Raw genomic sequence first — 57,355 nt, forward strand, 5'->3', positions numbered from 1 at the left:
CTTTGCAGTCTTTTTGGCCGTTTTCTTTGCTACTTTCTTCGCAGTCTTTTTGGCCACTTTCTTTGCTGCTTTCTTCGCAGTCTTTTTGGCCACTTTCTTGGTTGCTTTTTTTACAACTTTCTTAGCTTCTTTTTTAGCCTCTTTTGCTTTCTTTGTTAGGTCGTTTGCAACTTTCTTTGTTGTACGCTTAACTTCCTCAACGGCTTCTTCAACATCGTCTGAAACCTCTTTAGCGGCTTTTGCCATTCTGTTAATGGCCTTCTTTGTCGACTTTTTAACGCTTTGGTAAGTTTCCACGTGGCCTATGGCCTCAAGTTCTTTTTCGATTAGCTTATCGTATTCTGCTAGAACTTTAATCGGATCTTTACCAAGACGATCGAGTTCTTGTTGTAGCTCTTCTAAGAATTTTTCTACTTTGTGCTTTTGTACATTTACCTTGTCGTAGCGAAAGCGAAAATGAGCATAAAGTTCATCATATTTCTCACTACCTTCATCTTGAATTCTTTCTAACAGGTGTCTACACTTTTTCACAATCTCATCACTTGATGAAGTTAGTGCATGCTTGGCCTGCTTGTTCTTCTTTTTTAAAAAATCATCTAAACCACTCATTTTTTCCCCCTGTAGCAAGATTTTCTTGATACACGTAAATAATATTACGTTACAAGTGTATCGTATTAGAAAGTATTTTCAACACTTTAATGATGGTAATTTTTTAATAATTACTTGCTTTGAGTCACAGAATTCTCTATATATACATATATCAATCAATTGGACGCTTATGGACAACAAAATGGAAGAAGTTAAAACATCTAAATACGACGAATCAGCGGATCGTGCAGGCCTGCTAGTTTCTGTCTTATGTTGCCTACATTGCATGGCAATTCCATTATTGATTATCTTTGTTCCGTCACTGGCCACATATTTTGAAAATCCACTTATTCACAGTCTTGCGATCTTCATTGTTGTTCCAGTAGGTCTCTATGCTTTTATCAAGAACCTAAAAGTTCACAATGATAAGAGACCACTCTTTATTGGTATCCTAGGAATGGCCGCTATTTTAGTTGGGCACTTCAATCAGTACTTCTTAGCTGATCATGCTGGTCATATGCATATGCACATGCATTCTCATTCAATTGGAACAGTTGAAGTTGTGGCCTCTATCGTCGGTGGCCTAGCTCTAATTGCAGCGCACTTACTTAATATTAAGTTATGTCGTTGTAACCACTGCGAACACTAGTAACGTAGATTCGTTCTTTTCGAAATTTTCAATGAAGAATTATCCATATAAAGATCTATGGCATCACTGTATGCTTGCGCACTTTCTAATCCAAAAAGTTTCTTGGTAAAGCTATGGCCAAAATTAAGCCATACATGCCCAACTTTTAAAAAGAAGCGAATGCGCTTAAGGGCGGCCTTTGGTTCATAGTATTTAAAGCAAGCATTTATATAGGCCTTCACAAATTCACCATAGTAGCGAGCATGAAGGTGAGGGTCTTCGCTTAGAAATTGATTTTGGAACTCATCAAGTTCATAACCTTGATCAGATGCAAATTGCGTAATTAGCCATGGCTTTGCTGTAAGAGAGCGTCCTAGCATAACGGCCTGGCAGCCTGTTTCATTTAGCATTTGAGCAATGTCGCCGTGATCTTGAATATCGCCATTACCAATGATTGGAAGATCGATACTTTCTTGTAGGAATTTTATCTGCTCCCAGTCTGCAACTCCCTTTCTTTTTTGGGCCGCTATCCTTGGGTGTAAAATTAGCCAGTCCGCGCCGGCCTCTTTAAGGGCACTACAGAAGTCTAAAAGAAAGCTCTTATCATTTTGATGGCCGGCCCTAAGTTTCACCGAGACAGGAACCGTAGCATGTTTCTTAACCATCTCCACAACACTTGCTGCATACTTTGTATCACCCATTAAAGAAACACCGTAATTATGCTTTAGGGCCTTCTTCACTGGGCAGCCCATATTGATATCAATGGCACTTGCTCCCCAGGCCTCTAGTTTCGGGATGGCCTTTTCAATATATCTTTCTTCATTACAAAGTATTTGTGGGTAGAGCCCATAGTCAGATTCACTTTTGAATGTTTCAGGAGTCTCTCCAAGGACTTGATCAGGTAGTCTTCTTGAATTTAACATTTCTGTGGCCCATAAGGTTTTTACATCTTTTGGAAAGTAGGGCCTTAGGGCATCTCTAAGAGCAACATGCGAGAGGCCTACCATGGGAGCTAAAAGCGCTCTAAATTCAATTAAATCGTTAAATCTTTGCCAAGAAGGCGCCTGAGGTTGTGCCAAATTTGTTCCTTTAAATCTGATAGGTCGAGCTCTTGTCTTTTCGCAAACTCACAATAGATGTCGGAAACTTTTAGATCACGACGATCATCAGTTTCAAAGAAGATATACTCTAAGTCCACTTTATTATTCAAGATGGTGCTACTTATTTTTGCATTAGACGACTCGTAGAAGCGGGGACCGAGGCAGGTGTAAATTGTGCGCTCATGACAGTCAGTCATATCCTTCATCGTTCCATTAAAGTCATGAAGTATCCAAGGAGTATGGCCAGGATAGGCCTTGTGAAGGCGAAATATTTCAGACAGACATCTTACATTATGAATTATGAGAGGCTTATTTAATTCGTTGGCCAATTTAATGTGCCAGCTAAAGACTTTTTCTTGTTTTTCTAAATTGGTCTCGATAGCGCGATCAAGGCCGGCCTCCCCGACCATAAGGCATAATTTCACCTTGCACAGTTTTTTAACTTCCTCAAAGCTAGTAACGGCGTCAGTAAGCCTCCATGGGTGAACTCCAGCACTAAAGTATTGGCCTTCTTTAGGTAAGTCATTGATTTGCGGTGAGTATGAATAAATGCAAAAAACCTCAATAGGAGCTGTTTTGTTTGGCCCTGAATGGCCGTGAAGGTCGATAAATTTTGCACTTTCGCTTTCTTTGCTTGTCATATGGCATATATTTTAATACATTACGGTTCTAATTAAAAATTTGAAAAAAGATATTGCTTATCTTTTTAAAATCAATTATTTATTTAGGAATTATTTAATATATTTATTATAAGCGTTACAAATTGATGTAGGAGTACTTAATGTTAACAATTAGATTACAACGCGGTGGTAGAACTCACATGCCTATTTACACAATCGTTGCAGCTGACTCAAGAAATGCAAGAGACGGAAAATTCAGCGAAAAGTTAGGTCAATATAACCCACAACTTAAAGAAAATAACCTTATCGATATCAAAGCTGAGAGAATCTCTGAGCTACTTGGTAAAGGTGCTACAATTTCTGATACTGTAAGAACACTTCTAAAGAAGAACAAAGTTACTCTTAACTAGTAATTTTTGTTTTTCATTTAAAAAAGCATAAACGGCATTTTTGTAGAAGGAGTTCATGATGAGTGAGTTAAAAGACTTAATCGATACAGTTAGTCGCGCATTAGTTGATATGCCAGAGCAAGTAGAAGTAAACGAGATTGTTGGTGAACAAACAACAGTTATCGAACTTAAGGTTGATAAAACTGACCTTGGTAAAGTTATTGGGAAGCAAGGGAAAACAGCTCGCGCACTAAGAACTATTCTTAATGCTGCTTCAACAAAGTTGAAAAAAAGATCTGTTTTAGAAATTATAGAATAATTTACTTGAATCAATAAATATTGTGTTTTAAAAAGACCTATCGAAAGATAGGTTTTTTTATTTTTGTTTAAACAAAAGAGAGCATATATATGATTGAATCAATGTCTATTTCAACAAATCCAGAAGTAAAACGTATTCTGTTAGTAGATGACCAAATTGAAATTTTAGAGCTTTTACAAGATGCTTTACAGATGGAAGGCTATCAAGTCGATGCTTGTGCAAATGCAAGTGCGGCCTTAAGTGCTCTAGGTGAACATACGTATTCGCATGTTATCTCGGATTACCAAATGCCTGAAGTAAATGGAATGGAATTAGCAACTAGGGCGCAAGGGGTTCTAAAAGAGAAGATGCCTCCTTTTATTCTTGCAACTGGTGATTGTTCGATTAATTCTGATACGATTAAGGGCAAAGGTGTTAGTGGTATTCTACCAAAACCATTTACCCTTAAGCAGGTAATAACTGTTCTACAAAATTAGAAACTAGCTATTCTTATTTTCATTCTTTGATTGGTCTTCGATTTTGCTGGCAGTTTTAGTATTGTCCTGCTGATCTTCTTCTTTAAGTCCATGTTTAAAGCCTGTAATGGCCTTTCCTAGAGACTTACCAAGTTCTGGAAGCTTCTTACCTCCAAATAGTAGAATAATGATAGCTAGGATAATTAAACTTTCTGTAATTCCAAGGCTCATATTTTCCTCATTTCAAGCTAAATTAATAAATTTTAGATAAGTCCATTGTATACTTACCTGGAGCATATTCGCTAAATCTTTTTGCACGAATATCCTTATAAATCTTCTTATTGTTGGAATTTGAGGCATATGGGTAGATACAAATTCCACCTCTTGGAGTGAATTCACCAATAACTTCTACGTATTTTGGCTTCATTAGCTTTGTTAAATCGTCACAAATTTTTTGCACACAATCTTCGTGGAAGTCACCGTGATTTCTAAAGCTGAATAGGTATAGCTTTAAAGACTTAGACTCAACCATCTTCTTATCTGCAATATAATTAATGTAGATACGAGCAAAGTCAGGCTGACCTGTTTTTGGGCATAGAGATGTGAACTCTGTACACACAAAAGTCGTCCAAGCATCACTTCCTGGATTCTTATTGTCGAAGGCCTCAAGTACATCTGGGGCATACGTATCTGGATATTCAGTATTTGCTGAACCTAGTGCAAATGCATCAAGTTCTTTTACATTTCTTCCCTTCGGGGATTGTTTTGCTTTTGATTTTGTTTTTTTAATAGTTTTTTTCGATGCTGACATTTATCGACTCTCTTGAATTATTTTGATAGGTTATATTTACTTAATTTAACATTATCAAGGAACAATGGCAATGCGTCATGATCATTTAACATTTCCAGTTGGTAAAAAAGGTGGGCACAAGGTTACTAAGGTTGTTCTTGTTCAACTTGGCTCTCCTGAATCACCATCAACTTCGGATGTGCGTAAATACTTAAAAGAATTTTTGGCCGACCCGCGAGTCGTGGATATCGATCCAAGACTTTGGAAAATTATTTTAAATCTCTTTGTGCTACCTTTTAGGCCAAAGAGGTCGGCAGCTCTTTATAGTAGAATTTGGGAAGGGAGTGAATTTCCTTTAACGAGAATCACTCGCGAATTCACTCATCGAGTAAATGAATTAACTCCTGAGCATATTGAAGTCGAACATGCGTTCTTACTTTGTGGACCTAAGGTTGCTGACGTCTATGCAAAGTGGGAAAAGGAGCTTGATGAGAGAAAAGATCCAGCTCAAAAGTTAATCGTTATTCCGATGTTTCCACAATATTCAGAATCAACAATTGCCAGTGGAATTGACTTCTTTGGAAAACTTTTAGAGACAAAAGTTAGAATTCCAAATTTTGAAGTGATTACAAATTTTCACCGCCTCCATGCTTTTATTGATAATTCAATTGCAAAGATTAATGAGAAGCTTGCTAGTGAAAGTATTGATGAATTAGTGATCTCCTTCCATGGTATTCCAAAGAGGAGAGTTATCTATAAGAAAGATCCATACTATCAGCACTGCTTTGAAACTTTCGAGTTTATCAAGCAAGGAGTTGTTGGCATTGATCCAGAAAAAATTCACATGACTTACCAATCTCGCTTTGGAAGTGAAGAATGGTTAACTCCATATACAGATGAATACACTGTGAATCTTGCAAAAGGTGGCGCAAAGAATATTGCTGTTTATTGCCCGGCCTTCGTTGCAGATTGCTTAGAAACTATTGATGAAATTGGAACTGAGTTACAAGAAGAAGTTGAAGAGTTTGGAACTCATATTCACGCTATTGAGTGTTTGAATGATGACGAAAATTGGGCCAAAGGTTTTGCCAATTATGTTGAAACACTTTGTGAGAACCCAAAGGAAGTCGAAAAAATAGAGTATCAATTAGAAGAGGAAAAATACATGGATATGCCAAAGCAAACAATGGAATCAGAGCCATTAAGTGATAATGCTAAGAAGTCGCTTAAGATCGTCTTTTTAACATTATTCTTAGACCTTGTGGGATTCTCAATTATCTTCCCACTATTTCCAGCACTTGCTAAGTATTACTTAACTGTTGATGCTGATAACGTTTTCTTAAAAGCGATCTTTGGTTCAATCGATACGCTAACACAAGCTGGAGGAGCAAGTAACTTCTCTGCTATCGTACTCTTTGGTGGTGCCTTAGGTGCTCTTTACTCATTACTACAATTTGTTGCCGCACCAATTTGGGGAACAATTTCTGACCGTATCGGAAGAAAGCCAGTTCTGCTTGTTTCAGTATTTGGCCTTTTTGTAAGTTATGTTCTTTGGGCCGTTGCAGGTAATTTTACAATCCTTATTATTGCAAGATTCATTGGTGGGATCATGGGGGGAAATATCTCGACAGCAACAGCTGTTGTGGCCGATGTGACAACAAAGAAGAACCGCTCAAAAGGGATGGCAACGATTGGTATTGCCTTCGCTCTAGGTTTTATTATTGGGCCAGCAATGGGTGGGATTCTTTCTCTGTTTGATCTAACTAAGATTTATCCAGTACTTGCTGATTACGGCGTGAATCCATTTTCAATGGCCGCAATTGTAGCAGGTGTTCTTTCACTATTTAACTTAGTTAATCTATTTAATAAATTTGATGAAACTCTTCCTGAAGAGAAGCGTGGTAAACATGAAAGTGAAAGAAGTGCAAACCCGATTACACTTTTCAAACCACTTCCATATAAAGGTGTTAACCTAACAAACTTCGGTTACTTCTTATTCCTACTAGCATTTAGTGGGATGGAGTTTACACTAACATTCTTAGCGGCAGAGAGGCTAAGCTACTCATCGATGGATAACGCTTATATGTTTATCTTTATCGGACTTATCTTAGCACTTGTTCAAGGTGGATATGTTCGCCGTAAGGCCCATACAGTAGGTGAGAAGCGTATGGCACTTCAAGGTCTTGTGACTATTATTCCGGGACTTGTTCTAATTGGCCTAGCAGAGTCTTCTTGGCTTGTTTACGGTGGTCTATTTTTCTTAGCTGTGGGATCGTCATTAGTAATTCCATGTCTAACTTCACTTGTTTCAATGTATTCTCCGGCACAGAGCCAGGGACATGTCATTGGTGTTTTTAGATCCCTTGGAGCTTTAGCAAGAGTTATCGGGCCAATCGTTGCCTCTCTTGTTTACTGGCGCTACAGCTCGGCAGCTCCATATTATCTTGGAAGTATCTTCTTGATTATTCCAATTCTAATGATTGCAAGACTTCCAAAACCAATCGAAGAAAAAGCATAGTCTGCCATACAGATAAAAGAAAAGCCTCGCTAAGCGAGGCTTTTATCATTTTGGACTAGTGTCCTGTTTTCATTTCAATTTGAGATTGCATGTAATTCTCAATACCCACTTTTTCAATTAGTGATAATTGAGTCTCAAGCCAGTCGACATGCTCTTCTTCTGAGTCTAGGATCTTAGATAAAAGATCACGAGAAACATAATCTTGCTTCTTCTCACAAAGCTCAATTGCTTCTTTTAATAATGGTACAGTTTCAGCTTCTGTTTCAAGGTCTGCTTCGATGATTTCTTTTACATTCTGACCAATTCTGATTCTCTCAAGCTTTTGAAGATTAGGTAGTCCTTCTAAGAAGAGAATTCTCTTAATAACTTCATCAGCGTACTTCATCTCATCGATACTTGCTTTATATTCAAGATGGCCGATCTTATCGAGTCCCCAGTCCTCAAGCATTCTTGCATGAAGAAAGTACTGGTTAATGGCCGTTAATTCTTTTGTAAGAACATTATTTAATGCTTTGATTACGTCTTGATCACCTTTCATGATTAATCCCTTTCAATAATTAATTATGAATTAATGCTATAGAAGATTGGGATGTGTTTCAAGGATTTTATTTTTTGACTGGAGTTAAGTTATTCTTAACTTCATTGGCCTGCTCTTTCTGATTAGCTTTTAGATTCTTTTTAGCAAGACCGGCAGAAACTTGTTCTAATAAGCAAACACCGCATGAGTTACCGATGCCAAGGCTATTGATAACCTCTTTCTCAGTTTGTCCCTGCTTGATTGCATTATCGAGCATATCTTGTGTAATGGCGTTACATATACAAATATACATTAACTTGTCTCCTCATTTGATCTTATCGTCAAAAGTTTCAATAATCAAACAAAAAATTGACACATGATAAATATATTTGATTTCTAAAATGTAATTTCAGCTATTTATAACTTTTTCCGTGAATAGTTGTGCCATGGTCATCTGATGCTTTGAGGTGAGGAGTATTTCATCACTATGGGCCATCCCAGGGCATCCGTTGACTTCGATTAAGCGGTGGCCACCACCTTGTTCTTCACTTTCTTCACTCTCTTCTAAGACATCAACACTGATAAAGTAGAAATCAAGACTACCGGCAACTGCATCTGCGATAGAAAGCACTTGTTGTGGCGTCTTGTCTTCTTCAATAATTTCACAACTACTGGAAGCAAAATTAAGTATATGAAAATCATTTTGTGTAATCTTGGGTAACTTTCTAATAATGATCTTTTCAACTTTCTTTGAAGATATGCCCTTAAATAGTAGAACGCGCCATTCAGACTTCAATTCAATATAGGGTTGGATGATATAGTTGAGATCTCCCTTAACAATTAACTTCTTTCGGTCATTAATGATATCTGTTGATGGATAGACACCTTTGGCCTGCTGACCTCGTGTTGTTTTGATAACCCACTTGTTTTGCTTGTTGGCGTCGTCAGGGCCTTGTGTAAGTGAATAGGTTTCAATTAGCTGAGAAGGGCCAAGAATTTCTTTGAAATGTAACCACTGTTGATACTTGTCTCTTAGTACACGTGAACAAGTGACAGGGTTGATAACTTTTTTTGGCCCAAGTATGGCCATTTTTTCAAGGTCATCATCATTATAGTTCAGGCCTGTGTTACGATTAATCACAACATCGGCCCAGGCCAATTCCTTGTCACTAACGGAGTATGGATCAGAGAAACGGCACGAATGAGTCGCTTCATTGATCGCTGCTTCGAGTTGAGTACAGGCGTAAAGCCTTGGGTTGGTTGTCAAAATGAGTAAGTTTTGGCTTTCCATATTGCGTAATATCTCACTAAAATATTGAATATCTATAAATTATATATGATATTATAACACTATATTAATTTGGCCTTAATGGTAGCTATGAATCGATTATCAAAATTTAATTACACAATTTTATTCTCTTTAATTATCGTTTTACTTTCATGTTCTGGTGTTGAGGTTATTAATAGTAACCAAGACGGACATGATGCATCAAAAGCTCCAGAGGTGGCCAAACAAGGTGAAGTCGCAAGAAAAAAAATTGAGCATCCTAAAAAGGCCGTCACTAGTGAAAGTCTAAGCTTCACGGATCATTCTCATAAGAATGAATTTTCAATTGTTGCAAACACAAAGCGCGTAAAATCATTCTGCGGTGATATTGATAAGAAATTTAAAAAGTACGGATGGGGAAAGTCTCACTGTGACTCGTATAAGTGGATTCATGTAAGAGACACTCATCAAGGGCGTCCAATTATGTGGACCGTTTTTGGTGACGAGGAAGAACATAAGCAAGAACCTAAGAATATGACCTTAGTTCTTTGTGGTGTTCATGGTGATGAAATTACACCGATTAAGTTTTGTTTCGATATTCTACACCACCTTTATCATGAAGTTGCTACGATTGAAGGGCAAAAGAAGTTAAAAGATAATCTCGTTGCTGTTGCTCCAATTGTCTCTCCTGATTCATTCTTTAAGAGAAGACCTACTAGAACAAATTCCCGTGGAATTGATCCAAATAGAAACTTTCCAACAAAGGATTGGGAAAAGAAGGCCCTACACTTATGGAAAACTCGCTATGGCGCTGCCAAGCGTAGGTATCCTGGTAAGGTTGCAAACTCTGAACAAGAGACAATCTTTCAAGTGAATATTATCTCACGTTATAACCCAAATAAGATTATTACAGTTCACGCCCCATTAACGATTCTCGACTATGATGGGCCAGTGGTTTCTAATCATATTCATGAAGAGGATGGCCTAGCGTTAAAGGCCGAAGAACTTCTTAATACAATGAGTAAGAAGGCCAATGGGTATCGTGTGAAGAATTATCCTTTCTTTCCTGGAAGTTTAGGAAACTATGCTGGAAATGAGAGAAAGATTCCTACTTATACGCTTGAGCTTCCTTCAAGTGATAACCGCAATCATAAGAAGTATTGGAAGATGTTTCGTGAGTCAATTGACTTCGCAGTTTTTCATGCACCAATGACTCGTACTGAGGTTACGGCCAGAAAGAACCAGATTGATTAAAGTTTAGTCATTTTAGTGACTTAAAAGCCATTTTGGACCACTTTTTTACACTTTCATATCAATTTAAATTGACTCAAATTCCATTAGGATTTATTAGTAGCCTATGGAAAAGAACTTATGGAAATTAGCGGGCCTAGAGGCCCCAAATACGCCTTACGATATGGCAATTGTTACTGACGAAGTTAGACCTCATAGTGTTAACCTTGTTGGTTTTGGTTTTGATGGAACGGCCTGTTTCAGAAAAGGAACACGCTTAGGGCCAGATGCTTTAAGAGAAGTTTCTGATGGTATCGAAACTTATTCACCATATCTCGATCTCTCAACAGAAGATTGCACTTTCTATGATCTTGGAAACCTTCCAGTTGCGGATCAACAAGAGCAGAGTTGGAAAGTTGCGACTGCTTGTTTCGAAGAGAATTTTGATCACATTAATTTAAAAGAAAACGATATTAAAATTATGACTCTTGGTGGAGAGCATTCAATTTCTTATGCTCCAATTAAGAAGTACCTTCATGATTTTGAAGATCTTGTTTTAATTCATCTTGATGCACATGCTGATCTTCGTGATGGATATCTTGGTTACCACTATTCACATGCTTCAATTATCAAGAGAAGCCTTGATCACTTTGGGCCAAAGCATAGTCTTATTCAATATGGGATTCGCTCTGGTACAAAAGAAGAATATGAGTATATGAATGAGAATGGAACAATTGCAAAATCACGCGCAGAGTTCTTAGATCGAGTTCGTGCGATCCCTGCTGATCGTCCTGTTTATTTAACTCTTGATCTAGACTACTTTGATCCAAGTTTCTTTCCAGGAACAGGAACACCGGAGCCAGGTGGAGAAGACTTTCATTCATTTATTAGTTTTGTAAAAATCCTACTAGAAAAGAATATTGTAGGTTGTGATATTGTTGAGCTAGCTCCAGAGATTGACTCATCTGGGAATAGTTCTGTTTTTGCTGCAAAAGTTGTAAGGGAGATGATCTTACTTCTAACTAGCAAAACGAAGTCTTAGTAAGAAAAGGAAGTTTAAGAAATGACAAATGAGACTTGGACAATTCAAGATTCTGATCGCCTCTACAACGTAAGTAAGTGGAGTAACGGTTATTTTAAGATCGAAGAAAATGGACAACTTAAAGCGACTCCAAATCCAAATAAGAATGTTGGAATCGTTATTAATGACGTTATTGAAGAAGCAAAAGAACAAGGAATTCAACTTCCTTTAGTAATTCGTTTCCATGATATTTTACGCTCGCAAGTAAAGCTTTTAAATAATACCTTTCAAAAGGTAATTGATGATGAAGATTATCGCGGGAAATTTTTTGGCGTTTACCCTGTCAAGGTAAACCAGATGAGAGAAGTCGTTGAAGAAATTGTTGATGCAGGTTCTCGCTACAACTACGGACTTGAAGCTGGCTCTAAGCCTGAGCTTCTTTCTGCTCTCGCATATAATAATAACGCTGACTCACTTACAGTTCTAAATGGTTACAAAGATCGTGACTACCTAAAGCTTGCCATTCTTGGTGCAAAGCTTGGACGTAAGGTATTTGTTGTTATCGAAAAATTCTCTGAACTTCGCATGCTTGTTGAACTTGGTAAAGAGCATGGGGTTATTCCATTTATTGGAATTCGTGGCCGCATGTCTGTTAAGGGCCGTGGTAAATGGGAGTCTAGTGGTGGAGATAAAGCGAAGTTTGGTTTAACAACTTCTGAAATCATCCTGGCCATTGAGTTTCTAAAAAAGCATGACCGTTTGGATATGTTAAAGCTTTTCCACTTCCACATTGGATCTCAAATTACTGATATCCGTTCAATTAAAGAAGCTATTGAAGAGGGTTCTCGTATCTATTGTAAGATGCAAAAGATTGGCGCTCCTCTGCAGTACTTTGATGTTGGTGGTGGACTTGGTGTTGACTACGATGGGACAAACTCGACAAACGATTCATCAATTAATTATTCGATCACGGACTATATTACAGATATCGTTTATGGACTAAAGTCTGTATGTGATCTCGAGGGTGTTGAGCATCCACATATTATCACTGAAAGTGGACGCGCAATCACGGCACACCACAGTTGTGTTATCACAAATATCATTGGTGAAATTGATAATACTAAGATTGAGTTTTCAACTAAGCAAGAAACTGGCGAACATAATCTTGTGACAGAGATGAGACAAGTTGGTGAGGTTTTAGAGAAAACGAAAAATTGGCAAGAAGCATATAATGATGCTTTAAAAATTAAAACTGACTCAATTCACGCTTTCAAGCTTGGAATTCTTGAGCTTGAAGAACGCGCAAAAATTGAGACAATGCACCTGCGTATTCTTAAAGAAATTAATTCACTCGTTCCTGAAGAAGACTTTCAATCGGAACTAATGGAGGATCTTGAAAATACACTAAGTGGCCAATACCTTTGTAACTTTTCAGTTTTCCAGTCTGCGTGTGATAGTTGGGCCATTGAACAAGTACTACCAGTTGTTCCACTGACACGTCTGAATGAAAAACCTCTTAAGAGATCTACTCTTGCAGATATCACTTGTGATAGTGATGGGAAGATCGATCGCTTCTATGATCCAGATGAAGGATTTAAGAAGACGATTGCTGTTCACCAGCTAAACGAAGGTGAGGAGTATCGCATTGGTATTTTCTTAACAGGGGCCTATCAAGACGTTATGGGTGATATGCACAATCTCTTTGGACGAGTTAATGAAGTACACGTCTATGCAGATAGCGATGATCCGAAGGGCTTCTATATTGAAGAGACTGTTGAAGGAAACTCTGCTCGTCAGGTTCTATCGACAATGCAGTATAATCCTGAATTTATGGCATTTAAGGTAAAGCGCTATATCGATCGCCAAGTTTCGCGAGGAAGAATTCGTCCTCGTGATGGAGTATCGTTAGTAGACTTCTATGAAGACTGTCTAAAGAGCTACACATATCTTAAGTAAACTTGTTATAAGTTATTAGATTCATACTGAAATAATCGGTCCCTGATAATTGACTTACTTACTTTAGTGTTTGATAATTATTGTATTATTAAAAGAAAGTTTGTCAGGGATCGATAACATGTCTTTAAAAATTGAAAAGAATTCAATCAAACCACCAAAACAACCAAAATCGCCAACATCAAAATCGAATTACATCATCATATGCGCACTATCTCTTATGACACACGGTGTTCTTATTTATAATTGGCTTATTACAAGAAGCTTATACAATCTTATCTTTATGGTTGTAGCAGGTGTACTTGCTATTATCGCTATCATTCCTATGATTAAAGAGTATTACGCAAAAATGCGTCTTTTCAATGATAGTGAATTACTTCGTCTGGAAGTTGAAAGACTGACAAATGAAATGAAAGAATTAAAAGATAGTAAGCAGTCACTTCAAATTAAGCTCTCACAAGAAATGGAAACTGTTGAAAGTCAAAAAGTGCAAATCTCTCAATTTGAATTAATGAATATTGAACTTCAAAATACTGTGGAAGATATTAAGGACCAGCTACTTGTGATCAATGATGGACACAAGGGAATGGGGCCAATTGTTGATGCAGTTAATGAGTTAAGAGAAAGAGCACTTGAATTTATCAAAGAGCTACCAAAGCAAAGTGATGCAAAGATTGAAACAGAAGAAGGGGATTCTAAATTCCAAGAAACTTTTGAAAAGTTTATGAATGAATTCCAGGATATGAAAGATCTTATCTTCCAACTTAAGACGTTAAGCTTTCGTGTGGACGTTCAAGCAAGCCTACTCAATGATTCTGAAATGACTCAAAGTAGTAGTGAACTTGAGGCCCTAAGTCGTAATCTTGCAAAATTCTTTAATAATGTAATTGGACTACTTTCAAATCTTGAAGAAACTTACCGTGGAAATCAGGATCAACTAATTGAAAAACTAGCTATCTGTCGTGATGAAATTGATTCTTACTTAGATTCAAAACAAGATATTGCTTGTGAGATTGAAGAAGTTAGAGGACAAATTGAGGCGGCCAGTGAAATTATGGCAACTAAAATGGATTTAGTTGAAGAAACAATTGGCAGCGATGATGACTCTGAACTAATTGAAGAAAGTACTGTAATTTCAGCAACTAATCACACATCTCAAGAATCACAAATTATTCAATAACCGAATCATTAAAATAATTTAAGCATTTACCGATACTCTTCATATCAGCGAATAAGCTGGTGTGAGGAGTAGTGGGAAATGCCAATTCAGGACCTATCTGATGTCGATTTAAATACATCTGAAGACACTCAAGGTGGTGGCGTTCAGGAGTACAAATTTGGTGGTGTTCATGGACATAATGACCTTTCACATCTGTCTCTCTATTATAAGCAGCCAATAAAAGCACTTATAGGCCGTACAGGCCTTGTTATTCTAAGCTTCTTTACGATAGGGCTTGTCTTATCTTTTGTGACTCTATTTCTAAGTTATACAACTTTCGGGCGCGAGTTTTTACAAACTCTAGTTTTCAATATCTTTTAATATCGTTGTCGCAATCTTATTAGGGATTGGCATAATGGATAGGCGAGAGCCTTTCTTAACTAAAGGCATTTCTTCGTAGCGACTATCTGCTTTCATCTCTTTTAGCGTTAATGCTTTTGAAAATTTTTCGACAAATTTTACATCCACAAGAAACCAGCGTGGATTTTCTTTCGTTGCTTTTGGATCATAGTACTTCGATTTTTCATCGAATTGAGTCTTATCTGGATGGGACTCCTTAACGACTTCAGCGAGGCCTACGATAGCTGGCTCTTTACAACTTGAGTGATAAAAGAAAACCTTGTCGCCAAGTTTCATTTCATCCCTCATGAAGTTACGGGCCTGATAATTTCTCACTCCATCCCAAGATTCCGTTTGCTTCGGTCTTCTTGCAAGATCATCAATAGAGAAAGCATCAGGTTCGCTTTTAAAGAGCCAGTATTGCATTTTAGATCCTTTGTTCCTTAAGGGTTTTGGATTAGCCCTTCAAGGTTCTTCTTCATAAATGTAGGAAGATAAAATGCCGCCTTATGAAGTCCAGCATTGTAGTAAGAGAACTCAAGTCCACTTTCTGCAACAGCTTCTTCTCTAAAGTCATTAATTGGGTGAGTGTCGCCCTTTGTTGCAAAAGTAAATGACCACAGTCCACCTGGGTAAGTTAGGTTAGAGAAGTTATAGATAAATGTATTTTTGAAAATATCATTTAGAACACCTAGCATGCTCTTTTGAATTTCTGCTTCAAACCAAGGTGACTCACCTTGAGAAACAACGATACCGTTGTCAGCAAGGCACTTATTTACATTTGTGTAGAACTCAGGGCCAAATAGAGGGGCCGCTGGACCGATTGGGTCAGTTGAGTCGATGATAATAACATCAAACTTCTCAGTAGTTTCTTGAACGAATTTAACACCGTCACCAATGATTAGATCTAGCTTTGGATGACCTTTTAGTACTTCAGCTGTTTGTGGAATAAATTCCATACATGCTTCACATACGGCACCATCGATTTCTACCATTGTACACTTTTCAACAGAAGAGTGACGTAGAACTTCACGTGCTGTACCACCGTCACCACCACCAATAACAAGTACGTTTTTCGGGTTTGGGTGAACAAATAAAGGAACGTGAGAAATCATATCGTGATAAGCGATCTCATCTCTTTCCGTTACCATAACAAGACCGTCGTTAAGAAGCATTTTTCCATGCCCTTTTGTTTCAACTACGTCTACTGTTTGGAATTCAGTTTTCTTAGAGTAAAGAACGTTCTCTACTTTATATCTCATTCCGTAAAAATCTTTATATCTTTCTTCGATCCATAGGTTACTGTGCATAACTGTCTCCTGATTTTATTTTTTTAAAGTAATTTGTATGGTGTTAAGCGGTTTGTACGTAACTTGTAAAAGTGTGAAAAGTACATGATATAGCCGCATTTTAAATAGCTTTCAACTTGAGTCTTCGCCTTGTATTCTCCTGGGTTTACATTAAGCCCACAATTTCCATCTTGATTTGGACAGAACTCAATGAAGTCATAAGAGATTGGCTCCATAGCATCGATAAGAACTCCTGCAATTTCCTTCATGTCGATATCAGTTTCAAAACTAATATATGGACACTCTTCTTGTGGAGTGATGTGGCAAGTGAAGTAGTTATCATCCTTAATGGCATTTAAAGAATAACCATATGGATTGAAAACGAAATCATCAAGCTCAAATCCCGGTAGGATTTCATCAAGTTTTAATAAATTTCTTATTTGATCCTTTGTTACATTTTCATCTGTAAGAAGTTTTCTCGCTTCGCAAGAGATTTCATACATAAGAAGCTCGAATGTGTGATCATCCGCAGATGGAGTGTATTCTTGATCGAGGAAATAAATATAGTTGTGGTGATCATCAATATTTCCAAAACGAAATGCCGTTCCACTAAATTTATTTTCTAGAAGCTTGATATCATCCATAAAAGTTGAGTGCTGCATATGAGAGAAGTACTCATTCTTTCTTTGAAAGATAAGTTGTTTAATTGAATCCTTTCCGTATTCACTAGTAAAGAAGTCAATGGCCTGAATAAGTGTAGTCTGGCCACAAGTAATGATAAGCATTCTGTCTTCCCAAACAAAGAGAGAGGACTCTGAAAGTAGAAATGCTTTCAACTTGTCATTTTTTACGCTCGAAAGGATTGTCGCTTTCGCTTTTTCAACTAGCTGGGCCCAAAAAGTATCAGGGATTTCTAGTAAGTTAAGGCCATCTTTAACGATGATTTCGGCCTTCTTTTCTGAACCTTCAAAAATCATATTTCATCCAATTTTTAAATGCGTGAATACCTGCCTACATGGTGCAAGTATCCAATATTACAACTAATTTTAATATCACATCTTATTGCTTGTGAGCTCATCAGGCAAGCAAATAGGGCATAATCAGGGCCATCGTATAGATTTTATAGCCAATAATTTTGGGCATCACCCTAAAGTTTTAACCAAATTTTACCGATTAATAACTGTAAAGCATTAATGAGGGGATTATCATGCTCGCCAGTTTTTCAGAATTTAAGTTCTTTCAATCATTTAGAATTCCTGTTGAGGAAGCGGATAATTTACGTTTTCTTGTTCAGAAAGAAGATGAGGTTGGGCATCTCGAGTATATCGATGACGCTAAACTTATTGATATTTCTGTTACAGGCTTTGGTTTTAAAACACATGAGAGAATTTCTGTTGGAACAGAATTAGAGGTTTCTCTACAATTTAAAAAGAAGCATCTTGATCTTACTGGACGAGTTGTTCGTGCCTTCTCAAATGTTTTGGAAGATGAAGAAATTATCTATGGTGTTGAACTTGATGTTGAAAAGGGAATTAATAAATTTCTTGAATCATATATCATGAGTTTTTCATCTGAGAGATTAAAAGATTGTCTGATTCAATCAGCACTTAAAGAGCGCTATACAGATCCAAATGAAGGATTTGAAATGTTCTCACTTTTACTTTCGCTATTTAAAGATATTACTCACTTTGGTGATAAAGAAGGGTTTCTTGATACGATGCTTGAAGAAGTGATTCGTATCCTAAATGCACAACGCTCTTCAATCTTTCTAATTAACCCAGATACTAATGAGCTTGAGGCCATTGCCGCTTTAGGGCTTGATAAGACGGGCCTAAAATTTGATTATCGCCTAGGTGTTGCAGGTTCTGTTTTCACAACAGGTGTTGCTTTAAATATTTGTACTGAAAGTGATGAGTCTCGTTTTAATAATGCCTTTGATGAGCAAAATGGATTCACGACAAAGTCTATTATCTGTTACCCAATTCATAACCGCGAAGATAAGATCATTGGTGTAATTGAGGTAATTAATAAGCGAAATGAAAATCGTTTTACAATTGAAGATGAAAAAACAATGAAAGTTTTAGCTCTTGTTTTCTCTTCAGTATTCCATAGCTTTAACCCAATTTCGAATAACTCTAAAATTCGTCGTTTCTCAGCTCCATATGATCGCCAGTATGCAATCATTGGAAACACTGCGGGTGTTAAGTCCATGAGAAGCTCAATCTCGAAGCTTAAGGACCTTGATAGTCCAGTTCTTATTACAGGTGAGAAAGGTGTTGGTAAGAACCTTTATGCAACTGTTCTTCACTTTGAAGGTAAGCGCGGACTTCATGAAGTTAATACTGTAAATTGTAAGTTACAAGATATGGATAAGTTGGAGGCGCAATTATTTGGCCCTGACGAAGATAAGTGTGTTTTCTCGAAAACACAGGGTGGAACTGTCGTTCTTAACCATATTGAAAATCTCTCATACGAATGGCAAGAGAGACTATTTGAAGTTATTTCAAATAGAGGAACTCCTGGTGGTATCGTAAGTATCGATTGCCGTATTATGGCAACATCGATTAAGGATCTTGGAATCTTAACTGATGAAGGCCTATTCCATCGTGATCTTTTTGAGTTTCTATCTCAAGCTCAAATTAATCTTGATCCACTAAGACGCCGTGAAGATGATATCGAAATGCTTGTCGAGTACTTCTTAAAAGTTGAATGTAAAAGACAAGGACTTCTTCTTAAGAGCTTCTCTAAGAAGGTTATGGAACAAATCCTACAGTATGACTGGCCAGGTAATGTTTATGAATTAAAGAAGTGTATTGAAAGAGCTGTGCTTTATCATCCAAAGTCACATATTATTTCTGATATTGAAATCAATGACGGGGTATCTCCTCTAGTTGATATTTCAATGAAGCAGAAACAATTTGGACAAATTGATCACGTCACAGACTTTAAGCTTCCTCTAAAAGATCGTCTTGCTCTTGTTGAGCGTGAAATGATTCTTAATGAGATTAAAAGAAACTTTGGGAATAAGTCTAAGGCCGCAAAAGAGATGGGAATCTCTCGTGAGGCACTTCGTAAGAAGTTAATTTTCTCTCAAGAAGTTCTTGATAATCTTGAGTCACCTGAGGTGGAAAAAGATAAGAAAGTCGCTTAATATTTTATGACATACAAATAAAAAGGCCTCGCGATGCGAGGCTTTTTTTATGCTTATAATTCGATAATTGGTTTCCATTCTAGCCATTCGCTATTGGCCTTCTTGTGAATCTTAAAGTAATTCTTTTTTCTCTGTGTGAATCTCTCTGGCGTTGCAAATTCAACTCCTCCTGAAAGAAGAGTCTCTAGAGATTGAGTGCTTATCTTTGCTCCTGAAAATAGACCAAACTCTACATCAACACCACTAACATTCCAAAACTTCGTCTCTTCTTTAAGAAGTCTGTGATAAGGAGAATTGACAAAGATTTCAGCAATGACATTCTTTGCACGAGTATTAAGTCTAACATCTGTGATGACACCAACTTGAATTCCACGGTAGTAAACGCCTTGTCCCTTTGCAAGAGAGTTTCTGCGATCACTATAAAGGCTAAGCTTTTGTCCAAATTTATTGTGAACTTCTTTTAAAGGCGCCTGTCGTAGTGCCTTAAAACTATCTGTTTGCTTGCCTTTTTTATATCTTGAACGGCTGATATCAACGGCAATATAATTTCCTGTAAGAGCATCGATTGACTCAATACCACTAAGAGAGATTTTTGGTTTTACTTCCCAAAACTTTGCTCCCTTTACAACAACATTCTCGAATTCTTTCTTTACTGTCGCCTGAACAGTAAGAGTTGATTTATTGCGATCGATTTTTGAACCAGTTACATATCCAATAACAATACTTCTAAATTTAATTGGAGTTTTAACTTTTGAAACTGCACTACCTAAAGGGAATTCGATTTCAATCTCTTTTCCTGGAATTGTTTCTTCATAAGAAGAATAGAGTTTATAACTCTTTTCAAAATTTTCTTTGAGGATTGTCTCGTCCTCGTTTTCAAAGTTTACAAATGAAATACCGCCTTTCACTAGTGAGGCAAGAGATTCTGTGCGAACTTTTACGCCCGCAAGTGAGGCATCAACATGCATTCCACTGACATTGTAAAATCTTGAAGTGGAATGGATCAGATTCTGATAACGGCTTTCAATAAAAACAGTTATATCAACGCCATCTCGTTCCATATCGAGGTCGTAACTTGTGACTTCTCCAACTTGAATTTTGTTGTAGTAAATAGGGGAGCCGTTTGAAATAGACCCAAGTTTCTTAGCATTGAGCTTGATATAGATCCCATCATTTCTAAGACTGCGAGGAGTTTCATTAAGAGCATCAAACTTCCTAACAAATTTTCCTTTTGCTGGGTGCATATTAATGAATTTTCCACTAATGATCGTACTTAGTCCGGAGATACCAGATAGGTTTACTGTTGGGCTTACGAGCCAAAACTTTGTATCCTTTGATAAGTAATCACGCATACGTGGGTTCATTTCAACATGAACAGCAACACTTGTGAGATTTTTATTTAGCTCTGTATCCTTCACACGGCCAACAATTGTTCCTTTATAGATTATTGTTGTTTTGCCGGGAATAATTCCATCTGCATTTCTAAAATTGATTGTAATATATGAGGCACGGGCCATTAAGTTTGTATATAAAAGCCAGATCCCAATTGAAACAGCAGCTACTGGAAAAAACCAAATAGGGTTAATTCCTTTCTTGCTAACAACTTGAGGTTTACCGTTACTCATATCTTTCCTTATCATCCCAGATTAATCTTGTGTCCACTTCATTTGACGCCAGGATGGTTAGTATTACGACTGCTGTAAAGTAGAGCACTGCTGGCTCTGCCTTTATTTGAGAAATGAATTCAACATTAACAAGTATAACAAGGAGGGCAATAACAAAGATATCAAGCATGGACCATTTTCCAACGATATGAACAACTCGATAAAGCTTTGTTAACTTCTTCTTTTTTCTCTCATCTAAAGTATTTATATTATCAATGATATACCAAAGTGAAATGATTTTAAATATTGGGACAATTATACTGGCCGCAAAAACAATCATGGCAATTGGATACATTTTCAAAGTAATTAGGTTTAAAACACCACCGAGAATTGTTCTTGGCGTTCCTCTGTTAAAAGTCAGAACTGTCATTATTGGAAGGAGGTTTGCCGGTATATAGAGGGCAATGGCCGCAATGAGATAGGCCTTGCAACGAGAGATTCCTTCATAATTTCTAAGCTCAATCTTAGCACCACATCTCGTACAAGTAAGAATCGAATTTACTTTTTGGCACTTTGGACACAATGCCTTTTGATGATCAATTCCTCTCATAAAGCTTCTTCCATAATTCATCAAAGTGAGTAACTGATTGAAGTAGAATGTTATTAACCATAAGTAAGATCAGGCTAAGAGTTCCAATCGTAAGTTCAACATCTGAGCGATCCACCATTTTGGAAACCGTGACAATAATACCCATAAAGTAGACATCGACCATAGACCATTCATGAGAAGGGGCCAGATACTTTAAAAGCGGCTTTCCAATATTTTGATTGATATACTTATTTTTTATAAAAACTGATAAATAAACCAGCAATCTAAAAAGAGGAATAAGAATCGCAAAGAGAATAACTGAGATCGCTATTGGCCAATAGGCCTTAGTGGCAAAAGCAAAGACTGACTGATAAGTCGATGTTTCTAAATTACTTCCCGCCATGTGAATTTTTAAAACAGGTAAAAAGAATGCCGGATAGAATAATAAAAGCCCTGAGATCGTTAAAACCTTTACCATGCGAAGAGTGCTATCGCCACGATACAGAGTGTATCCACAACACTGGCAAACCGCCTTTTGCCTTGGAGCAATTAATTTAAATTCGTAGAGCTCATCACAGTCAGGGCAAAGGATTAATTTAGAATTATCCTTTAGCGTCTCCTCATCAATTGGAAATGACGTTTTATCTGTGTCGTCTAGAATTGTGGCCATACTAATATTAGGCCATAAATTACCGTTATTTTTAAGAGAGCAAACCTTGCACTATAGACTAAAAGGCCTTGTGAGTATCAATTAGTTTACCATTTTGGTAGTGACGACAATTTCCATCTGTGCGTAGTTCAATATATCCATGAATTAGCTTCGGCTTATCAACTGGTCCATCATCTTGGCCAGCTGACTTCGTTGACTCGTCAGCACTTCCTAGAGCAGAGGTGCGAACTGCGGCCGTCATAGCTGTTGCATTATCGTAGAGGTTTTGAATTGTTTTCGCGTCGTAGAAACTTAAGGATCTTTTCTTCTCACCACCACCTAGTTGTGGGTACATGATGGACTCTACTGACTTTGTATTGGTATGTTTAAGTCCAATTAAGTGGCCAAGTTCATGGAGAATAACAGAAGGCATATCATAGAAAGAAGAAGTGTTATTGGTATTGTCAAAAGTGAACCAATAATCTTGTAGATTGACTATAATATCACCGTGAACCATTCTTAGGTAATCGCCCTTATGTTCTGCAAAATATGAGGTGATGGCAAGAACACCAAAACCAACATCTGGATACCAGTCTTTTGTAATATAAATACCAACTTCACCGTCGTAGTAATCATCTAGATCTGAGGCCGGATCGCGAGAAGCCGCTTGGCCATGGCCAATAACAAAGTAGTCTCTATTTTCATCAGCATCATTCCATGCCTTTTGCATCTCTTCCATTAGATCATATTCAAGATAATCCCCATCATCTTCATCTGCTAGGGGAAGACTATCTGAGCCACCATCAAGATCATTGATAATATTAAAGTCGTTGTGGACTTTGACTGTTAAAGGCAGGGCCGAAGAGTTCCAGCGCAGTGGGAGTGTGCTAAGTGAAGGCCCCTTTTCTGGTTCTGCAACACAGGAGATGGTCGCCGCACAAAAACACGCTAATAGAAAAGTTGATTTAATAAATTTCATCCCAAACCTTTACCAATAAAAGAGCGAAACGCTCGGATATGTGCTGGTAAGCACTATTTTAATAGATATCGGTCTGTGGGATATTAAATTTAGAAAAAATAAAGAACGGGGACTGTAAGCCCCCGTAATTATAAATCTTATTTACATTTATTCTTTAGATGTGACAAATGTTGATTACTTCTGTGATTTCGCGTGATCGGCCAAAAATTGTGCCAGTCCCTTCTCAGTTAGAGGGTGACCAAAAAGTGACTTAATTACACCAAATGGCATTGTTGCAACGTCTGCACCAACCATTGAACAGTGTTTCACGTGATCTGCGTGACGAACTGAAGCTGCAAGTACTTCTGTTTCAAATCCATAGATATCATACATATGACGAATTTCTTGGATTAGAGTCATACCATCTGCACCAATATCATCTAATCTTCCAATAAATGGAGAGATATAAGTCGCACCATTCTTAGCTGCTAGTAGAGCTTGGTTAGAACTGAAACACAGAGTCACATTAGTTTTGATTCCGTTTTCGCTAAACCACTTACATGCAGCAATTCCGTCTTCTGTTAATGGAAGCTTGATAACGATATTGCTGTGAATCTTTGCAAGTTCACTTCCTTCCTTAATCATACCATCTTTGTCAGTTGCAATAACTTCTGCAGAGATTGGCCCATCGATGATTTCACAAATATCCTTGATAACTTCAACTTGTGAGCGACCTGTTTTAGCAATGATTGATGGGTTCGTTGTAACACCGTCAATGATGCCCCATTTCGCTGCTTCTTTGATTTCGTTGATATCACCTGTATCGATAAAAAATTGCATTCTTTGCTCCTAAGGGAAATATGAAAATTTACTAAAGAAATTTAACATGGGCAGGGGTAATGGACAAGTTTTCTACCTCTTTTAGTAAAGACGTTTTGCGCTATAATGAACATATGAGATTAATACTTCTAGTATTTTCATTGATTATGGCCCAAGGCCAGGTGCATGCCAATGCTGATGGTTTTATCATCAAGAAGGATGATGTACGCAATAAGAATATTAAGAAGGATTACAATGCCTATGAGAATTATATCAATGATCATGGCTTTGATACTTTCTATGATCCAAGTGTCGACTATTCAAAATTCTCTGGGCGTGTCACAGATAAGGACCCTTCTTCAACAGTTTTTAAAATTCAGGTTGAATCTCGTAATGTGAAATTTTTAAAACCTTCTGACGTTGTCTACTTCAATGTCGCAAGAAATATGGACAATGATCGTTGTAAGGGCCATATTCGCGCAAGCGAAGACAAGTATATTACGATCTATGCAAAGGACCTTGAAGACTGTTGGGGTGAAAACTCAACATTAAGAAGAGGAACGATTCTTGTCTTTGAAAGTAAAATGCTAGCCGCCAGAATAAAAGAGGCCTCTCGCTACCGCCTATCATTACTAGCAAAAAAGAGAGATTTTACATTTCAGTTAAATGACGTGAATAAATTTGTCTGGGGCTTTTCACAAAAACAAGTTGAAGTGGCGGCCGACTACGATAAGAAAATTCTCGAGCTTCAAAGAAAAAAAGATGAGGCATTGAATCTACTTCTTTCAAAAAAGAACGATCAGGTTCGTCTTCAAGCTGAACTTATTTATAAGTTAGATAAGCTAGACCAAGATCTTGATTTCTATCGAATTGAAAAAGATGAACTTTATACCGATCGCTGGCACCTTGATAAGGATGCTGGCCTGCCAGTATATGACAGACCTGTTCCAATTAAGAATTCTTATTAAATTTAAATTAGCTTATCTTCATTCATAGCAAGCTCTATAAATTGATCATTATAGAAATGCTTATCCATATGCTCTTTATATGGTTTTAATGAGTATGCAGGAGAAACTCCTAACCATTCCTTCATTGTTGTCTCATTAACTCCATTATGCAGCCAAGTAAAGATACAAGACTGACGCAGAGACTTTGGTGTAATTTGAATCATCAGCTGACTACGCCATTCTTCAAATAATAACTCCATGCCACGGGCCGAAAGTCCTCCTGAAAGAATCTTATGGGCATTGGCATTAAAGAGAAGATGAGGGAAGTTGTGGCCCTGTTCTTTTTTTACCTTTTCAAGTAATTCAATATACTCATAGAATAGTCGTCCAAAAATAGCAGGGAAGGTAACAGTATAGGGATCGCGCTTTTCATGTGTGATGACCGCTTTTATCTCATCTCTAAAAGAGAAACTTGAGACTTTAATTTTTGAAAGCTCACTTACTTTTAGTCCCCCAAGATAAATGGCACTAAAGATAATCCCATTTCGCTTGGCCTTTAGTTTTTCAAGATCATTCTTGGCCGTACGTTGATCATTTAAGAGCGTGTGCCACAGACTCTTGATATGAGAGAAAGTTGCAGGCCTTGGAATATCCAGAAACTTTGGCGAGGTTGGGATTTTTCGAACAGGGTTGGCATTAAAGACACCTTCTTCAACCAAATGGTCAAAGAAAATTCTTAAGGCCTGAACACGGCGGCGACGAGAGTTGTCAGAGCTATACTTGGCCTCAAGGTATTTTCCATACTCAAGAATTTCTGGGATTGAGTAGAGTTCAATACTTGTCTGCTTAGCACTTTCTGTAACATATTGGTTAAAACAGGCCAGGTCTGTTCGATAGTTTTTTATTGTATTTAGGCTTCGGCCCTTGGCCTCAATCTTCTTGAAGAAGGCCTTTTGCCATTTTTCTAACTTATTTTTATTGGCAGTTGCGATTTCCATATCCATCCTTAAACTACGTATATTACTGAATATATTAACGAACCTGTTATTATTTCACAAGAAGAAGCTTAAGCTTGCAATTGGTGGGATAAAGCATTATAAATGGCCTTAACAATTCAATATTAGGTGATTTATGCTCGAGACGACCTCACTCGGCCCGAAAGGGAAGAGTAATCCATTTGCCCATGCATTTTATGTGCACACGATTGCAAATTTTAAGCAATCTGGTGACATAACTGCTAGTGGTGCATTAGAGCAAAATCACAAATTCTTAATTGATACATTCCTTAAATATTCAAATATTGAAGAGAAGCTTTTAGCTACTTTCAATATAAATTTTAAAGATAGCGCACTTCTTATGCGTGCCTTTACTCATAGCTCATATGCTCATGAGGCCAAGGTAAAAGTAAAAAGCTATGAAAGACTTGAGTTCTACGGTGACTCTGTACTTGGTGCATTTGTGACTAAGAATCTCTTCCTAAATTTTGATGAGATGAATGAGGGGCAACTTTCAAAGCTTCGTAGTGCTCTTGTTAATGAGGAAAGTCTTAGCGGCCTATCTAATTTCTTAGGACTATCTTCTTTTCTAATCGTTGGAAAAGGAGAGTTAGAAGAAGAAGTTAATAGCGGAATTCTTTGTGACCTATTTGAGTCTCTTCTTGGTGCAATTGCGATTGATCAAGGAGTCGACCGCGCTGACCAATACCTTAATACAGTGCTGGCCATGTATGAGAAGGAAAGTGGAGAGAAGTTCTTTTGCGAAAAGAAGCTAGTAGACTTCGATCCAAAAACAAAATTACAAGAGGAAACACTGGCACGATTTAAGAGTCTTCCAGAGTATCGCGCCACAAAGATCGGACAAGAATTTAAAATTGAGCTCTATGTAAATGAGCAATATATCTGTGAACTTATGTCTCACAGTAAGAAGAATGGAACAAAAGAAATTGCAAAGAAATGCTTAAAAAATAATTTATTAGATCGACTTTAATTTTACGGAGAAGTTATGTTATTAGAAAATCAACACCCAGACAACAAATCACTTATGGCCGCTATCGTTGGTGCTCCAAACGTAGGAAAGAGTTCACTTGTAAACTACCTACTTGGTATGGACCTTTCAATTGTAACGAGTAAGCCACAAACAACTCGTAATAAGTTTCACGCAGTATTTACTGTTGATCATACTGAAGTTGTTCTTGTAGACACTCCAGGTCTACACAAGGCAAGTCAGGAACTTAACAAAAGAATTAATCAACAAGCAGTTGAAGGTGTTGATGGTGTTGATGTAAACCTTCTTCTTATTGATCTAACAAAAGATATCCTTGGACAAATTAAGGACTTTAAAGAGTATATTGGTGGAAAAGAGCTATCTAAAACATGGCTTGTCTTTACTAAGTCTGACCGTGTTGAAAATGCTGAAGCACTTCCTCTTGATAAAGTATTTGAGCAAGCTAAAGAAGTTATCCCATCAATTGAGAAATTCTTCTGTATCTCAACTAAGGCCGGAGATAATGTTCACCTACTAACGGCAGCTCTTTGTGATGAAGCGAAGCCAGGTTCTCACTACTACCTAGACGGTGCAATCTCTAATAAGTCTCAACGATTCTTTGCAACAGAATATATCCGTGAGCAAGCTTTTGAATTATTAAAAGATGAGCTTCCATATGAAATGGCCGTTGTTATTGATGAGTACAAAGACTTTAAAGATAAGACAGGTGCATTTGCTGCGCACATTTCAGCATCAATCCTTGTTAACCGCCCATCTCAACGTGCAATCGTTGTTGGATCAAAAGGAACAATGATTAAAGAAATTGGTATGCGTGCTCGTAAAAAAATTGCAGCGATGACTGATGGGACAGTTCACTTAAACCTACACGTAAAAGTTTCTCCGAAATGGTTTAAGAATAACTTTGTTCTAGAAGAGCTTGGCCTTCCAAGAGCAACAAACTCTGCACGTGTTTGGAAAAAAAGATAATTTAATTTTTATAAAAAATAGGACTTTAATATGCAAAAACGATCAATGATCATTTCATTAATTGGACGACCGAATGTTGGAAAGAGTTCCGTATTCAACCGATTAATGAAGAAACAATTTAAGGCCATTACACATGATATGCCAGGTGTTACTCGTGATCGTCACTATGGAATTACAACTTTCAGTGATGCAGATGAGGATCGCCCATTAGATGCAATTCTTGTTGATACTGGTGGTTTCTATCCAACTCAAATTGATGAGCAAGGAAAGAATGACCAAGAAATTAATGCAAATAAATTCTTCAATATCATGACGGACCACGCTCACCAGGCGATTGAAGAGTCAGACCTTGTTCTCTTTGTTGTTGATGTAAGAGAAGGTGTTCTGCCATTTGATAAGACAATTGCTAACTTCATTAGAAAGCAAAAGAAGAAAATGTGGCTTATCGTTAATAAATTCGATTCAAGTGCTCAAGATGGTGATGAGTATGCATTCTATGAGCTTGGTGTAAATAATGACGAAATGTTTGTGACTTCTGCGGCCCATGGCCTTGGAATGGAAAATCTTCGCGAAAATATTCACCGTGAGATGATGGCATTTTCAGAATCAAATGATGTGATGAATATCTCAGCTCTACAAAGAGGTGTAACTCCTCGTGAAAATGTTGTGGCAAAGCTTGCTCTTATTGGTGCACCAAACGCTGGTAAGTCAACTCTTCTAAATCAGCTTCTTGGAAGTGAGCGTGCCCTTGTTTCTGATATTGCGGGAACAACAGTTGATCCAATTGATGGCTACTTCGATCTTTTCCTTGGAGATGATGCTAAGAAGTTAGATGAGGCCAAGGCCTTCTTTAAGAATGATAATCTTCTCCGTTCTCAATATGAAGACTTCAAAAAGAATAACCCTGATCTATATAACGAGCTAATTTCATCTTATGATCTTGAAGAAGAAATTGAGACTGAATTAGACGAATACGAATTAGAAGGTCTTGAAGATGCAATGCTTGAACAAGACGAAGAGCTAGATGAAACATCTGCAACTCGTATGGAAGCTCAGGTCTTTGGTGAAGAAAGCACTGAGGCCAACTCTGAAGAAGAAACAAGTGAAGGCGAAGCTGAAGTGCTACTCGAAGCAGATGCAGAAGTCGAAGGCAGCCACTGGCGCTCAATCCACATTGTCGACACTGCAGGTATCAGAAAGCAGAAAAAAATTGATGACTTTGTTGAGTCACAATCAGTGTATCGCTCTCTAAGAAGTATTGCAGATAGTGATGTGTGTATTTATATGATTGATGCTGTTAAAGGTGTTTCTCACCAAGACAAGCGTCTTCTCGATATTGCTATCGAAAAAGGTGCTTCAGTTATCGTATGTCTTAATAAAGTAGATCTCATGGGGGATACTTTTAAGGATCAAGATGCTCGTAAAGAGTGGCTTTTAAATATTCGCGATAAAATGCCTTGGCTAAATTATTGCGATATTATTCCAATCTCAGCTAAGCATAAGAGAGGACTTAAGCGCCTTAAGAAAATCCTTGCAAAGACAATCTTTATTAGAAGACAGTCAATTGCAACGGGTGCACTAAACCGCTTCGTATTCGAACTAATTGAGAGACACCCAATTATTCTAAAAGGTTCACGTGGTAAGAGATTCCGTGTTAAGTACGCATCTCAAATTAAGGCCGACCCACCAACATTCTTATTCTATACGAATAAGTCTAAGGGGATCCCTGAAAACTACCGTCGTTATCTAAAGAATGGCCTTCGTGGTGCATTCCCTCTGGATAACACTCCAATCCACCTGATTTTCAGAACAGGAACGGATCTACAAAACCGCATGAAGAAAGTTTCAAAATAAATAATAGGGCCCTTAGAAAAGGGCCTTTTTTTATTAAAGCTTTAAAAAAGAATTCTCTTAATTTGTCTTAATATATCTTAATTTCAAAAAAATGGCGTGTACCTTATCGATACTTTCCGATATGTGAAGGTATGAGTAATGACTTTCCTTTTTCTCTTTTAAGAAAACTTCCTGTAATGGATAAGGATGCCAATAAGTATAGCTTTGGTCATGTTGTAGTTATTGGTGGCAATTTAGGATATGCCGGTGCTGCAAGGCTTGCTGCAGAAGGTGCTCTTAGATCAGGAGCGGGAATGGTAAGTGTACTCACTAGGAAGGCAAGTGTGTCTGGTATTCTCGCTGGACGTCCAGAGCTTATGGTTCGAGGAATTGATGCTAATGAAAGAGGCATTGCTCACGCTAACGCCATTTTAGAGAAGGCTACAAGTGTTGTCCTTGGCCCTGGCCTTGGCCGAGATGAATGGGCCAAATTCATATGGGATCACTTTTGTCATCTCACTCATAAGAAAGTCGTGGACGCCGACGCCCTCTGGTTCTTATCACAGGCCCAGAGTACAATGAAATTAGTAAATACTGTTATCACGCCACATGAAGGTGAGGCGGCAAGACTTCTTAATGTCCCGCGAGAAGAAGTTTCAAAACATCGCCTATCATCGGTAAAGAAAATTATGAAATTTTCAAGCACTTGTGTTCTCAAGGGCCATGAGACTTTAGTGGCTTCGCAGAATGTCGTTTATGAGAATAAAACTGGTAACCCAGTCCTTGCAATGGCCGGTACAGGAGATATTCTTGCTGGCATTATTGGAAGTTTTTTGGCGCAAGGATTAAGTTTAGAAGAAGCCGCTTGTCTTGGGGTTTGGGTGCATGGACGGGCCGCTGATTTGTTATATGAAAATGAAGAAGGTGTTAGGGGAAGTGTGGCCAGTGACCTCTTCCCCTATATTAGAAGTATTATGCTTTAACTGAGTACTTTCCACCGTTAGAAAAGAAAATTGCAATATATGCTACAGCATAAAGTAGGGCCTTTTCTTTAGAAGCAAATGGATCATTTCCGTGAATAACAAATGCTGCAACTAGCATTGTTACTGCAGAGATCGCTGCAAACCAACGAGTTTTAAAACCAACGATAATGAAGGCCTGACAAAATACTTCTGCAAAAACTGTTGCTGTTAGTGAAAATGGAATTCCTAGGCCAATTGGGTCTGGGAATTTTGTTAATAGAGTTGTGAAGTTAGCAAGCTTTCCCCATCCGTGAGCTAATAGCATCATTAGTGCTGTTGAAACTCTTAGTACTAGCCAACCTAAGTCTGAGTTTAATCTGTTCATTTAACTATCCTTGTTGTGTTATCTTATATCTTCGTTTTTTTTTGCGCTTTGTAAAACACCCGCAGCATCTTGCGTGAGCAAGATATGATGCGGTGTTAGCTCCCCATTCTTTAGCTCATAGGCTTATTCAACAAATCGACGTTTATGTCGATTTTGTTGCCTCTGGAGCAATGAGAAACATATCGCTTTATCCATAATGACTAATTCATTAAAGCTCGTTGAGATTAATGATACTACGTCATTGCAGGCAACTGCGCACGCACCGCTCAAAATGATTATTAATCATTTTGCAGCGGATGCGTTACCAATTCCAAACATACCCAACCATAAGAGTGAATGCAAAACCACTCAGGTCACTCACCCCTGGGCCACCCTTTGTAGCAGGAGCATATTTAATAGTACGTACATCTTGCAGGGCAACTGAGTGAACCAGTGCCTCAACATTTACGTATGATTCCTTTATTTTAATAGGGAACTCAAGTCCACCACCAAGCGCAATCCCAACGCCTCCATAAGAGTCTTCTACTTCACCATCTTGGTTTGCGATCTTTTCTTGTTCATACCAATACTCAAATCTTGCTGTTAAATAAGGGTTTGAGTATGTGATGGCCGTTCCAAGGTTTGAGGTATCGATATAGTAACGATATCCAAAGTAGAATCTAAGCATCGAGATATCAACTGAAGTTGGAAACTGCTGAATTCCTTGAGTTGGATAAGTTAGTGTGATGTTGTGTTTAGAATAGGCAAACCCAATATTCCAAGCTGATTGAAAATCTGAAAAGTATTGAATTGTTAGGCCAAAAGTAGGCGGTAGGTCTTCATATAACATTCCTCGATTTCCTGACCAGGTCGTGTAGCCGATGGCCATTGAAAATGAGAAGAAGCGTCCATACTTATAATAGCGCTCATCTTCATAGATTTGCGACTCTTCAAGATCTTCGTTGAAGTCTGAAAAGATATCGCCACCGATATTGAGGTCATCATCTGCACCGACCATTCCTTCCTGGGCCAGTGAAAGACCTTGAAGGCATAGTAATGTAATGAAGAGTATAATTTTATTTTTAAACATTAATTTGTCCGTAATTTAATCTAGTCTTATAAATAGAAGTGGAAACCAGCAGTAATAAAGTGTTCACCCATTGTCGTCACTTCAAATTCATCAATATTTTCAAAACGAATACCGAATTCAGTACTGAAGCCAATACTGTCTACACCTTGAAATGAGAACTCGGTTCCAAATCCTAGATCCCCCTGAAAGCCTGAGTCTGAGTCTTGGCCAGGGTTTTTATTATTTAGTAAAACTGCGGCCCCTACCGCATAGAAAGTTAGGTATGGTTCATCAAAGATATTGCGATAGAGACGAACTCCACCGTGCCAACCACCGTTTTCAGAAGTGTTTACGCCAAAAATTGCACCATAAGCAAACGTTGTGCTGCGTTGAACTTTAATTGAAAGTGATGGAATATTATCATTAACAGTATTTGAGAAGCCAATTCCCAAGCGTCCAACACGTTCCAGTGCTAGAGTGTTAAAAGAGATAATAAAAGCTGCTATTACTAGTGAAATCCTTTTCATGGTGCGTAATTTTCCTTTTTCCTAATTATGAGTAAATATATTTTAACAATACTCATGTATTTTTGACAACTTTCAATCTTCTTTATTAAAATGATAAAAATTTTTAACCAGAGGGTAATGGATGACAACACAGGTAGCGCCAAATGAAGGCCTAAATTCTGAATTAAATTCAACAGAGCTTGGAGCGTTTATCGCTCAAAACAAAGCTTTATTTCTAGGACTGATTCTCTTAATTGTAGCTGCCATTGGTGGGTACGGAATCTTTTCTTACACAAAAGCACAAACTAATGAAAAGGCAGCAACTGCTTTCTATCAATTTGAGCAAGGGTCTTTAAAGAAATATCAAGAAGGTGGACTAGATGCTGCGGCAATGAGTGCAGAGCTAGGACTTCTTTTAAATGACTATGCAAGTACTTCAGCTTCATTTGCAACAAGCCTACTTGCAGTTGATTACCTTACTAATAAAGGTGAGAACAAAATTGCACTAGATATTCTTACAAAGATGCAGCCAGGAACTTCTCTACAGTCATACTTTGTTAATTTAAGAAAGGCCGTAGTTCAAGAAGATCTTAATGATATTGATGGTGCAATTGCATCTTTAACAGAGCTTAAGAATAATGAAAATAATCTGACAATGGGTCGTGTCGAACTTGATCTAGGGCGTATGTATTTCTTAAAGAATGACATGGCAAAGGCGAAAGCTCACTTTGATAAGGTTCTGACTCTTACAACTCAAAATGTCTACAAATCACTAGCGAAGAGCTATTTAGCAAAAATTAAGTAATTTTATGATAAAAATTCTAACGGCCACGACTGTGGCCATTCTTCTTACTTCTTGTTCAACACTAAACAGTGTGACGACTAAGTTATCAGCAGATAAGTTAGAGAAGAAACCTCTTACACTAGCTTGGGCAAAGAATTTAGAGCCAAGTTACGAGAGTGGAAATCTTCCTATTTCTCTGGCCTCGCCTTTAATTCACGATGGCCAATTATTTGCAGCTGATGGCCGTGGTCACTTTAATGCTTACAATGTTGAAACTGGCAGACTTCTATGGACTTTAAATATTAAAGGTCAGATGACAAGTGCTCCAATTGTTTACGAAAACCTATTGATCTTCGGAGACAATACTGGTCGCGTCTATGCTTACGACTTTAATAAGGGTGAGCTAGCATATGAGTTTGATTTAGATGCTGGTGTTGATTCAACTCCTGTTGTTCACAATGGTAGACTTTTTGTTCATACAAGAAATCATAAGCTCTTTAATATCGACGCCTATACTGGAAGAGTCATTTGGTCATATAAGAGATCTGTTCCTTATTACTCAACAGTTCAACGAACATCTACTGCTTTAATCTCTGGTAATAAAGTCTATGCTGGCTTTGCTGATGGCTACTTTATTTGCTTCTCTCTAGAAGAAGGGCAAGTCCTGTGGGAAAGACGCATGAGCGCTGGTCAGAAGTTTGTTGACGTTGATATGAGACCAACAATTTTTAATTCTAAACTAGTTGTTGGTTCAGTTGATGATAAAATGGAAGTTATTGATCTAAAGTCGGGTGTTCTTTATAAGAAACTTGCTTTTCAATCAAACCGTAAAGGCGTTCTCGTTGACGGTGGTAAGCTTGCTGCATTTGGTAGCGTAAATGGTGAAGTTATCTATATTGATTCGTCTTTTAATGAAGTAAAGCGAATTAAAGTCGATGAACTCGCAGTTTCTTCACTGGCCGTTTGGAAGGATGGGTTAGTTGTAACAACTGTTGGCAAGACTGTTTACTATATTGATTCTCGTGGCCAAATTACACAACGATTTGATCTAGGCTCGGCATACTCTGCTGTGTTTGGAAGTATGACACAGGACGAAGATTTTATCGCATTCATTTCATCGCGATTTCGTCTGTATACCTTCAAGTAGATCCACTAGATCCTGAAGATAAACTCTAAAAATTACCTTGTGCGTGTTATTTCGACAATGTTATTATTTCGTCGTTATAACGCACACAAGTTTCTAGATTTAGGGGAGATTGATGGATTTAACATTCAAAGCAAATGGTATTCTTACTCGTGGAAAAGGTCTAACTTTTGACGATGTTTTATTAGTTCCGAGATATTCAGAAATTTCTTCTCGTAGACACACTGATCTTAAGACAAAGATCACTAAGAATCATTCAATTGATATCCCAATTATTGCTGCCAATATGGACACGGTTACAGGACCTGAAATGGCAATGGAGATGGGACGCTTAGGTGGTGTTGGTATCCTTCACCGTTTTATGTCTCCTGAGCAGCAAGTTGAAGACGTTAAAGCAATCCAAAATTATTTTAAAGAACATTCAATCAACCTTCCAATTGCAGCATCTGTTGGTGTTAAGGAAGAAGGTAAGAAAAGAGCAGATCTTCTTGCGGCCCTTGGGGTTGAAATTCTTACTGTTGATATCGCACATGGTGACTCAATCATGATGATGGAGGTTCTTGAGTATATTAAAAAGAATTATCCGCAAATCGATGTGATCGCAGGAAATGTTGCAACTCCTGATGGAGTTAAGCGCATGATTGATAAAGGTGCAGATGCTGTTAAGGTTGGAATTGGACCTGGAAGTATGTGCACAACAAGAATTATCACTGGACACGGTGTTCCTCAGTTAACGGCCATTGCAATGTGTGTTGCTGAAGCACAGAAGGCCGGAATCCCAGTTATCGCTGACGGTGGCCTAAAGAACTCTGGTGATATGGTGAAAGCACTTAGTGCAGGTGCTAGCTCTTGTATGGCAGGCTCACTCTTATCTGGAGCACTTGAAACTCCAGGTGAAGTTAAAGGCGGAATGAAAGAGTATCGTGGGATGGCATCGAAGGCCGCACAAGTTTCATGGCGTGGAGAGCTTCCAAAAGGTATGGCCGCTGAAGGTGTTGATACAATGATTCCATGTAAGGGACCTGCCGAAGGAATCATCAATGAATTAACAGGTGGTATCCGTTCTGGAATGACTTACCTTGGTGTTGATAAACTTGTAAATATGAGTGAAGCAGCACTGTTTATGGAAATGTCTTCATCGGGAATGGCCGAAAGTAAGCCACACGGAAAAAGATAAGAAAGGCCTTAGAATATGGGAAATAGTGTTCTTGACGATTTATTAAGTTATCCAAAACTTATAAAAAGAATTGAAGAAAGTGATAATCCAGCTCTAACGAAAAAGAAGGTTGTCGCCAACTTCAATGAAATGAAGGCAGACTATTCTCCATCATATCTAAAGTCGATGGCAAAATTCTTTGATGCTACTCTTCCTCGTCTATACGATGGAGTAAGCTTTAATGAAAATGATACAGACCTCAATGCTCTTTTAGAAGAGGCAAGTGTGGTTCTTGTTCCAAACCATCAGTCTCATGCTGACTATATTGCAATTAATTATAAATTCTTTAAGCAATATAAGCGTATGCTCTACGTTGCTGGTGGTGATAACTTAAATATTTTTCCAATTGGTAAGATTTTTAGAAAGTCAGGTTGCTTCTTTATTCGTAGAAGCTTTCAAAATGATATTCTCTATAAATTTACGATGGAAGCATATCTCTTTGCTCTTTTAAAGCGCAAGGAACCAATCGAGTTCTTCTTCGAAGGTGGAAGGACGAGGTCTGGAAAACTTAGGCCTCCTAAGTACGGCCTCTATCAAATGCTATTAGAGGCACACTCGCACCTTCCAGATGCTAAAGAGCGTGGACTTGCTTTTGTTCCTGTTAGTATTGCTCATGAGTATGTTCCTGAGCAGAAGGCCCTCGCAAAAGAGATGATGGGTGGAAAGAAAGTTAAGGAGTCTACAGGACAACTGTTTGGCCTCTTTAAACTTATGGCCTATCAATTTGGGAAGATTCATATCTCTCTTGGTAAACCACAATATGCCCATAAGCTTGATGACCCAGAACAGAATAAGCTTAATGTAAGAGAGCTTGCTTTTAAATGCTTTAGAAGTGTTGGGGATCAAATGGTGATTACGCCAACTAATCTCTTAGTTTTAATTCTATTAGATGAGCCTAGTGGTGCACTGAAGTGGAATGATATAATTTTAAAAGCGCAGGCGATTTTAGAGTATTGCCAGCGATATGATATTCCTTTTACCGAAGGCCTTAAGGCCAGTAAATTAGAGGATTCCATAGGACGAGCTATGGATATTCTAATTGGAAATAACAAAGTTGATGTTATTGGCCAAAGTGAAGGGACGTCACTTTTTTATGCAATTAAGAAAAACTGTCGCGGCGAGCTTTTATTCTTTAAAAATACTATTGTTCACCACTTCATCATTCCTTGGACAATTTCACTAGCTTGGTTCAATGTCTTTAGTGGTGAGATTGATAATGTCGATGACCTCAAGGCATTCTTTGTAAAGCAAAGAGATATGCTTAAGATGGAATTCTATCTACCAACTGTAAAAGAGTACTATGCTAAGACGCTTCGTATTCTAAGCAATGCTGTTGGAAGAGAGATAACAAATCTACAAGATGCAATCGAGTTTACAAATAAAGACTTATACGAGGTCGCTTCAAAGCTAAGCCTTTTTGCTCGAAGTCTAACATATATTAATGAAGCTTACTTTGTTTCAGCGCTTACTCTTGAAAGCTTTCAAAAAGATGGGGTTGATCACTTTAAGGCCGCTGACTATATGAAGCGCTTTATAGACGTTTTTAAAGCTGAAATCCTTAGCCAACGTATTATTCGTTTTGCTGAAAGTCAGAATGTCGAGCTTATGAAGACGGCACTTACTTATTTTGAACAAATTGGAGTTCTTGGTTACGAGGACAATTCGTATGTCATTGCAAATAGAGCAAAGCTTGATGAGTTTATCCAATCGACTGAGAAAACATTGAAAGATCAACTGAAGTTAAACTTCAAAGTTGTCTAAATAGGAGATCTTTTGCATTTAGAGTTATCTAAGAGAGAAAAAGAAATCAAGAAAGTTTTAATTATTACTTTCTTTTTAAATTTAGCTGTTGCTCTTATTAAGATTTTTGCAGGTATCGAATTTAATTTCATCTCACTCCGTTCATCCGGGATTGAATCTGTCTTTGATGGAACATCAAACCTACTTGGTATTGTGACAATCGCACTTGCTTCAAAACCACGTGATCGCAGGCATAATTACGGTCATCATAAATTTGAAAACCTTGGTGCCCTTATTATTGCTTTTATGCTCTTTGGTTCGGCAATCAAGCTAGGTCTTGATTATCATGACCTCATTATGGGAACGCAGACAAAGTATGGCCTATTTGGTCCAATACCCGTTCTTTCTATTATTATTTCAATGGTTATGAGCTTTTGGGTCTCTTCATATGAGGGACGCAAAGGGCGCGAGCTAAACTCTCAAATCTTAACAGCTGATAGCAATCACACTTTTGGTGATATGATTATTAGCTTTGGTGTTCTGATCTCAATTGTTGCTGCTTACTTTGAAGTTTACTTAATCGATTATATTGTTGGTGGTTTAATTATTCTTTATTTGATCTATCTGGGTATTCAGATTACTCTTGAGAATTTAAACGACCTTTTAGATGTGGCCCCTATCTTAAAAGATAAGTATATTTCCTCTCTAGAAGATATAAAGTATGTTCGTGACATTCATAACTTTCGTGCTCGTGGAAACTCTACTTGGATGCAAATAGATTTTCACCTGCTTCTTGAGCCTGATCTCTCCCTTGGAGAGGCCCATGATATCGCACACACTGTTGAAGACCGTTTAAGAGTGATGTTAAAAGATTATTGTCGCGATGTTGATATCTTGATTCATATGGAGCCAGATGATGAAGGACATAAGGATTAGATGATGGAAACAAAGTTAGTTAAACGCCAAATTGGTAATATGAGATTGGCCGTAGGGCCTTGGGAAGAGGACTTTTCAAAACTCTTTGCAAATGCTGCAAGACTTATGTCTGAGATTGTTCATGGGCAGCTTATTCATTTTAAAAGTGATGAGCTCTTTGTTTTTGCCGATGAAAATCTTGAAAATTATAGAGTTGGCGTTCCAATGATTGGAAATCTTCAAAATAAGCACCTTGAGAGCTTTGATCTTCACGCAGGAGAGCTTGAGAGTTGTGAATTTGGAGTTGAAAAACTAAAAGACTATACGAGAATTAAGAATATATATACTGATCTTTGCTTATCTGAGGAGTATTTTATAAGAATTACGTCTCATGGCGGGCAATATCTGTCATTTTATGAGAAATATCTCATTCAATAATGTATACTGTGGGTATATTTTTTGTTATGTTTGCAATCCTAGTGGCCAGCCATTAGAATTGTAATTATTGAAAATAACTGATTCGCTAATAATTGGTTTATTTCCGGAGGTGATTTATTAGCAACAATTTTAGAGGTGGAAGGGCAAGAAAAGAAAGAGGCCCGAGAATTAACGAGCAAATTAGAATTTCAGAATGTCGACTAATGAGTGATGATGAGCAATATGGAGTTGTATCAATTGATAGAGCGCGCGAAATTGCGGATGAACTTGGAGTTGACCTAATCGAGATTGCTCCAACAGCTAAACCACCAGTTGTAAAGCTAATGGACTACGGGAAGTATAAGTATGCTCTTCAAAAGAAGGCTGCTGAAGCTAAGAAGAAGCAGGCCAAAGTTCAGCTAAAAGAAATTCAATTACGTCCAAATATTGAAGCACACGATCTTGAAACGAAACTTAAGAGAGCGCATAAGTTCCTAGAGGGTGGAGACAAGGTAAAATTCGTTATGCAATTTAGAGGTCGTGAAATGGCCTATAAAGATATGGGGAAAGAGAAATTCGAAACAATCTTAAATGGTGTTTGCGAAGAAGCTGGTGCAGCAATCGAGTCTCCAATCAAAATGATGGGGAATCGTATTATCACAATTGTTGCCCCTGTTAAGAAAGCTAAGTAATTAGTACTTGTAAGTGCCCGATTTTGCGTCGGGTACTGGTCTTTCTCCCTTCCTAAGTCCTTGATATTTTTTTTCAATTTATCGATTATTCTTTGCATTAAGTGAGTAAACCTGATACAAATATGCACTTATAGTTTTGTTGTATTTTGTTGAATTCTCGACTTGCCTTAAGGTGAGTAAAATTCAAGGAGTATAAAATGCCAAAAATGAAGACTAGAAGAGCTGTTGCTAAAAGATTTAAGCCAGTAGGTAACGGAAAGTTCAAAAGAAAAAGAGCTAACCTAAGACACATTCTTGAAAAGAAGCCAACTGATGCGAAGAAAAGAGCAGGTAAAACTGACTACGTTCACGCTTCAGATGTTGCTCGTGTAAAGAGATGTCTACCTTACGCTTAATTTTCTAAGCGCAAGCGATTCAAAAAAAAGATTGAGTTGGTCGAAACTTTAAATCGGCAAAATTGTTTTTTTAACCTGATTTTTGGGAAAGAACGAAAGAACCATTCACTTGGTCCCCAAACGTCAAAAAAATGGAGTAAATTATGTCTAGAGTTAGAAGAGGTTTTAAAGCAAGAGCGAGAAGAAATAAGGTTCTTAAATTAGCGAAAGGGTTTCACTTTTCAAGAAGAACTAAATACTATCACGCTTCTGAAACAGTAAAAAGAGCATTACACTACAGATACATCGGTAGAAGACTTCTTAAAAGAGATATGAGAAGACTTTGGATCGTACGTATTTCTGCAGCTGCTAAGCTTCTTGGTACTTCTTATTCAAAGTTCATGGGACAGCTTAAGAAGAACAATGTTGAAATCAACAGAAAGATGCTTGCTGAAATCGCTGCAAGAGATTTCGACGGATTCAAAGCAATCTACGAATCAACAAAATAATTCATTAAACTATTTGATTTAATAAAACACAAACAAAACTATATAGTGCTTGGGCCTCATTTTTGAGGCCCTTGTATTATCCCTGCATAAATTTCACTTTCACTTTCCTCGTATGAGGCGCATCTCGAAACTCACAAAGATAAATTCCTGACCAGCGGCCGATATCAAGTTCACCATTTTCAACGATTAATGTAAGCGATGTTTGCATCAGTATAGACTTCATATGAGAGGGAGAGTCATCAGCTCCTTCTGCTGTGTGAGTAATGAAAGAGAGGCTTCTTGGGGCCAGATGCTTTAGGAAGTTCTCCATATCGAGCTTGGCACTAGGATCAAACGCTTCATTGATGCACAACGCGGCACTGGTGTGTTGAATTTGACACACTAGGATACCATCAGTGCTCTTTGGGTCCAGATCTCTAAGGCATTGTCGGATCTCTTGAGTTATTTCGTAAAAGCCTTCACCTGATGTGTTTACTATCTGCGTTTTTATAGGCATCATTAAACTCCAAACATTTTAAATATTTAGCAATTTATATATTATGACATTATTTTCAACGCTACTAAAGCAATTAAGCATTAAAGATTTTTTCGACATGGGCATTGTCGCTCTTATGATCTATCAGGTTCTTAAGATCGTAAAAGGGACGAGGGCCATTCAAGTTCTACTTGGTATGGTTTTTCTCGCTGTTCTTTATACACTGGGGATTAAGTATAATCTCTATACGGTAAATTGGATTCTTGAGCACTTCTTTGATTATATCTTCATTATCTTCATTGTTATCTTTCAAGATCAGCTAAGAGCTGCTCTTGCAACTGTTGGGACCGGAAAAAAGATGTTTAACTTCTTTGATCGTTCTCCAGTAAATTATGACATCGAAGAAGTCATAAAGAGTGTAACGGCCCTTTCAAAAGAGAGAACGGGTGCACTTATTGTAATTGAAAGAAAAAATGGCCTACAAAATTATATTGATACTGGAACAATTATCGATGCGACCATTCACTCCGATCTTATCTACTCGATCTTTCAAACAATCTCACCACTTCACGATGGCGCAATTATTTTGAGAGATGGAAAGATCTTAGCTGCCGGTTGTTTCTTGCCACTTTCTAAGAATATTGAAATTGACCGCCACTTTGGGACGCGCCACCGTGCTGCCCTTGGGGTTTCTGAAGTATCTGACGCTATCGTTATCATCGTTAGTGAAGAGACTGGTAAGATTAAATTATGTATCAATGGCCAATTCTTCTATTCTCACAATGAAAATGAGCTGCGCATGATGCTTAAGAAGGCGTGGGCAGGAAAGAGACTTGATCTACAATCTCAAATCGTAGGGCAGGCATAAGATGTTAAAGAAAATTAAAAATAATAACTTATTTGAATTAATTCAAAATCAACTACTAACTCTACTAAGTATTATCTTGGCCATTTTCTTATGGTTCTATGTTGTAAACTCTGAGCCAATTACAACGGAGAGAATATACAACTTAGATGTTCTTCCTGCGACAAGCATGGATGTTACCTCGGTTTCGGCAAAAGAGATTCACGTGACTTTAAAAGGGGCCCGTGCATTCCTAAAAGACTTTCATGGTGATGATCACTTAAAACTACAAGTTGACTTAAAGAAGATGAAAGTTAATCGCTCGACAAAACAAGTGAAGTACTCAATTAGTGAGACTGACCTAATTGTTCCATTTGGTGTTGAGGTCGTGGATATTAAGCCAAAGCACTTAACGATAAAGTTAGATAAGTTAATTTATAAAAATGTTCCGATTAAGGTTAATTATATGAATAACCTTCCAAAGGAACTCAAGCTTATTTCTTCTTCAATTAATCGCTCTAAGATTAAAATTGAGGGGGCCCGTGACATCATGAGAACTGTTGGGCAGGTTAAGACTCGTCTTATTGACCTATCAGAATTATCTGGTCAAGGAGAGGTTCCAATTCAGCTTGAAGATCTTCCTGAGTTTCTTCGCTACGGTGAAAGTGATACACTTAACTTCAAGTATGATATTAGACCGCAAAAGGCTAATTTAACCTTAAAGAATATCCCAATCTTATTTATTGCGCCAAATATAAAGTTTCGCTCTCGAATTAGAAAAGTCTCTTTAGATGTACTAACGACAGGCCGAGATGATATAAAGGCGAGTGAAGTTAAGGTCTATGCAGAGATTCCTTCTGATATGGGAAGAAGTGCTGATATTCGTCTAAGGGCAGAGCTCCCTGAAGACGTTCATTTATTAAAGATACACCCAGAAATAATTAAAGTGAGTAGATAATGACAGAAAGAAAATTATTTGGAACAGATGGAATTAGAGGTAAGGCAAATATTTATCCTATGGTTCCAGAAATCGCGACGGCCCTTGGCCGTGCCGTTACATTTTACTTCCAAAAGAAGAATAAGAATAAGAAAACACCACTGATCATCGTTGGTAAAGACACTAGACTTAGTTGTTATATGATTGAACAAGCATTCTCAGCAGGTGTTCTTTCACAAGGTGGCCGCGTGATCTTTACAGGCCCTCTACCTACACCAGGTGTTGCTTTTGTAACAACTTCAATGCGTGCAGATGCAGGGGTTATGATCTCTGCTTCACATAATGATTACGATGATAATGGAATTAAATTATTTGATGCTCATGGGTTTAAGCTACCTGATGAAGTTGAATTAGAGCTTGAGGAACTAGTTCTTAATCCTAAGCTGATCCCACCTAAGGTTGGGGCCGAAATTGGACGCGCAAAGAGACTTGAAGGTGTTGAAGGACGCTACGTTGTTCACGTTAAGTCTGCAATTGATGAGGAGTGCGACCTAACAGGTATGCGTGTTGTTGTTGATTGTGCAAATGGTGCTAGTTATAAAGTAGCTCCTCTTGTAATGAGTGAACTAGGTGCAGAAGTATTTCCACTGGGAGTAAATCCTAATGGTCAAAATATTAATTTAAATTGTGGAAGCTTACACCCAACACTTGCAAGCCAAGAAGTTGTAAAGCTTCGTGCAGATATGGGATTTTGTCTTGATGGAGATGCTGATCGTATTCAAGTCATCGATAAAGATGGTGGTCTCATTAAAGGCGACAAGCTTATTGGTATCTTCGCTAAACTTTTACTTGAGCAAGGTAAGCTTAAAAAAGGTGACACTGTTGTTGGGACAATTATGTCAAACCTTGGCCTTGAAAATTACTTGAAAAAACTTGGCCTTAAGTTTCACCGTACAGCAGTAGGTGATCGCTATATTATGGAATATATGAGAAGTGAGAATGCCCTTCTTGGTGGAGAACCTTCTGGTCATATTATCTTCCTAGAGCATGCCACAACAGGGGATGGAACTCTAGCGGCCCTTAAGTCAATTGAGGCGACTTACTTCTTTAAGAAGTCGATTAATGAGTTATCTAAAGAAGTTGAACTATACCCACAAGTTTTAAAGAATGTTTCTGTTTCTCAGAAGAAGAAGGTTGAAGAGATGCCTACTTTTGCAGCAGAGCTTAAGGCCTGTGAAGAAGAATTAGGTGAAGAAGGACGCGTGATTTTCCGATACTCAGGAACTGAGCCTCTAGCACGTGTTATGGTTGAAGGACGTTGTGAAGACAAAATCAATGCTGTTTGTGATCGTCTTGTAAGCGCTCTTAAAAAGGAAATTGCATAATGACTGATAAAATGATTCCAAGACTTGGTGTTAATATTGACCACGTAGCAACTCTTAGACAACAAAGAGATGAAGGCTACCCAAGTGTTGCAAATGCCGCCCAAGATGTTTTAATGGCCGGTGCTGATCAAATTACAATTCACTTACGTGAAGATAGAAGACATATTCAAGACACTGACTTAACAAGTGTTATGGCCGTAACAAAGCGTTTTGAGAAACCACTCAATCTTGAAATCGGCTGTGCTAAAGAGATTGTTGAAATTGCAGCAGACTTTAAACCTGATTGGATTTGTCTTGTTCCTGAAAAGAGGGAAGAGAAGACAACTGAGGGTGGCCTAGATCTATCTTCTGCGAATTATGACAAAGTTTCTCAAACAATGTCATACCTTAGAGAGCATTCTCCAAAAACAAAGATTTCACTCTTTGTTGAAGCTTCGACTGAGGTGATGAAGAAGGCCATCGAACTTAAGGCCGATGCTGTTGAGATCCATACTGGTGCTTATGCTATCGACTTTCTTAAAGAAGGTGATCTTAATCCACACCTAAATAGCTATGTCGATTGTTTCAAGTCTCTTGAAGGTTCTGGTGTTGCATTTCATGCGGGCCATGGCCTAACAATGGAGAGTGTTAGACCTCTTTTAGAGCAAGGTTTATTTGCTGAATACAATATTGGACACTGGATTGTGTCTCAGGCCGTATTTAGTGGAATCTCAAATGTTACTAAGGATATGTTAAATTTATTTAGAAACCATCCAGTTAAGTAAGGTATGGTTTGCCTTTGATTGCGTATTGATCTTTATCGTGGAAAATAAATATCTAAGCAATTAATTCTAAGGAGCACCTGTTGTTTGACTATCAAGATGTTAGGCATTGGAAAAAAGTTTACCAAAGTGATATTTCAAATATTATTGTCGAGTTAAAAGAATCATTAAGTGAGCCATCAGTTGTTATTCTAGATGGCCCTGTTGGTGCTGGTAAGACGACATTCACTAATGTCTTCCTTGGTGAAGACAAGTCAGGTTCTCCAACATATTCCCTTATCAACGACTGTGGCGATATTGTCCATGCTGACTTTTACCGTCTTGATTCAGCTGAAGAAATTATCCATCTCGAGTTAGCAATGTACCTAGATGAGAAAAAATACTTTCTTGTTGAATGGGGTAAGGATTACATCAGAGATATTTACCGCGAGCTATCTGATGATTTCAATTATTTTCAATTAAGCATTGAAACCAACGACAAAAAAGAAGATGAAGAGAGTGCCTCTCGAAACTATTTTTTAAAGAAAATTATTTTTTAACATCTTCTAACAAGTGGGCAGAAATAACCGATTAAGTCTGTTTGGCATATCTTGTCATCCTCTTCTAAATATTTTCTAACATACAGATATTATTGACTTTTTGTCGTGTTCCATGAGCTGTAGTAAAGAAAAAATATTTTTTTATAATAATTGATTAAATCAAGTTGACTTTAAGACTTGTGGGCTGACATAATATTTAGGAGAAAGATTTTAACGGAATAAATCTTTCACTTGAAAGGATAGCACGGAATGCGAGTCCTTAATTAGCACACAATTTAATTGCTTAAAGTTTTAAAACTATTTTTTTATTTAACATTTGGATTTATGGAGGAAGACCAATGAGACTCACTTCGAAAGGACGCTACGCAGTTAGAGCAATGCTTGACCTAACTACTCACAGCAACGGAAACCCTGTAAGACTTCAGGAAATTTCAGAAAGACAAAACATTTCACTTCACTACCTTGAGCAACTTTTCAGAAAGCTAAGAAATGGCCAAGCTGTTAAGTCTGTAAGAGGACCAGGTGGTGGTTATGTTCTTGCTCGTTCAATGGAAGAAATCACAATTAAAGACGTTCTTGAATGTGTTGGAGAGAATATCAATCCAGCAAAAGACATTCTTGGAACAGAAGCAGAGCAAGCAAGCACTGTTGAATTCCACCTGTCTAAGAACTACTTTCAAAACCTTGGTTTCATTATGAGCGAATACCTAACGACAACTTCTTTAGGTGACCTTGTTAGAAAATCAGGTGAGGTTGAGTCAGAAGTTAGAGGTGAAGAAACTTCTAATGAGCAAACTACTCAAACTGTAGAAGCTGCTACTCAGAACACTTCAACTGAAAGTGCATTTAGCGAGTACGCTTCAGGAATTAGATCAGGTTTAGGTGAAATTAATCAATAATTATCTCTACTTAGATTATAATGCTACGGCCCCCTTAGTTAAACCAGTCCAAGACTGGCTTTGCGAGGGGGCCGTCTACTTTGGTAATCCAGCTTCGATTCACCAGGTGGGAAAAAAATCAAAATCTCTAATCAATCAAACCATTAAAAAGATTCAAGATACTTTCAATGCGACTAAGTATGATGTCTTCTTTCACTCAGGTGCTACAGAGGCCATTAATAGTGTTGTAAAAGGCTTCTGCTTCAATGCTCTAAAAGCTAAAAGTAGTTTTCATGTCTTCTGCTTTGATGTCGATCACTCGAGCATGGTTAATCAGAAAGAGCATGTTGAGCTTCTTGGTGGTACCTTTCACGTGTTAAAAACACATAGTGGTGATTTTGATACACAAGAAGTCATTCAAGCTTTAAACAAGTGTGAAGGTGAGAAACTCATTAACTTCACTTATGTGAATAATGAGAATGGTGTCGTGTGGGATCTTGATGAGGTTTTAAAAGTCAAAGAAGAAACTGGCGCTTGTGTTCATGTTGATTGCGTACAAGTTGTTGGAAAGATCAAGGACTGGGATCAGCTAACTCTTGGCCTTGACTACTATACTTTCTCTGGTCACAAATTTGGCGCACTAAAAGGTGTCGGCTTTACTCTTGTTTCAAAAGAGGCGAGTTGGACTCCATTAATTCGTGGTGGTGGCCAACAAAAGGCAATGCGCTCAGGAACTGAGAATGCCTTTAGTGTTTATACAATTAATCTTGCACTCGACTACAATCTTTCACATTCAAATATTGAAAGAACTCAAGGAGTAAAAGATGAGATTGAAAAATGGTTAGTTGAAAACTTTGGATCAAATATAACTTTAATTGGTGCTAAGGCAAAAAAAAGAAATGCCACAACAATTTTCTTCAGTGTACATAATAAGAATATCAACACTGTTATGATGGCATTAGATATGGCCGGAATTTGTGCTTCTAGTGGCTCAGCTTGTGCGTCTGGTATTATCAAGCCTTCACGTATTGCAAAGGCCTACGACCTAAGTGATGAGGCCGCTACTAACGTTATTCGATTCTCTCTTTCTCCATTCTCGCAAGAAGCTGAGACAATCATTTCAAAATTAAATCCTGTTCTCTCTAAATTCTTATCATAAGTACTCACAAGATATACGAACGATGCGGAGCGGTGTGCATTTTGAACCCTTTCTGCGATTTGCCAAACGAGTTCATTTTGACCTCAGTGACCTTTTTGCTCCAGTATTAAGTTGTTGATATTATTAGGATGGGTGTTGGTTTGGTGAGTAGAAAACTTGGCACGCTCATTGCTTTATTAATAGTATCAATGGTTGGACGGCCTTGGTTCTTTAATAAGAGTCCCAATATCACTTCTACCGGCCATGCTGAAAAACAGGAATCTGTTTTTTTCTCTTGTTCTAAAATCCTATCTTTTCTTCTTAAAGTAAAAACCAAGGCCCAATTTTCTTTTTAGTTCACACCAGCATCACTTAAGATTTTTATACACTCAGCGCTACCATTTCTTCTTGCATAATCCATTGCGCTTTTTCCATGCGTATCTTTTAGTTTAAGATCGGCACCTGCTTTAATTAGAGCTTTTAAAACGTTTGGATTGCAATTTAAGCTCTTGTCCATGGCCATGGTGAATTGTCTATTGTTAAAGATGAGATTAGGATTTGCACCACTATTTAAAGCTTGGATTATTAAGTCCTCACGTTCGTCGGCCATTGCTCCTAGGAGCTTATGGTTGGCCTCATCTTTTTTAGAGATTACTTTTGAAGGCCTTTTTAATGCCGCTTGCTTTTTTACAACTGAAGATTCAATTGCAGTAATAGGAGTTGGTTCTTGAAACTTTTCTTGAACGGACTTTGTACTTTCGTTAGAAATATAAGTGGCAAGTCCAATAAGTAAGATGACGATTGGGATTACTGTCTTATTCATTTAGATTTCTTCTACCGTGCCTTCTAGTGGGATGAAAGGTCTTGGTTTCATATAATTCTTTATTTTCTTTGCGCCACCAAATTCCTCAATCATAAACTCTGTCATAAGGTCTTGAACAATCTTAGCATTATATTGATCTCGTCCATTTGCTTTGAATACATGATGAAAGTGACCAAAGAAGACTGGGCCTTGTTGTGTTGAAATTTTACCTGCTAATGACTTTGTGTTCATGAGGGTTCCTGTCTTCGCAAAAATGGAACCAAGGTTTCTTTGTGAATTTAGTCTCTTTGAAAGTGTTCCAATATCAACACCTGCAATAGGAAGAATATGTTCAATTGAATTACCTGTCTGGTGTAAGCTGTTTTCAAGTGCGATATATGAACTTAAGACAATAGCACAGGTGGCGTAGTTATCAACTCTTTTGCCGTCAATTTTAGAATCAAGCCCTGAGCCCGTATATAGTTTTATATTTGCTTCATTTTCACTAAAACCAATTCTCTTTTGATAGTAGTCGTTTCCAAGTTTTTCTTCGACTAGGTTTTGTAAGAACCAACTAGAGTATTTCTGTGCACCATAGCTCTTATAAGTAATATCTGATAGCCAATTATGTGAGACAGAGTTTTGAAACTTTAAATAAGTAAGCAGGCCTGGAGACTTAATTAAGTAAGTTGATTTAATTTCCTTAAGAGGATTTGATTCAGCAAAGACAACCTTATTTACTTTCATCTGATAAGCTGAAGCCTTTAACGGAAGGCCCAATTCCTTAAGCCTGTCTTCTCCCGTTTTTTGTAAGAACTCTTTTAGTCTTATTTGAATTTTCTTATTACGACTCAGGTTAAAGTACTCTTGCAGTTGCTCAATATTATATTCTTTTGAATACCAGGCTTCACTCATACTCATATATGGCCTTAGGGCGATAGCAAAAATAGGAGTGTTGTCATCAAAGCTAATGGTATTGAGTTTTGTGATTCCATTTGCATTCAGTGCTGCAATTAAATAAAAGATTTTCTCTTCACTAAACATCCCATCATTTGATCCCTCTAGGTGAATGCTGTCTCCATTCGAGTAGACTCTTGTTTCATATTGAAAGTTTGGGCCTAATGTTTCGATTGCCATAAGTGAGGTAATGGGTTTACTTGTCGATGCTAGGCGGCCCTTTAAGTGTGCATTCTTGCCATAAACTTGACCTTGATAAATATAGCAGAAGCCGTGCTTATTTGGGTCTAAGTTAAATTCTTTTGAAAGGGATAACCACTTCGCTTCAATTGCTTGATGGTTAGTCGCATGAGCAAGGGAGAGTGTGATAAATATAGTAAGTAAGCTCTTAATTATAAACATGAAGCTTAATTCTAAAGAATATAAAATCTTCGGTCAAGAAAGGCGTATGCAGTGAGTTATGCTCTAAAGCTTGGCCTTTAGAATTGGTAGGATCGAAGCAAGTCCATTTGTTATCATCTCTACTGACATTGCTAGGAGGAAAAGTCCCATAACTCGTGTTGTGACATTAACTCCCAATTGGCCAACTTTCTCACTAATACGATTTGCATTAATAAGAGCGATATAGATACAAAGTACAGCTAAGAAAATGATTGGAATACTTAGGGCCCAGTCAATTGGTGAGGACAGGTTTTGTGCGTAAATAATTGTCGTGGAAATAGCTCCAGGTCCAGCAAGTAGAGGAATAGCGAGTGGTACAATTCCAACCTCTCTAATAGAGTCATCATCCATCTCTTCCTGAGTCAGTTTAGATTCAACATCCTTGGCATTGATCATGGAAGTTGCCATTGAGAAAATCAGAATTCCTCCACCGACTGTGAAGGCACCAATTGAAATCCCAAAAAAGCCCAAGATTTTTTTTCCAAGAAAAAGGGAGATAATTAAAGTTACAAATACTGCAATTGAGCAGACTCGTACCATGCTTCTTCTCTGAGTTTTTGAAAGGTTCTTTGTAAGCCCCATAAACATTGGAAGTGCCCCAATTGGGTTTACGACTGATAATAATGCAACAAAGAAAGAGACCATGATACTAAATTCCATGAATTCATTATGACGAGTTTCAGTGATTATTCAAGTTAGTTTTTTGTTAGCGTCATCTGCAGCATCGTGTGGCAAAAGTGCCCCAACGGGCAGTTTTGACTCACTGATGTATGTGACTCAAGAATCAAAGAGCGTAGCTCGCGTGATTCGGTTACCAACCCAAAAGAAACGTTAATAACTCTCTTTAGCTAAAGTATAGAATTGTGTCTCAACCATCTAATAGTACATAAACGATGAAAATAAATAATGTTTCCTAAACATCTCGAAATGAAAAAAATTTATATTTTCTTCAAGAGTTTTTATTTTAGTTCGATAAAGAAATAACATGTTCATCTGTAGAGGTATCTATTAAATATCTAAATTTTATTTTGTCTGTCCTTCTTTTAACTTCATGTGTTTCTCAAGTCGATTTTGATTTTGATGATGATGTATCTCCCTCTTCAGGTGATGGAGTTGGAAAGGTTATTACAACATCAGATTTCTCATTCTTAATGATTAACGATACTGGATCTGGCAATGAAGTTTATCTAAGCTACGGCCTAGCAGCTGACACGGTTCAAGTCCCTAATGCTAGCTTTGCCTATTCAAAGATGACTAATCCAGACACGCAGGCAGCTGACTCAGTAGGAAATCACTACACATTTTCTAATGGAATGATTGTAGCAGGTTTTAATGATCCTAATTACGACATCATTCTAATTGATAAGAATAATAACTTTAATGTTCTGGCAACAATTCCAGGTTTTGGTGATGCCCAGTCAGACCCTATTTTTGTGAATCGAGTTGGAAATCAGCTCTTTTTTATCATCAAGTCTGCTGCCACAACTTATGATCTTTGGGTGACTGATACGACAGTTGCTGGAACTAAGATGCTAAAAACTGTTTCAAATACCTACTATGGCACTGCAAGTATCAGGGACCTAAATGTGCTCTTTAATGACAAGATGTATTTTAAAGGTGGCGACGCTGTCAATGGGCCTGAGTTATGGGTTACAGATGGAACAGTTAGTGGAACAAAAATGGTTGATGATTATATTGCTGGAGCTTCTGGACTTGATCCTCGTAGGTTTAGCGTTGCTAATAATAATCTCTATATCTTTTCACAAACAAATCAGACAATTTATCAAATGGGGGCAGATGAAGTTATTTCAGAAGTTACATCTCTTCCGCCTTCAATGACTTCAGCAAACTTTAGTGAAAATCAGGTCGTTTCTAATGATTCCTATTTCTGCTTTAAGCTGTCTGTTTCTATAACTAAGTATCTCACTTGCATCAATACAGATACTCAAGTTGCAGAGTCTAGGCTTTATACGAGATCGGCTGACTTTCTAGGTGAGGATGGGGGAAAAATCTACTTTGCTGATGTTGTTGATGTAGACCCTACTGCAGCGATTGACTATACGGCCTATATTTATGAAACGACTGGAGCGATATCATCACAGGCACCGACCCAAATTCATGAAATGACTGTTCCTGTTGAGATACTTAGAACGAGTCAAATAAATTATGATAATAGTAACGGGGCAATAAGTTATCTTAAATATGATCACACTGATGATGGTGATAAACATATGTTTGTAAAAATCAAGGACTCAGTGGTTACAGAAATTGATAATATAATCTATCCATTTAGTACTGATCCAACTATTACTCAAATAAATCTCTATACGTCTTATAGTGCGTACCGTTCGACGACACCAGGAACCTTTGTCTATTTAATTAATGATGGTGCAATGATGTTAACAGTGATGCAGTCTGATGGAACGCTAGCAGGTACACAAGTTCTCACACAGGTAGATTTGGCCGATATCATGGCCGATATTTCAGGTGGGAATGCAGCACAGGGATATGCTCGATATATCGTTGGCCTACTTGATGGGATGTCAGTTGTGCGTCCTTATGACTTTAGTGTGGATCAATACTTTAATCCGAATACTAGTGGGTTGAATTAGTACTTTCTATATTTTCAAAATATCAATATGAGGGCCATGTAGCCCTCATTTTTCTATCATTAGAATCATTACTATTATCTTTTGAAGAAGTTTAGTTACGCAATGTAATCTGTTAATTTCATTGTGAACTACTTTGTAAGTAAAATGTATTTATGTAAACCGCTAAGTTGCCGATAATATAGGTAGAAACTTACTTTGGGGGATCTAGTGTTTTTTGATTTTTACATAAGTTATGAAGGGAGAGTAAATCGAAGGCAGTTTATTATTGGGGTCTTTTTAGGGGGAGGGCTTTTTCTTGTTCCAACATTTCTAACACTGGTTTCATCATTAGGAAAATATTCACCACAGTTTTTACATGAGCTCTTTATGCTTTTATTTCCATTCAAGCGTGAGTTACATATGGCAAATATATATGTAATTCTAGAGCAAACTTCACGAATGAAGAAAGATCTTACACTTCTCGGTTTTGTTTACATGATAAGATACATTAGTATTTTTTTAGCTAGCATCGTTTTATCTTCCTTTTTTGTCAGAAGAGTAAGGTATTTAACTGGTCAATTCAGTCGAGTATATTACTTAGTTGTTCCTTTAGTTCTATTTGAACCATCTCTTTTTTTTCTTTTGGTCTTTGCACTTATTGTCTCGGATTCGGAACATCGATTAAAAGAGGGGACTCTGAGCTTTTTTGAGAAATACTCAGCATACGTGAAGGCTACAATTTTGTTTTTATTTCTTGGCTACCTCTTTGTTGATACAACATCTTTCTATGACTTTGAAAAGAAAGACGCTACTAGTATTTTATATAAAAATTTTCAGGATGAGAAAAGTGTAGAGTTGCTATCTCTTGTAAAGAAAGCCAATGAAGATATAACATTGCTTAAAAAAGAATTAAGATACGTAAACATGAAGTACGAAACTATTTCGGCTACCCAGCTAATGGGTCGAGATAAACGCTTAAAAGAATTGTTGAAAGCTAAACAGATATCAAACGATACACCTTCGCAAATTATGAATTTAAAGAAAGAGATCTCTATTCGTGATAAATTTATTAGGGAACTCGATAATGAGATCAGGGTATTGGACGTTTCAAATAAAGAATTGAAAGATGAGTTGTTTTTAATTAAGAGACGTGTAGAGTTGAATAAGACTCGGAATAAATAGAGAATCAAAGAGCGAAGCTCGCGTGATTCGGTTATATGAGAAAGAACCTTTACTCATTTTCACTTCGTGAAAATATCGTTTCTTTTATTCGTTTACTTTCCCATTCGTCAGCGCTTAAGCAACAAAGCCGGGCATGAACCCGGCTTGTTGAAGATATATTTCATTTCAGGCGACGTGCGCTATCGGCGCGTCCAATAGATTGCCTTTGGGCAATCAATGCCGCGCCTATTCATCAATAGCGTCCCAATCAAGATCTTTCGAGATTGTGACACCAGAGATTGTTTTTTGAACTTCTTTTTTAATGAAAGGGAAGTTGATTGCTTCAAAGTTGTATTCGCTTAATAGACCTTCTTCCATGACTTCATCAAAGGCAATTAAGATATTCTTTGGTGCAGCTTCAACAAGGTTAGTGAAATAGAAATCCTCTGGAAGCTCAGGGATATCAATCTTAGCATCTTCGTGACCTTCAAGAATTGCTTCATTCATAGCAGCTTCTGCTTGTAGGGCCATGATTTGCTTAACTGGAGACTCTTCACTTGTATCACGTACAATAAGAGAACCCTTGATATTGGCCGGGTTTAAATCTCTTGTGATATTCCAGCTGGCAATATTAAAGAAGTCTAAATAGAAAGTTGATTTTCCATATTTAATTTTTCTTGGAATTTGCAGTTGTGTAAGGAACTTACGCGTTGATTCATCTTTTGACTTACGAGCAAGCTTTTGAGCAAGTTTTGCGTCTTGGACTCGGATAATATAAGAACCGGCCTCTTTTGTTGATCTAAATAGCATATATTGGAACGCCACACTAAAGAGCGTATATAATTTATGTTGACCAAGGTGGATTCGTGACGCGTCGCTTTCGACAAGGGTTTTAACAGACTCGTATAGGTCTTGTTTACTAAGTTGAGAAGACATTCAGTTTATTCCTTTTAATTTTGTGCGAAAGATTTTTTAAGAATTAGGTCATTTTTTGTCAACACGTTTGTCAAAAATAAATACTTAAATATTCTTTATTTTAAGCTCAAAAAAGCCTTATAACTCGTTGACTTGAATGGCTTTTTTCACTAATATGCAACACTGATTATTATAACTTATGAACGATACTATATAAATTTGGTCACCCATTTTTATTTGGACTCAATTAAATATTAACAACCTCAAAACGGAGTTAAGAATGATTAACAACAAGCTGATGGCGAAAACGAGAAACATCGGTATTTCGGCGCACATCGACTCTGGTAAGACTACTCTTTCAGAGCGTATCCTTTTTTATTGTGACATGATCCACAAGATCGAAGATGTTCGTGGTGGTGGTGCTGGTGCAACTATGGACCACATGGAGCTAGAGAAGGAAAAAGGGATTACAATTACATCTGCTGCAACGACAGCACACTGGAAAGGTATTACAGGTAAAGGGACAACTTTTGCTGACGGTATTGAAAAAGATACTCGTGTAAACCTAATCGATACTCCGGGTCACGTTGACTTCACTGTTGAGGTTGAAAGATCACTACGTGTACTAGATGGTGCAATCCTAGTTCTTTGTTCAGTATCTGGTGTTCAGTCTCAGTCAATCACTGTAGACAGACAGATGAAAAGATATAACGTTCCAAGAATGGCTTTCTTAAACAAGATGGACCGTATGGGAGCAAACCCATTTAATGGACGTGACGCACTTAAAGAAAAACTAAACCACAATGCTGTTCTTATGCAAATTCCTATTGGTGCAGAAGATCAGTTCACAGGTGTTGTTGACTTAGTTACTAAGCAAGCAATGTACTTTGATGGTGATAACGGTGAAAACGTAAGAATCGAAGAATGTCCTGCTGATCTAGTAGAACAAATGGAAGAACTAAGAGCTGAAATGGTTGACGCTGTAGCTGAGTACGATGATGAAGTTATGGAAGCTTACCTAGAAGGTAATGAGCCAACTGAAGAACAACTTCACATGTGTATCAAGAAAGGTGTTCAATCTCTTCAACTTACTCCAGTTTACATGGGGTCTGCATTCAAGAACAAAGGTGTTCAAGCACTTCTTGAAGCTGTTGCAAGATACCTTCCTTCACCACTTACTTGTGCTCTACCAACTGCTGTTGATTCAGATACAGATGAAACTGTTACAATCAATCCAGATCCAGCAGAAGATCTACTTGCGATGGCATTCAAGATCACTGATGAGCAATTTGGTCAGCTGACTTATACAAGAATCTATAGAGGTACACTAAATAAAGGTGATACTGTTTATAATACAAGAACTGGTAAGAAAGTACGTATCGGACGTATGGTTCGTATGAACTCTAACGATAGAGAGAATATCGATACAGCTCACGCTGGTGATATCATTGCTATCGTAGGTATCGACTGTGCATCAGGGGATACATTCGTAGGTAACGACGATAACTTAAACCTTTCTCTTGAAGGTATCCACGTTCCAATCCCAGTTATCGAACTTTCGATTTCTTGTAAGGATAAGAACGAGCAAGCGAAGATGTCTAAAGGTCTTGCTAAATTCATTAAAGAAGACCCGACATTCCACGTTTACACTGATGAAGAATCAGGTGAAACACGTATCGCTGGTATGGGTGAGCTTCACCTTGAAATTTACGTAGAAAGATTAAAGCGTGAATTCGGTGCAGAAGTACAAGTTGGTGCTCCACAGGTTAACTACCGTGAAACAATCAGAACTGAAGCTACTTTTGACTACACTCACAAGAAGCAAACTGGTGGTTCTGGTCAATTTGGTCAGGTTGTTGGTCTACTTAAGCCACTTGCTGAAGAAGACAAGGATAAAGAAGATCAAGTATTTAAATTCAATAACGAAATTAAAGGTGGTTCGATTCCTAACGAATTCATCGGTGCCTGTGAAAAAGGTTTCCAAGACGTTATGGATAAAGGTCCTCTTGCTGCATTCCCAGTTATTAACTGTGAAGTATTCTTAAGAGACGGTAAGTCACACGACGTTGACTCTTCAGATATGGCATTCCGTATTGCTGCAAGACAAGCGATGAGACAAGCTATCAACAAAGCACAGCCAGTTCTTATGGAACCAGTTATGAAAGTTGAAGTTACAACTCCAGATGAATTCCAAGGTTCTGTAATTGGTGACCTTTCTTCAAGAAGAGGGATGATCCAAGGTTCAGAAACTGATCCAGGTGGAGAAGTTATCATCAATGCTGAAGTACCACTTTCAGAAATGTTTGGTTACTCAAATGACCTAAGATCTATGTCTCAAGGTAAAGCATCATACACGATGGAATTTGCAAGATACGTTGACTGTCCTTCAAATATTCAAGAGACAGTTATGAAAGAACGTAAAGAAAAACTTGCGAACGAAGATTAAGCCGATATTTAAAAATATTGATTTATATTCGAAGGGCCGTATTTATACGGCCCTTTTTTTATTTTGCGTGAATAACTTTTAGAACACTACTTGAAAGAGTTTTTGCATCAACCCAGATTTGGCCTTTTTCATCAACTTCCCAGGCCTGATCATATTTACGATAATCACCCCAGCTATTTCTAACGAGGTATTGGCATGAGTTGTCCTTGGCCTTTCTTTGGCCAATCACAAGGACAGAGTGGTTACTACAGCTACCATTCATGGCAGGTAGTGAGCGCTTAAAGCTCTTTTCTTTTTCTGTTAAGACTTCGGCGCAGATATCAACGATAACCGGTAGATTGTTTCCTGATTCAAGACTTGCGCTTATATTTTGGATAATATGTGGGTTTACTGCATCAACTTGAAAACGTTGTTTGAACTCTTCATCTGTTTCATTATATCCAATATCACTAGGAGAGTAGTCATGGTACTCAAGTTCTGGAAGGTTGAGTTCAATTTTATTATTCTCGCAAACCTTCTCAAAAATGGCCTGCTCTCTTAAGTAGAAGCCTTTTTTTGAAACTGCAATGGCCAAAACTTCATCGTCGACAATATTGAAAAAACCTTCTTTTACACCACGAAGTCTTAGTTC

The 57,355-nt window shown here is 37.7% G+C and carries 60 protein-coding genes and 1 pseudogene (1 of these 61 cut by a window edge); 35 read left to right on the forward strand and 26 right to left on the reverse strand.

Going from position 1 to position 57,355, the window contains the following annotated elements:
- Window positions 1-609 (reverse strand): annotated as a pseudogene (locus ABMA79_RS10990) (hypothetical protein); the annotation flags it as partial.
- Window positions 610-790: 181 nt separating this feature from the next.
- Here ABMA79_RS10990 and ABMA79_RS10995 point away from each other — a divergent pair.
- Window positions 791-1,237, forward strand: coding sequence for a MerC domain-containing protein (locus ABMA79_RS10995; protein WP_393055433.1), 447 nt, complete (start codon window positions 791-793; stop codon window positions 1,235-1,237).
- Here the strand turns inward: ABMA79_RS10995 and ABMA79_RS11000 are convergent.
- Both ABMA79_RS11000 and ABMA79_RS11005 read right to left on the reverse strand, forming a co-directional pair.
- The gene (locus ABMA79_RS11000; RefSeq protein WP_393092563.1) at window positions 1,234-2,295 is read right to left on the reverse strand and encodes a tRNA-dihydrouridine synthase family protein; all 1,062 of its coding nucleotides are present in this window, start codon (window positions 2,293-2,295) and stop codon (window positions 1,234-1,236) included. The two genes, ABMA79_RS10995 and ABMA79_RS11000, sit on opposite strands and share 4 nt — an antisense overlap.
- Window positions 2,250-2,957 (reverse strand): TatD family hydrolase, encoded by a 708-nt coding sequence (locus tag ABMA79_RS11005; RefSeq protein WP_393092566.1) that lies wholly within the window; start codon window positions 2,955-2,957, stop codon window positions 2,250-2,252. Before ABMA79_RS11005 ends, ABMA79_RS11000 begins: the two co-directional genes overlap by 46 nt.
- A gap of 140 nt (window positions 2,958-3,097) precedes the next feature.
- On the opposite strand from ABMA79_RS11005, the gene rpsP reads away from it, so the two are divergent.
- From rpsP to ABMA79_RS11020, 3 genes are all read left to right on the forward strand, one after another.
- Window positions 3,098-3,346 carry a 30S ribosomal protein S16 gene (gene rpsP / locus ABMA79_RS11010; protein ID WP_021267155.1) on the forward strand — a complete coding sequence of 83 codons (249 nt, stop codon included), beginning with the start codon at window positions 3,098-3,100 and terminating at the stop codon, window positions 3,344-3,346.
- A 58-nt stretch (window positions 3,347-3,404) separates the two neighbouring features.
- Window positions 3,405-3,644, forward strand: a complete 240-nt coding sequence (locus tag ABMA79_RS11015) for a KH domain-containing protein (RefSeq protein ID WP_021267274.1) — start codon at window positions 3,405-3,407, stop codon at window positions 3,642-3,644.
- 89 nt (window positions 3,645-3,733) lie between these two features.
- A complete protein-coding gene (locus ABMA79_RS11020) occupies window positions 3,734-4,120 on the forward strand; it encodes a response regulator (protein WP_392860377.1) in 387 nt (128 codons plus the stop codon).
- Between the two features lie 3 nt (window positions 4,121-4,123).
- Here the strand turns inward: ABMA79_RS11020 and ABMA79_RS11025 are convergent, their stop codons facing one another.
- Together ABMA79_RS11025 and queF are read right to left on the reverse strand one after the other, a co-directional pair.
- Window positions 4,124-4,330, reverse strand: coding sequence for a twin-arginine translocase TatA/TatE family subunit (locus ABMA79_RS11025; protein WP_393092568.1), 207 nt, complete (start codon window positions 4,328-4,330; stop codon window positions 4,124-4,126).
- Between the two features lie 22 nt (window positions 4,331-4,352).
- A complete protein-coding gene (gene queF / locus ABMA79_RS11030; RefSeq protein WP_392860380.1) occupies window positions 4,353-4,910 on the reverse strand; it encodes a preQ(1) synthase in 558 nt (185 codons plus the stop codon).
- A gap of 64 nt (window positions 4,911-4,974) precedes the next feature.
- On the opposite strand from queF, the gene hemH reads away from it, so the two are divergent.
- Window positions 4,975-7,407, forward strand: a complete 2,433-nt coding sequence (gene hemH / locus ABMA79_RS11035; RefSeq protein ID WP_393092571.1) for a ferrochelatase — start codon at window positions 4,975-4,977, stop codon at window positions 7,405-7,407.
- A gap of 55 nt (window positions 7,408-7,462) precedes the next feature.
- Here the strand turns inward: hemH and bfr are convergent, their stop codons facing one another.
- The 3 genes from bfr to ABMA79_RS11050 form a co-directional block, all read right to left on the reverse strand.
- Window positions 7,463-7,945 carry a bacterioferritin gene (gene bfr / locus ABMA79_RS11040; protein WP_103217041.1) on the reverse strand — a complete coding sequence of 161 codons (483 nt, stop codon included), beginning with the start codon at window positions 7,943-7,945 and terminating at the stop codon, window positions 7,463-7,465.
- A gap of 67 nt (window positions 7,946-8,012) precedes the next feature.
- Window positions 8,013-8,237, reverse strand: coding sequence for a bacterioferritin-associated ferredoxin (locus ABMA79_RS11045; RefSeq protein WP_392860383.1), 225 nt, complete (start codon window positions 8,235-8,237; stop codon window positions 8,013-8,015).
- Between the two features lie 96 nt (window positions 8,238-8,333).
- Window positions 8,334-9,215, reverse strand: coding sequence for a RimK family alpha-L-glutamate ligase (locus tag ABMA79_RS11050; RefSeq protein WP_393092574.1), 882 nt, complete (start codon window positions 9,213-9,215; stop codon window positions 8,334-8,336).
- An 87-nt stretch (window positions 9,216-9,302) separates the two neighbouring features.
- Between ABMA79_RS11050 and ABMA79_RS11055 the strand changes: the two genes are divergently transcribed.
- The 5 genes from ABMA79_RS11055 to ABMA79_RS11075 all read left to right on the forward strand — a co-directional run bounded on the left by ABMA79_RS11055 (window position 9,303) and on the right by ABMA79_RS11075 (window position 14,935).
- Window positions 9,303-10,445 (forward strand): M14 family zinc carboxypeptidase, encoded by a 1,143-nt coding sequence (locus tag ABMA79_RS11055; protein ID WP_393092577.1) that lies wholly within the window; start codon window positions 9,303-9,305, stop codon window positions 10,443-10,445.
- Window positions 10,446-10,548: 103 nt separating this feature from the next.
- Window positions 10,549-11,463, forward strand: coding sequence for an agmatinase (gene speB, locus ABMA79_RS11060; protein ID WP_392860388.1), 915 nt, complete (start codon window positions 10,549-10,551; stop codon window positions 11,461-11,463).
- Between the two features lie 21 nt (window positions 11,464-11,484).
- A complete protein-coding gene (speA, locus tag ABMA79_RS11065) occupies window positions 11,485-13,398 on the forward strand; it encodes a biosynthetic arginine decarboxylase (RefSeq protein ID WP_392860389.1) in 1,914 nt (637 codons plus the stop codon).
- Window positions 13,399-13,516: 118 nt separating this feature from the next.
- Window positions 13,517-14,575 carry a hypothetical protein gene (locus tag ABMA79_RS11070; RefSeq protein ID WP_392860390.1) on the forward strand — a complete coding sequence of 353 codons (1,059 nt, stop codon included), beginning with the start codon at window positions 13,517-13,519 and terminating at the stop codon, window positions 14,573-14,575.
- Window positions 14,576-14,653: 78 nt separating this feature from the next.
- Window positions 14,654-14,935, forward strand: coding sequence for a hypothetical protein (locus ABMA79_RS11075; RefSeq protein ID WP_392860392.1), 282 nt, complete (start codon window positions 14,654-14,656; stop codon window positions 14,933-14,935).
- On the opposite strand, the gene ABMA79_RS11080 is transcribed toward ABMA79_RS11075, so the two are convergent.
- From ABMA79_RS11080 to ABMA79_RS11090, 3 genes are read right to left on the reverse strand one after another with little or no spacing between them, the layout of a single operon-like run.
- Window positions 14,915-15,379: an EVE domain-containing protein gene (locus ABMA79_RS11080; protein WP_392860394.1), complete on the reverse strand. Its 465-nt coding sequence runs from the start codon at window positions 15,377-15,379 to the stop codon at window positions 14,915-14,917. The two genes, ABMA79_RS11075 and ABMA79_RS11080, sit on opposite strands and share 21 nt — an antisense overlap.
- A gap of 17 nt (window positions 15,380-15,396) precedes the next feature.
- Complete coding sequence (gene speE, locus ABMA79_RS11085; protein WP_392860395.1) at window positions 15,397-16,263, reverse strand: polyamine aminopropyltransferase; 867 nt, start codon at window positions 16,261-16,263, stop codon at window positions 15,397-15,399.
- A 23-nt stretch (window positions 16,264-16,286) separates the two neighbouring features.
- Entirely contained in the window at window positions 16,287-17,219 is a 933-nt protein-coding gene (locus ABMA79_RS11090; protein WP_392860397.1) for an adenosylmethionine decarboxylase, read from the reverse strand.
- A 230-nt stretch (window positions 17,220-17,449) separates the two neighbouring features.
- Between ABMA79_RS11090 and ABMA79_RS11095 the strand changes: the two genes are divergently transcribed.
- A complete protein-coding gene (locus tag ABMA79_RS11095) occupies window positions 17,450-19,393 on the forward strand; it encodes a sigma 54-interacting transcriptional regulator (protein WP_393092580.1) in 1,944 nt (647 codons plus the stop codon).
- 53 nt (window positions 19,394-19,446) lie between these two features.
- On the opposite strand, the gene ABMA79_RS11100 is transcribed toward ABMA79_RS11095, so the two are convergent.
- From ABMA79_RS11100 to fsa, 5 genes are all read right to left on the reverse strand, one after another.
- A complete protein-coding gene (locus ABMA79_RS11100; protein WP_393092583.1) occupies window positions 19,447-21,018 on the reverse strand; it encodes an intermembrane transport protein PqiB in 1,572 nt (523 codons plus the stop codon).
- Window positions 21,011-21,607, reverse strand: a complete 597-nt coding sequence (locus tag ABMA79_RS11105) for a paraquat-inducible protein A (RefSeq protein ID WP_392860401.1) — start codon at window positions 21,605-21,607, stop codon at window positions 21,011-21,013. The genes ABMA79_RS11100 and ABMA79_RS11105 overlap by 8 nt, the downstream gene beginning before the upstream one ends.
- Entirely contained in the window at window positions 21,594-22,256 is a 663-nt protein-coding gene (locus ABMA79_RS11110; RefSeq protein ID WP_392860403.1) for a paraquat-inducible protein A, read from the reverse strand. The genes ABMA79_RS11105 and ABMA79_RS11110 overlap by 14 nt, the downstream gene beginning before the upstream one ends.
- A gap of 58 nt (window positions 22,257-22,314) precedes the next feature.
- The gene (locus ABMA79_RS11115) at window positions 22,315-23,214 is read right to left on the reverse strand and encodes a matrixin family metalloprotease (protein ID WP_392860404.1); all 900 of its coding nucleotides are present in this window, start codon (window positions 23,212-23,214) and stop codon (window positions 22,315-22,317) included.
- A gap of 174 nt (window positions 23,215-23,388) precedes the next feature.
- On the reverse strand, window positions 23,389-24,033 hold the full coding sequence (fsa, locus tag ABMA79_RS11120; RefSeq protein WP_021267224.1) for a fructose-6-phosphate aldolase: 645 nt from the start codon (window positions 24,031-24,033) through the stop codon (window positions 23,389-23,391).
- A gap of 113 nt (window positions 24,034-24,146) precedes the next feature.
- Here fsa and ABMA79_RS11125 point away from each other — a divergent pair, with 113 nt between their 5' ends.
- Window positions 24,147-24,980: a hypothetical protein gene (locus tag ABMA79_RS11125; RefSeq protein WP_392860406.1), complete on the forward strand. Its 834-nt coding sequence runs from the start codon at window positions 24,147-24,149 to the stop codon at window positions 24,978-24,980.
- A 2-nt stretch (window positions 24,981-24,982) separates the two neighbouring features.
- On the opposite strand, the gene ABMA79_RS11130 is transcribed toward ABMA79_RS11125, so the two are convergent.
- Window positions 24,983-25,957 carry a tyrosine-type recombinase/integrase gene (locus ABMA79_RS11130; RefSeq protein ID WP_393092586.1) on the reverse strand — a complete coding sequence of 325 codons (975 nt, stop codon included), beginning with the start codon at window positions 25,955-25,957 and terminating at the stop codon, window positions 24,983-24,985.
- 196 nt (window positions 25,958-26,153) lie between these two features.
- On the opposite strand from ABMA79_RS11130, the gene rnc reads away from it, so the two are divergent.
- The 4 genes from rnc to ABMA79_RS11150 all read left to right on the forward strand — a co-directional run bounded on the left by rnc (window position 26,154) and on the right by ABMA79_RS11150 (window position 30,745).
- The gene (gene rnc / locus ABMA79_RS11135) at window positions 26,154-26,945 is read left to right on the forward strand and encodes a ribonuclease III (RefSeq protein WP_393092589.1); all 792 of its coding nucleotides are present in this window, start codon (window positions 26,154-26,156) and stop codon (window positions 26,943-26,945) included.
- Between the two features lie 15 nt (window positions 26,946-26,960).
- Window positions 26,961-27,929 (forward strand): GTPase Era, encoded by a 969-nt coding sequence (era, locus tag ABMA79_RS11140; protein WP_392860410.1) that lies wholly within the window; start codon window positions 26,961-26,963, stop codon window positions 27,927-27,929.
- 30 nt (window positions 27,930-27,959) lie between these two features.
- On the forward strand, window positions 27,960-29,783 hold the full coding sequence (locus tag ABMA79_RS11145) for a GTPase (RefSeq protein ID WP_393092592.1): 1,824 nt from the start codon (window positions 27,960-27,962) through the stop codon (window positions 29,781-29,783).
- Between the two features lie 131 nt (window positions 29,784-29,914).
- Window positions 29,915-30,745 (forward strand): NAD(P)H-hydrate dehydratase, encoded by an 831-nt coding sequence (locus ABMA79_RS11150; protein WP_393092595.1) that lies wholly within the window; start codon window positions 29,915-29,917, stop codon window positions 30,743-30,745.
- Here the strand turns inward: ABMA79_RS11150 and ABMA79_RS11155 are convergent.
- From ABMA79_RS11155 to ABMA79_RS11165, 3 genes are all read right to left on the reverse strand, one after another.
- On the reverse strand, window positions 30,735-31,109 hold the full coding sequence (locus ABMA79_RS11155) for a DoxX family protein (RefSeq protein ID WP_392860415.1): 375 nt from the start codon (window positions 31,107-31,109) through the stop codon (window positions 30,735-30,737). The genes ABMA79_RS11150 and ABMA79_RS11155 overlap by 11 nt on opposite strands.
- A gap of 301 nt (window positions 31,110-31,410) precedes the next feature.
- Window positions 31,411-32,178 carry a hypothetical protein gene (locus ABMA79_RS11160; protein ID WP_392860417.1) on the reverse strand — a complete coding sequence of 256 codons (768 nt, stop codon included), beginning with the start codon at window positions 32,176-32,178 and terminating at the stop codon, window positions 31,411-31,413.
- Between the two features lie 26 nt (window positions 32,179-32,204).
- On the reverse strand, window positions 32,205-32,684 hold the full coding sequence (locus ABMA79_RS11165; protein ID WP_392860418.1) for a hypothetical protein: 480 nt from the start codon (window positions 32,682-32,684) through the stop codon (window positions 32,205-32,207).
- Between the two features lie 121 nt (window positions 32,685-32,805).
- Between ABMA79_RS11165 and ABMA79_RS11170 the strand changes: the two genes are divergently transcribed.
- The 9 genes from ABMA79_RS11170 to rplT all read left to right on the forward strand — a co-directional run bounded on the left by ABMA79_RS11170 (window position 32,806) and on the right by rplT (window position 40,454).
- Window positions 32,806-33,468 carry a tetratricopeptide repeat protein gene (locus ABMA79_RS11170; RefSeq protein ID WP_392860419.1) on the forward strand — a complete coding sequence of 221 codons (663 nt, stop codon included), beginning with the start codon at window positions 32,806-32,808 and terminating at the stop codon, window positions 33,466-33,468.
- Between the two features lie 4 nt (window positions 33,469-33,472).
- The gene (locus ABMA79_RS11175; protein WP_392860421.1) at window positions 33,473-34,594 is read left to right on the forward strand and encodes a PQQ-binding-like beta-propeller repeat protein; all 1,122 of its coding nucleotides are present in this window, start codon (window positions 33,473-33,475) and stop codon (window positions 34,592-34,594) included.
- Window positions 34,595-34,706: 112 nt separating this feature from the next.
- Window positions 34,707-35,768 carry a guanosine monophosphate reductase gene (locus tag ABMA79_RS11180; RefSeq protein ID WP_392860423.1) on the forward strand — a complete coding sequence of 354 codons (1,062 nt, stop codon included), beginning with the start codon at window positions 34,707-34,709 and terminating at the stop codon, window positions 35,766-35,768.
- A gap of 15 nt (window positions 35,769-35,783) precedes the next feature.
- Window positions 35,784-37,568, forward strand: a complete 1,785-nt coding sequence (locus tag ABMA79_RS11185) for a 1-acyl-sn-glycerol-3-phosphate acyltransferase (RefSeq protein ID WP_393092598.1) — start codon at window positions 35,784-35,786, stop codon at window positions 37,566-37,568.
- Between the two features lie 12 nt (window positions 37,569-37,580).
- Complete coding sequence (locus tag ABMA79_RS11190; RefSeq protein ID WP_393055460.1) at window positions 37,581-38,483, forward strand: cation diffusion facilitator family transporter; 903 nt, start codon at window positions 37,581-37,583, stop codon at window positions 38,481-38,483.
- Window positions 38,484-38,486: 3 nt separating this feature from the next.
- Window positions 38,487-38,900, forward strand: a complete 414-nt coding sequence (locus ABMA79_RS11195; protein WP_393092601.1) for a hypothetical protein — start codon at window positions 38,487-38,489, stop codon at window positions 38,898-38,900.
- A gap of 116 nt (window positions 38,901-39,016) precedes the next feature.
- On the forward strand, window positions 39,017-39,571 hold the full coding sequence (gene infC / locus ABMA79_RS11200; protein ID WP_392861018.1) for a translation initiation factor IF-3: 555 nt from the start codon (window positions 39,017-39,019) through the stop codon (window positions 39,569-39,571).
- 197 nt (window positions 39,572-39,768) lie between these two features.
- Window positions 39,769-39,966 (forward strand): 50S ribosomal protein L35, encoded by a 198-nt coding sequence (rpmI, locus tag ABMA79_RS11205; RefSeq protein WP_021267185.1) that lies wholly within the window; start codon window positions 39,769-39,771, stop codon window positions 39,964-39,966.
- Between the two features lie 143 nt (window positions 39,967-40,109).
- A complete protein-coding gene (rplT, locus tag ABMA79_RS11210; protein ID WP_021267308.1) occupies window positions 40,110-40,454 on the forward strand; it encodes a 50S ribosomal protein L20 in 345 nt (114 codons plus the stop codon).
- A gap of 76 nt (window positions 40,455-40,530) precedes the next feature.
- Here rplT and ABMA79_RS11215 read toward each other — a convergent pair whose 3' ends face one another.
- On the reverse strand, window positions 40,531-40,950 hold the full coding sequence (locus ABMA79_RS11215) for a secondary thiamine-phosphate synthase enzyme YjbQ (protein WP_393092604.1): 420 nt from the start codon (window positions 40,948-40,950) through the stop codon (window positions 40,531-40,533).
- A gap of 43 nt (window positions 40,951-40,993) precedes the next feature.
- On the opposite strand from ABMA79_RS11215, the gene cdaA reads away from it, so the two are divergent.
- From cdaA to ABMA79_RS11250, 7 genes are all read left to right on the forward strand, one after another.
- The gene (gene cdaA / locus ABMA79_RS11220; protein ID WP_392860431.1) at window positions 40,994-41,797 is read left to right on the forward strand and encodes a diadenylate cyclase CdaA; all 804 of its coding nucleotides are present in this window, start codon (window positions 40,994-40,996) and stop codon (window positions 41,795-41,797) included.
- A gap of 1 nt (window position 41,798) precedes the next feature.
- Entirely contained in the window at window positions 41,799-42,731 is a 933-nt protein-coding gene (locus tag ABMA79_RS11225; RefSeq protein ID WP_392860432.1) for a YbbR-like domain-containing protein, read from the forward strand.
- On the forward strand, window positions 42,731-44,095 hold the full coding sequence (gene glmM / locus ABMA79_RS11230) for a phosphoglucosamine mutase (RefSeq protein WP_393092607.1): 1,365 nt from the start codon (window positions 42,731-42,733) through the stop codon (window positions 44,093-44,095). Before ABMA79_RS11225 ends, glmM begins: the two co-directional genes overlap by 1 nt.
- Window positions 44,095-44,859 (forward strand): pyridoxine 5'-phosphate synthase, encoded by a 765-nt coding sequence (locus tag ABMA79_RS11235; RefSeq protein ID WP_392860436.1) that lies wholly within the window; start codon window positions 44,095-44,097, stop codon window positions 44,857-44,859. The genes glmM and ABMA79_RS11235 overlap by 1 nt, the downstream gene beginning before the upstream one ends.
- Window positions 44,860-44,939: 80 nt before the next feature.
- Window positions 44,940-45,395, forward strand: coding sequence for a tRNA (adenosine(37)-N6)-threonylcarbamoyltransferase complex ATPase subunit type 1 TsaE (locus ABMA79_RS11240; RefSeq protein WP_392860437.1), 456 nt, complete (start codon window positions 44,940-44,942; stop codon window positions 45,393-45,395).
- A 338-nt stretch (window positions 45,396-45,733) separates the two neighbouring features.
- Window positions 45,734-46,294 carry an Rrf2 family transcriptional regulator gene (locus ABMA79_RS11245; RefSeq protein ID WP_392860438.1) on the forward strand — a complete coding sequence of 187 codons (561 nt, stop codon included), beginning with the start codon at window positions 45,734-45,736 and terminating at the stop codon, window positions 46,292-46,294.
- Window positions 46,278-47,432, forward strand: coding sequence for a cysteine desulfurase family protein (locus ABMA79_RS11250; protein ID WP_392860439.1), 1,155 nt, complete (start codon window positions 46,278-46,280; stop codon window positions 47,430-47,432). Before ABMA79_RS11245 ends, ABMA79_RS11250 begins: the two co-directional genes overlap by 17 nt.
- Window positions 47,433-47,763: 331 nt before the next feature.
- Here the strand turns inward: ABMA79_RS11250 and ABMA79_RS11255 are convergent, their stop codons facing one another.
- The 3 genes from ABMA79_RS11255 to ABMA79_RS11265 all read right to left on the reverse strand — a co-directional run bounded on the left by ABMA79_RS11255 (window position 47,764) and on the right by ABMA79_RS11265 (window position 50,271).
- Window positions 47,764-48,234 (reverse strand): ankyrin repeat domain-containing protein, encoded by a 471-nt coding sequence (locus tag ABMA79_RS11255; RefSeq protein ID WP_393092610.1) that lies wholly within the window; start codon window positions 48,232-48,234, stop codon window positions 47,764-47,766.
- Complete coding sequence (locus tag ABMA79_RS11260) at window positions 48,235-49,572, reverse strand: D-alanyl-D-alanine carboxypeptidase (RefSeq protein WP_393092612.1); 1,338 nt, start codon at window positions 49,570-49,572, stop codon at window positions 48,235-48,237.
- Between the two features lie 63 nt (window positions 49,573-49,635).
- The gene (locus tag ABMA79_RS11265) at window positions 49,636-50,271 is read right to left on the reverse strand and encodes a MarC family protein (protein WP_392860445.1); all 636 of its coding nucleotides are present in this window, start codon (window positions 50,269-50,271) and stop codon (window positions 49,636-49,638) included.
- Window positions 50,272-50,639: 368 nt separating this feature from the next.
- Here ABMA79_RS11265 and ABMA79_RS11270 point away from each other — a divergent pair, with 368 nt between their 5' ends.
- Window positions 50,640-52,223 carry a hypothetical protein gene (locus tag ABMA79_RS11270; RefSeq protein WP_393092614.1) on the forward strand — a complete coding sequence of 528 codons (1,584 nt, stop codon included), beginning with the start codon at window positions 50,640-50,642 and terminating at the stop codon, window positions 52,221-52,223.
- A gap of 207 nt (window positions 52,224-52,430) precedes the next feature.
- Entirely contained in the window at window positions 52,431-53,384 is a 954-nt protein-coding gene (locus ABMA79_RS11275; RefSeq protein ID WP_393092616.1) for a hypothetical protein, read from the forward strand.
- A 225-nt stretch (window positions 53,385-53,609) separates the two neighbouring features.
- Here the strand turns inward: ABMA79_RS11275 and ABMA79_RS11280 are convergent, their stop codons facing one another.
- Complete coding sequence (locus ABMA79_RS11280; protein ID WP_393092618.1) at window positions 53,610-54,299, reverse strand: hypothetical protein; 690 nt, start codon at window positions 54,297-54,299, stop codon at window positions 53,610-53,612.
- Between the two features lie 259 nt (window positions 54,300-54,558).
- Between ABMA79_RS11280 and fusA the strand changes: the two genes are divergently transcribed.
- A complete protein-coding gene (gene fusA, locus ABMA79_RS11285) occupies window positions 54,559-56,724 on the forward strand; it encodes an elongation factor G (protein WP_392860452.1) in 2,166 nt (721 codons plus the stop codon).
- 58 nt (window positions 56,725-56,782) lie between these two features.
- On the opposite strand, the gene ABMA79_RS11290 is transcribed toward fusA, so the two are convergent.
- Window positions 56,783-57,355 carry the 3' portion of a hypothetical protein gene (locus ABMA79_RS11290; protein ID WP_393092621.1) on the reverse strand. The gene runs 519 nt beyond the window's last position, so the window shows 573 of its 1,092 coding nt (coding positions 520-1,092); its start codon lies beyond the right edge, outside the window; its stop codon occupies window positions 56,783-56,785.

It is taken from the genome of Halobacteriovorax sp. HFRX-2_2, from assembly GCF_043196705.1.
In the GTDB taxonomy this organism is placed as follows: Bacteria; Bdellovibrionota; Bacteriovoracia; order Bacteriovoracales; family Bacteriovoracaceae; genus Halobacteriovorax_A.

Coding starts and splice junctions, on each gene's coding strand:
- ABMA79_RS10995 (WP_393055433.1), top strand. CDS start 791: ATGGAAGAAGTTAAAACATCTAAATACGACGAATCAGCGGATCGTGCA.
- ABMA79_RS11005 (WP_393092566.1), bottom strand. CDS start 2,957: ATGACAAGCAAAGAAAGCGAAAGTGCAAAATTTATCGACCTTCACGGC.
- rpsP (WP_021267155.1), top strand. CDS start 3,098: ATGTTAACAATTAGATTACAACGCGGTGGTAGAACTCACATGCCTATT.
- ABMA79_RS11015 (WP_021267274.1), top strand. CDS start 3,405: ATGAGTGAGTTAAAAGACTTAATCGATACAGTTAGTCGCGCATTAGTT.
- ABMA79_RS11020 (WP_392860377.1), top strand. CDS start 3,734: ATGATTGAATCAATGTCTATTTCAACAAATCCAGAAGTAAAACGTATT.
- ABMA79_RS11025 (WP_393092568.1), bottom strand. CDS start 4,330: ATGAGCCTTGGAATTACAGAAAGTTTAATTATCCTAGCTATCATTATT.
- queF (WP_392860380.1), bottom strand. CDS start 4,910: ATGTCAGCATCGAAAAAAACTATTAAAAAAACAAAATCAAAAGCAAAA.
- hemH (WP_393092571.1), top strand. CDS start 4,975: ATGGCAATGCGTCATGATCATTTAACATTTCCAGTTGGTAAAAAAGGT.
- bfr (WP_103217041.1), bottom strand. CDS start 7,945: ATGAAAGGTGATCAAGACGTAATCAAAGCATTAAATAATGTTCTTACA.
- ABMA79_RS11045 (WP_392860383.1), bottom strand. CDS start 8,237: ATGTATATTTGTATATGTAACGCCATTACACAAGATATGCTCGATAAT.
- ABMA79_RS11050 (WP_393092574.1), bottom strand. CDS start 9,215: ATGGAAAGCCAAAACTTACTCATTTTGACAACCAACCCAAGGCTTTAC.
- ABMA79_RS11055 (WP_393092577.1), top strand. CDS start 9,303: ATGAATCGATTATCAAAATTTAATTACACAATTTTATTCTCTTTAATT.
- speB (WP_392860388.1), top strand. CDS start 10,549: ATGGAAAAGAACTTATGGAAATTAGCGGGCCTAGAGGCCCCAAATACG.
- speA (WP_392860389.1), top strand. CDS start 11,485: ATGACAAATGAGACTTGGACAATTCAAGATTCTGATCGCCTCTACAAC.
- ABMA79_RS11070 (WP_392860390.1), top strand. CDS start 13,517: ATGTCTTTAAAAATTGAAAAGAATTCAATCAAACCACCAAAACAACCA.
- ABMA79_RS11075 (WP_392860392.1), top strand. CDS start 14,654: ATGCCAATTCAGGACCTATCTGATGTCGATTTAAATACATCTGAAGAC.
- ABMA79_RS11080 (WP_392860394.1), bottom strand. CDS start 15,379: ATGCAATACTGGCTCTTTAAAAGCGAACCTGATGCTTTCTCTATTGAT.
- speE (WP_392860395.1), bottom strand. CDS start 16,263: ATGCACAGTAACCTATGGATCGAAGAAAGATATAAAGATTTTTACGGA.
- ABMA79_RS11090 (WP_392860397.1), bottom strand. CDS start 17,219: ATGATTTTTGAAGGTTCAGAAAAGAAGGCCGAAATCATCGTTAAAGAT.
- ABMA79_RS11095 (WP_393092580.1), top strand. CDS start 17,450: ATGCTCGCCAGTTTTTCAGAATTTAAGTTCTTTCAATCATTTAGAATT.
- ABMA79_RS11100 (WP_393092583.1), bottom strand. CDS start 21,018: ATGAGTAACGGTAAACCTCAAGTTGTTAGCAAGAAAGGAATTAACCCT.
- ABMA79_RS11105 (WP_392860401.1), bottom strand. CDS start 21,607: ATGAGAGGAATTGATCATCAAAAGGCATTGTGTCCAAAGTGCCAAAAA.
- ABMA79_RS11110 (WP_392860403.1), bottom strand. CDS start 22,256: ATGGCCACAATTCTAGACGACACAGATAAAACGTCATTTCCAATTGAT.
- ABMA79_RS11115 (WP_392860404.1), bottom strand. CDS start 23,214: ATGAAATTTATTAAATCAACTTTTCTATTAGCGTGTTTTTGTGCGGCG.
- fsa (WP_021267224.1), bottom strand. CDS start 24,033: ATGCAATTTTTTATCGATACAGGTGATATCAACGAAATCAAAGAAGCA.
- ABMA79_RS11125 (WP_392860406.1), top strand. CDS start 24,147: ATGAGATTAATACTTCTAGTATTTTCATTGATTATGGCCCAAGGCCAG.
- ABMA79_RS11130 (WP_393092586.1), bottom strand. CDS start 25,957: ATGGAAATCGCAACTGCCAATAAAAATAAGTTAGAAAAATGGCAAAAG.
- era (WP_392860410.1), top strand. CDS start 26,961: ATGTTATTAGAAAATCAACACCCAGACAACAAATCACTTATGGCCGCT.
- ABMA79_RS11145 (WP_393092592.1), top strand. CDS start 27,960: ATGCAAAAACGATCAATGATCATTTCATTAATTGGACGACCGAATGTT.
- ABMA79_RS11150 (WP_393092595.1), top strand. CDS start 29,915: ATGAGTAATGACTTTCCTTTTTCTCTTTTAAGAAAACTTCCTGTAATG.
- ABMA79_RS11155 (WP_392860415.1), bottom strand. CDS start 31,109: ATGAACAGATTAAACTCAGACTTAGGTTGGCTAGTACTAAGAGTTTCA.
- ABMA79_RS11160 (WP_392860417.1), bottom strand. CDS start 32,178: ATGTTTAAAAATAAAATTATACTCTTCATTACATTACTATGCCTTCAA.
- ABMA79_RS11165 (WP_392860418.1), bottom strand. CDS start 32,684: ATGAAAAGGATTTCACTAGTAATAGCAGCTTTTATTATCTCTTTTAAC.
- ABMA79_RS11170 (WP_392860419.1), top strand. CDS start 32,806: ATGACAACACAGGTAGCGCCAAATGAAGGCCTAAATTCTGAATTAAAT.
- ABMA79_RS11175 (WP_392860421.1), top strand. CDS start 33,473: ATGATAAAAATTCTAACGGCCACGACTGTGGCCATTCTTCTTACTTCT.
- ABMA79_RS11180 (WP_392860423.1), top strand. CDS start 34,707: ATGGATTTAACATTCAAAGCAAATGGTATTCTTACTCGTGGAAAAGGT.
- ABMA79_RS11185 (WP_393092598.1), top strand. CDS start 35,784: ATGGGAAATAGTGTTCTTGACGATTTATTAAGTTATCCAAAACTTATA.
- ABMA79_RS11195 (WP_393092601.1), top strand. CDS start 38,487: ATGGAAACAAAGTTAGTTAAACGCCAAATTGGTAATATGAGATTGGCC.
- rpmI (WP_021267185.1), top strand. CDS start 39,769: ATGCCAAAAATGAAGACTAGAAGAGCTGTTGCTAAAAGATTTAAGCCA.
- rplT (WP_021267308.1), top strand. CDS start 40,110: ATGTCTAGAGTTAGAAGAGGTTTTAAAGCAAGAGCGAGAAGAAATAAG.
- ABMA79_RS11215 (WP_393092604.1), bottom strand. CDS start 40,950: ATGCCTATAAAAACGCAGATAGTAAACACATCAGGTGAAGGCTTTTAC.
- cdaA (WP_392860431.1), top strand. CDS start 40,994: ATGACATTATTTTCAACGCTACTAAAGCAATTAAGCATTAAAGATTTT.
- ABMA79_RS11225 (WP_392860432.1), top strand. CDS start 41,799: ATGTTAAAGAAAATTAAAAATAATAACTTATTTGAATTAATTCAAAAT.
- glmM (WP_393092607.1), top strand. CDS start 42,731: ATGACAGAAAGAAAATTATTTGGAACAGATGGAATTAGAGGTAAGGCA.
- ABMA79_RS11235 (WP_392860436.1), top strand. CDS start 44,095: ATGACTGATAAAATGATTCCAAGACTTGGTGTTAATATTGACCACGTA.
- ABMA79_RS11245 (WP_392860438.1), top strand. CDS start 45,734: ATGAGACTCACTTCGAAAGGACGCTACGCAGTTAGAGCAATGCTTGAC.
- ABMA79_RS11255 (WP_393092610.1), bottom strand. CDS start 48,234: ATGAATAAGACAGTAATCCCAATCGTCATCTTACTTATTGGACTTGCC.
- ABMA79_RS11260 (WP_393092612.1), bottom strand. CDS start 49,572: ATGTTTATAATTAAGAGCTTACTTACTATATTTATCACACTCTCCCTT.
- ABMA79_RS11265 (WP_392860445.1), bottom strand. CDS start 50,271: ATGGAATTTAGTATCATGGTCTCTTTCTTTGTTGCATTATTATCAGTC.
- ABMA79_RS11280 (WP_393092618.1), bottom strand. CDS start 54,299: ATGTCTTCTCAACTTAGTAAACAAGACCTATACGAGTCTGTTAAAACC.
- fusA (WP_392860452.1), top strand. CDS start 54,559: ATGATTAACAACAAGCTGATGGCGAAAACGAGAAACATCGGTATTTCG.